Annotated in this window: 56 protein-coding genes (1 of these 56 only partly in view); 43 read left to right on the forward strand and 13 right to left on the reverse strand. The window is 68.7% G+C overall.

Annotation, left to right across the window (positions count from 1 at the left end; genetic code table 11):
• The 9 genes from AC1PMG_RS00255 to AC1PMG_RS00295 all read left to right on the forward strand — a co-directional run.
• Positions 1 to 207: the 3' portion of a barstar family protein gene (locus tag AC1PMG_RS00255; protein WP_481110223.1), read on the forward strand. Its footprint begins 81 nt before the window's first position; only the last 207 of its 288 coding nucleotides appear in the window; its start codon lies off the left edge, out of view; it ends in the stop codon at positions 205 to 207.
• 281 nt (positions 208 to 488) lie between these two features.
• Positions 489 to 806, forward strand: a complete 318-nt coding sequence (locus AC1PMG_RS00260; RefSeq protein ID WP_481110224.1) for a hypothetical protein — start codon at positions 489 to 491, stop codon at positions 804 to 806.
• A gap of 116 nt (positions 807 to 922) precedes the next feature.
• A complete protein-coding gene (locus tag AC1PMG_RS00265) occupies positions 923 to 1,318 on the forward strand; it encodes a hypothetical protein (RefSeq protein ID WP_481110225.1) in 396 nt (131 codons plus the stop codon).
• Positions 1,319 to 1,449: 131 nt separating this feature from the next.
• On the forward strand, positions 1,450 to 1,932 hold the full coding sequence (locus AC1PMG_RS00270) for a hypothetical protein (RefSeq protein ID WP_481110226.1): 483 nt from the start codon (positions 1,450 to 1,452) through the stop codon (positions 1,930 to 1,932).
• 98 nt (positions 1,933 to 2,030) lie between these two features.
• Positions 2,031 to 2,429, forward strand: coding sequence for an Imm10 family immunity protein (locus AC1PMG_RS00275; protein WP_481110227.1), 399 nt, complete (start codon positions 2,031 to 2,033; stop codon positions 2,427 to 2,429).
• A gap of 68 nt (positions 2,430 to 2,497) precedes the next feature.
• Complete coding sequence (locus tag AC1PMG_RS00280; protein WP_481110228.1) at positions 2,498 to 2,854, forward strand: hypothetical protein; 357 nt, start codon at positions 2,498 to 2,500, stop codon at positions 2,852 to 2,854.
• 228 nt (positions 2,855 to 3,082) lie between these two features.
• Entirely contained in the window at positions 3,083 to 3,496 is a 414-nt protein-coding gene (locus AC1PMG_RS00285; RefSeq protein ID WP_481110229.1) for an ankyrin repeat domain-containing protein, read from the forward strand.
• Between the two features lie 51 nt (positions 3,497 to 3,547).
• Complete coding sequence (locus AC1PMG_RS00290; protein WP_048491215.1) at positions 3,548 to 3,811, forward strand: hypothetical protein; 264 nt, start codon at positions 3,548 to 3,550, stop codon at positions 3,809 to 3,811.
• Positions 3,812 to 3,881: 70 nt separating this feature from the next.
• On the forward strand, positions 3,882 to 4,340 hold the full coding sequence (locus tag AC1PMG_RS00295; protein WP_481110230.1) for a T6SS immunity protein Tdi1 domain-containing protein: 459 nt from the start codon (positions 3,882 to 3,884) through the stop codon (positions 4,338 to 4,340).
• Between the two features lie 336 nt (positions 4,341 to 4,676).
• Here the strand turns inward: AC1PMG_RS00295 and AC1PMG_RS00300 are convergent, their stop codons facing one another.
• Positions 4,677 to 5,354 carry a hypothetical protein gene (locus AC1PMG_RS00300; protein WP_481110231.1) on the reverse strand — a complete coding sequence of 226 codons (678 nt, stop codon included), beginning with the start codon at positions 5,352 to 5,354 and terminating at the stop codon, positions 4,677 to 4,679.
• A gap of 249 nt (positions 5,355 to 5,603) precedes the next feature.
• On the opposite strand from AC1PMG_RS00300, the gene AC1PMG_RS00305 reads away from it, so the two are divergent.
• The 7 genes from AC1PMG_RS00305 to AC1PMG_RS00335 all read left to right on the forward strand — a co-directional run bounded on the left by AC1PMG_RS00305 (position 5,604) and on the right by AC1PMG_RS00335 (position 9,411).
• Positions 5,604 to 6,038: a hypothetical protein gene (locus tag AC1PMG_RS00305; RefSeq protein ID WP_481110232.1), complete on the forward strand. Its 435-nt coding sequence runs from the start codon at positions 5,604 to 5,606 to the stop codon at positions 6,036 to 6,038.
• A gap of 113 nt (positions 6,039 to 6,151) precedes the next feature.
• Positions 6,152 to 6,433, forward strand: a complete 282-nt coding sequence (locus AC1PMG_RS00310) for a hypothetical protein (protein WP_481110233.1) — start codon at positions 6,152 to 6,154, stop codon at positions 6,431 to 6,433.
• A 59-nt stretch (positions 6,434 to 6,492) separates the two neighbouring features.
• Complete coding sequence (locus AC1PMG_RS00315) at positions 6,493 to 6,945, forward strand: hypothetical protein (protein WP_481110234.1); 453 nt, start codon at positions 6,493 to 6,495, stop codon at positions 6,943 to 6,945.
• A 401-nt stretch (positions 6,946 to 7,346) separates the two neighbouring features.
• Positions 7,347 to 7,739: a hypothetical protein gene (locus tag AC1PMG_RS00320; RefSeq protein ID WP_342074335.1), complete on the forward strand. Its 393-nt coding sequence runs from the start codon at positions 7,347 to 7,349 to the stop codon at positions 7,737 to 7,739.
• 97 nt (positions 7,740 to 7,836) lie between these two features.
• Positions 7,837 to 8,289 carry a hypothetical protein gene (locus AC1PMG_RS00325; protein WP_481110235.1) on the forward strand — a complete coding sequence of 151 codons (453 nt, stop codon included), beginning with the start codon at positions 7,837 to 7,839 and terminating at the stop codon, positions 8,287 to 8,289.
• A 293-nt stretch (positions 8,290 to 8,582) separates the two neighbouring features.
• Entirely contained in the window at positions 8,583 to 9,065 is a 483-nt protein-coding gene (locus tag AC1PMG_RS00330) for a DUF3828 domain-containing protein (protein ID WP_481110236.1), read from the forward strand.
• Between the two features lie 28 nt (positions 9,066 to 9,093).
• Positions 9,094 to 9,411 (forward strand): MafI2 family immunity protein, encoded by a 318-nt coding sequence (locus AC1PMG_RS00335; protein ID WP_481110237.1) that lies wholly within the window; start codon positions 9,094 to 9,096, stop codon positions 9,409 to 9,411.
• A 15-nt stretch (positions 9,412 to 9,426) separates the two neighbouring features.
• Here the strand turns inward: AC1PMG_RS00335 and AC1PMG_RS00340 are convergent, their stop codons facing one another.
• Complete coding sequence (locus AC1PMG_RS00340; protein WP_481110238.1) at positions 9,427 to 10,188, reverse strand: OBAP family protein; 762 nt, start codon at positions 10,186 to 10,188, stop codon at positions 9,427 to 9,429.
• A 365-nt stretch (positions 10,189 to 10,553) separates the two neighbouring features.
• On the opposite strand from AC1PMG_RS00340, the gene AC1PMG_RS00345 reads away from it, so the two are divergent.
• The 7 genes from AC1PMG_RS00345 to AC1PMG_RS00375 all read left to right on the forward strand — a co-directional run bounded on the left by AC1PMG_RS00345 (position 10,554) and on the right by AC1PMG_RS00375 (position 20,181).
• Entirely contained in the window at positions 10,554 to 12,932 is a 2,379-nt protein-coding gene (locus AC1PMG_RS00345) for a TonB-dependent receptor (protein ID WP_481110239.1), read from the forward strand.
• A gap of 898 nt (positions 12,933 to 13,830) precedes the next feature.
• Positions 13,831 to 16,074, forward strand: coding sequence for a TonB-dependent receptor (locus tag AC1PMG_RS00350; protein WP_481110240.1), 2,244 nt, complete (start codon positions 13,831 to 13,833; stop codon positions 16,072 to 16,074).
• Complete coding sequence (locus tag AC1PMG_RS00355) at positions 16,074 to 16,364, forward strand: hypothetical protein (protein WP_481110241.1); 291 nt, start codon at positions 16,074 to 16,076, stop codon at positions 16,362 to 16,364. Before AC1PMG_RS00350 ends, AC1PMG_RS00355 begins: the two co-directional genes overlap by 1 nt.
• Positions 16,354 to 16,626, forward strand: coding sequence for a hypothetical protein (locus AC1PMG_RS00360; RefSeq protein ID WP_481110242.1), 273 nt, complete (start codon positions 16,354 to 16,356; stop codon positions 16,624 to 16,626). The genes AC1PMG_RS00355 and AC1PMG_RS00360 overlap by 11 nt, the downstream gene beginning before the upstream one ends.
• The gene (locus AC1PMG_RS00365; protein ID WP_481110243.1) at positions 16,623 to 18,170 is read left to right on the forward strand and encodes a PepSY-associated TM helix domain-containing protein; all 1,548 of its coding nucleotides are present in this window, start codon (positions 16,623 to 16,625) and stop codon (positions 18,168 to 18,170) included. Before AC1PMG_RS00360 ends, AC1PMG_RS00365 begins: the two co-directional genes overlap by 4 nt.
• A gap of 195 nt (positions 18,171 to 18,365) precedes the next feature.
• Entirely contained in the window at positions 18,366 to 19,541 is a 1,176-nt protein-coding gene (locus AC1PMG_RS00370; protein ID WP_481110244.1) for a GGDEF domain-containing protein, read from the forward strand.
• A gap of 79 nt (positions 19,542 to 19,620) precedes the next feature.
• Positions 19,621 to 20,181, forward strand: a complete 561-nt coding sequence (locus tag AC1PMG_RS00375) for a hypothetical protein (protein WP_481110245.1) — start codon at positions 19,621 to 19,623, stop codon at positions 20,179 to 20,181.
• Positions 20,182 to 20,236: 55 nt separating this feature from the next.
• On the opposite strand, the gene AC1PMG_RS00380 is transcribed toward AC1PMG_RS00375, so the two are convergent.
• Both AC1PMG_RS00380 and AC1PMG_RS00385 read right to left on the reverse strand, forming a co-directional pair.
• Positions 20,237 to 21,892 carry a carboxylesterase/lipase family protein gene (locus AC1PMG_RS00380; protein WP_481110246.1) on the reverse strand — a complete coding sequence of 552 codons (1,656 nt, stop codon included), beginning with the start codon at positions 21,890 to 21,892 and terminating at the stop codon, positions 20,237 to 20,239.
• Between the two features lie 146 nt (positions 21,893 to 22,038).
• Positions 22,039 to 23,076 (reverse strand): alpha/beta hydrolase, encoded by a 1,038-nt coding sequence (locus AC1PMG_RS00385; RefSeq protein ID WP_481110247.1) that lies wholly within the window; start codon positions 23,074 to 23,076, stop codon positions 22,039 to 22,041.
• A 367-nt stretch (positions 23,077 to 23,443) separates the two neighbouring features.
• Between AC1PMG_RS00385 and AC1PMG_RS00390 the strand changes: the two genes are divergently transcribed.
• From AC1PMG_RS00390 to AC1PMG_RS00430, 9 genes are all read left to right on the forward strand, one after another.
• Complete coding sequence (locus AC1PMG_RS00390; protein WP_481110248.1) at positions 23,444 to 24,268, forward strand: 2-keto-4-pentenoate hydratase; 825 nt, start codon at positions 23,444 to 23,446, stop codon at positions 24,266 to 24,268.
• Positions 24,269 to 24,302: 34 nt separating this feature from the next.
• Positions 24,303 to 25,304, forward strand: a complete 1,002-nt coding sequence (locus tag AC1PMG_RS00395) for a TRAP transporter substrate-binding protein (RefSeq protein ID WP_481110249.1) — start codon at positions 24,303 to 24,305, stop codon at positions 25,302 to 25,304.
• A gap of 10 nt (positions 25,305 to 25,314) precedes the next feature.
• Entirely contained in the window at positions 25,315 to 25,833 is a 519-nt protein-coding gene (locus AC1PMG_RS00400) for a TRAP transporter small permease (protein WP_481110250.1), read from the forward strand.
• A 2-nt stretch (positions 25,834 to 25,835) separates the two neighbouring features.
• The gene (locus AC1PMG_RS00405) at positions 25,836 to 27,119 is read left to right on the forward strand and encodes a TRAP transporter large permease (RefSeq protein WP_317844240.1); all 1,284 of its coding nucleotides are present in this window, start codon (positions 25,836 to 25,838) and stop codon (positions 27,117 to 27,119) included.
• A gap of 188 nt (positions 27,120 to 27,307) precedes the next feature.
• Positions 27,308 to 28,366 carry a LacI family DNA-binding transcriptional regulator gene (locus AC1PMG_RS00410; protein ID WP_017907811.1) on the forward strand — a complete coding sequence of 353 codons (1,059 nt, stop codon included), beginning with the start codon at positions 27,308 to 27,310 and terminating at the stop codon, positions 28,364 to 28,366.
• A gap of 591 nt (positions 28,367 to 28,957) precedes the next feature.
• Positions 28,958 to 29,347: a VOC family protein gene (locus tag AC1PMG_RS00415; RefSeq protein ID WP_481110251.1), complete on the forward strand. Its 390-nt coding sequence runs from the start codon at positions 28,958 to 28,960 to the stop codon at positions 29,345 to 29,347.
• Positions 29,348 to 29,507: 160 nt separating this feature from the next.
• Positions 29,508 to 30,362: a 5-dehydro-4-deoxy-D-glucuronate isomerase gene (kduI, locus tag AC1PMG_RS00420; RefSeq protein WP_481110252.1), complete on the forward strand. Its 855-nt coding sequence runs from the start codon at positions 29,508 to 29,510 to the stop codon at positions 30,360 to 30,362.
• 62 nt (positions 30,363 to 30,424) lie between these two features.
• Complete coding sequence (kduD, locus tag AC1PMG_RS00425; protein ID WP_010343054.1) at positions 30,425 to 31,180, forward strand: 2-dehydro-3-deoxy-D-gluconate 5-dehydrogenase KduD; 756 nt, start codon at positions 30,425 to 30,427, stop codon at positions 31,178 to 31,180.
• Between the two features lie 128 nt (positions 31,181 to 31,308).
• Positions 31,309 to 31,965 (forward strand): RpiB/LacA/LacB family sugar-phosphate isomerase, encoded by a 657-nt coding sequence (locus AC1PMG_RS00430; protein ID WP_026144165.1) that lies wholly within the window; start codon positions 31,309 to 31,311, stop codon positions 31,963 to 31,965.
• 79 nt (positions 31,966 to 32,044) lie between these two features.
• Here the strand turns inward: AC1PMG_RS00430 and AC1PMG_RS00435 are convergent, their stop codons facing one another.
• Positions 32,045 to 32,563 carry a hypothetical protein gene (locus AC1PMG_RS00435; protein WP_481110253.1) on the reverse strand — a complete coding sequence of 173 codons (519 nt, stop codon included), beginning with the start codon at positions 32,561 to 32,563 and terminating at the stop codon, positions 32,045 to 32,047.
• Between the two features lie 426 nt (positions 32,564 to 32,989).
• On the opposite strand from AC1PMG_RS00435, the gene AC1PMG_RS00440 reads away from it, so the two are divergent.
• Genes AC1PMG_RS00440 through AC1PMG_RS00450 form a run of 3 tightly spaced genes read left to right on the forward strand, consistent with a single transcriptional unit; the run spans position 32,990 to position 34,832 of the window.
• Positions 32,990 to 33,784, forward strand: coding sequence for a CsgG/HfaB family protein (locus AC1PMG_RS00440; protein ID WP_342074789.1), 795 nt, complete (start codon positions 32,990 to 32,992; stop codon positions 33,782 to 33,784).
• Positions 33,785 to 33,804: 20 nt separating this feature from the next.
• On the forward strand, positions 33,805 to 34,176 hold the full coding sequence (locus AC1PMG_RS00445; protein WP_481110254.1) for a DUF4810 domain-containing protein: 372 nt from the start codon (positions 33,805 to 33,807) through the stop codon (positions 34,174 to 34,176).
• Complete coding sequence (locus AC1PMG_RS00450; RefSeq protein WP_481110255.1) at positions 34,173 to 34,832, forward strand: DUF799 domain-containing protein; 660 nt, start codon at positions 34,173 to 34,175, stop codon at positions 34,830 to 34,832. Before AC1PMG_RS00445 ends, AC1PMG_RS00450 begins: the two co-directional genes overlap by 4 nt.
• Positions 34,833 to 34,886: 54 nt before the next feature.
• On the opposite strand, the gene phhA is transcribed toward AC1PMG_RS00450, so the two are convergent.
• Positions 34,887 to 35,777, reverse strand: coding sequence for a phenylalanine 4-monooxygenase (phhA, locus tag AC1PMG_RS00455; protein ID WP_267084917.1), 891 nt, complete (start codon positions 35,775 to 35,777; stop codon positions 34,887 to 34,889).
• A 126-nt stretch (positions 35,778 to 35,903) separates the two neighbouring features.
• Between phhA and AC1PMG_RS00460 the strand changes: the two genes are divergently transcribed.
• Positions 35,904 to 36,383 carry an Lrp/AsnC family transcriptional regulator gene (locus AC1PMG_RS00460; protein WP_184502778.1) on the forward strand — a complete coding sequence of 160 codons (480 nt, stop codon included), beginning with the start codon at positions 35,904 to 35,906 and terminating at the stop codon, positions 36,381 to 36,383.
• 232 nt (positions 36,384 to 36,615) lie between these two features.
• Complete coding sequence (locus AC1PMG_RS00465; protein WP_481110256.1) at positions 36,616 to 38,817, forward strand: TonB-dependent siderophore receptor; 2,202 nt, start codon at positions 36,616 to 36,618, stop codon at positions 38,815 to 38,817.
• Between the two features lie 248 nt (positions 38,818 to 39,065).
• Here AC1PMG_RS00465 and AC1PMG_RS00470 read toward each other — a convergent pair whose 3' ends face one another.
• Complete coding sequence (locus tag AC1PMG_RS00470) at positions 39,066 to 40,097, reverse strand: patatin-like phospholipase family protein (RefSeq protein ID WP_481110257.1); 1,032 nt, start codon at positions 40,095 to 40,097, stop codon at positions 39,066 to 39,068.
• A 208-nt stretch (positions 40,098 to 40,305) separates the two neighbouring features.
• Positions 40,306 to 41,319, reverse strand: coding sequence for a TIGR00266 family protein (locus AC1PMG_RS00475; protein ID WP_481110258.1), 1,014 nt, complete (start codon positions 41,317 to 41,319; stop codon positions 40,306 to 40,308).
• A gap of 282 nt (positions 41,320 to 41,601) precedes the next feature.
• Between AC1PMG_RS00475 and AC1PMG_RS00480 the strand changes: the two genes are divergently transcribed.
• The 3 genes from AC1PMG_RS00480 to AC1PMG_RS00490 are packed head-to-tail and all read left to right on the forward strand — an operon-like array spanning position 41,602 to position 45,392.
• Positions 41,602 to 42,771: a hypothetical protein gene (locus AC1PMG_RS00480; RefSeq protein WP_481110259.1), complete on the forward strand. Its 1,170-nt coding sequence runs from the start codon at positions 41,602 to 41,604 to the stop codon at positions 42,769 to 42,771.
• A gap of 10 nt (positions 42,772 to 42,781) precedes the next feature.
• Positions 42,782 to 43,204 (forward strand): type 2 periplasmic-binding domain-containing protein, encoded by a 423-nt coding sequence (locus tag AC1PMG_RS00485; protein ID WP_152180925.1) that lies wholly within the window; start codon positions 42,782 to 42,784, stop codon positions 43,202 to 43,204.
• Between the two features lie 19 nt (positions 43,205 to 43,223).
• Positions 43,224 to 45,392 carry a methyl-accepting chemotaxis protein gene (locus AC1PMG_RS00490; protein ID WP_481110260.1) on the forward strand — a complete coding sequence of 723 codons (2,169 nt, stop codon included), beginning with the start codon at positions 43,224 to 43,226 and terminating at the stop codon, positions 45,390 to 45,392.
• Positions 45,393 to 45,442: 50 nt separating this feature from the next.
• Here AC1PMG_RS00490 and AC1PMG_RS00495 read toward each other — a convergent pair whose 3' ends face one another.
• From AC1PMG_RS00495 to AC1PMG_RS00505, 3 genes are all read right to left on the reverse strand, one after another.
• The gene (locus AC1PMG_RS00495; protein ID WP_481110261.1) at positions 45,443 to 46,273 is read right to left on the reverse strand and encodes an acid phosphatase; all 831 of its coding nucleotides are present in this window, start codon (positions 46,271 to 46,273) and stop codon (positions 45,443 to 45,445) included.
• Positions 46,274 to 46,471: 198 nt separating this feature from the next.
• Positions 46,472 to 47,257 carry a rhomboid family intramembrane serine protease gene (locus AC1PMG_RS00500; RefSeq protein ID WP_342074882.1) on the reverse strand — a complete coding sequence of 262 codons (786 nt, stop codon included), beginning with the start codon at positions 47,255 to 47,257 and terminating at the stop codon, positions 46,472 to 46,474.
• Positions 47,258 to 47,359: 102 nt separating this feature from the next.
• The gene (locus tag AC1PMG_RS00505; protein WP_152237224.1) at positions 47,360 to 48,313 is read right to left on the reverse strand and encodes a TerC family protein; all 954 of its coding nucleotides are present in this window, start codon (positions 48,311 to 48,313) and stop codon (positions 47,360 to 47,362) included.
• A gap of 258 nt (positions 48,314 to 48,571) precedes the next feature.
• Between AC1PMG_RS00505 and AC1PMG_RS00510 the strand changes: the two genes are divergently transcribed.
• The 3 genes from AC1PMG_RS00510 (at position 48,572) to AC1PMG_RS00520 (ending at position 52,107) form a co-directional block, all read left to right on the forward strand.
• Positions 48,572 to 49,753 carry a class I SAM-dependent rRNA methyltransferase gene (locus tag AC1PMG_RS00510; RefSeq protein WP_048491948.1) on the forward strand — a complete coding sequence of 394 codons (1,182 nt, stop codon included), beginning with the start codon at positions 48,572 to 48,574 and terminating at the stop codon, positions 49,751 to 49,753.
• An 87-nt stretch (positions 49,754 to 49,840) separates the two neighbouring features.
• Complete coding sequence (locus AC1PMG_RS00515; protein ID WP_481110262.1) at positions 49,841 to 50,998, forward strand: glycerate kinase; 1,158 nt, start codon at positions 49,841 to 49,843, stop codon at positions 50,996 to 50,998.
• A 707-nt stretch (positions 50,999 to 51,705) separates the two neighbouring features.
• Positions 51,706 to 52,107 (forward strand): DUF2628 domain-containing protein, encoded by a 402-nt coding sequence (locus AC1PMG_RS00520; RefSeq protein WP_342074879.1) that lies wholly within the window; start codon positions 51,706 to 51,708, stop codon positions 52,105 to 52,107.
• Between the two features lie 46 nt (positions 52,108 to 52,153).
• Here AC1PMG_RS00520 and AC1PMG_RS00525 read toward each other — a convergent pair whose 3' ends face one another.
• Together AC1PMG_RS00525 and AC1PMG_RS00530 are read right to left on the reverse strand one after the other, a co-directional pair.
• The gene (locus AC1PMG_RS00525) at positions 52,154 to 52,879 is read right to left on the reverse strand and encodes a DUF6882 domain-containing protein (protein WP_481110263.1); all 726 of its coding nucleotides are present in this window, start codon (positions 52,877 to 52,879) and stop codon (positions 52,154 to 52,156) included.
• Complete coding sequence (locus AC1PMG_RS00530) at positions 52,876 to 54,321, reverse strand: amino acid permease (protein WP_481110264.1); 1,446 nt, start codon at positions 54,319 to 54,321, stop codon at positions 52,876 to 52,878. The genes AC1PMG_RS00525 and AC1PMG_RS00530 overlap by 4 nt, the downstream gene beginning before the upstream one ends.
• Positions 54,322 to 54,596 lie beyond the last annotated feature (275 nt).

The raw sequence follows: 54,596 nt of genomic DNA on the forward strand, positions 1-54,596 counted from the left end.
CTCGGCTTCCCTAGCTGGTATGGCCGCAATTGGAATGCATTTTGGGACGCCATCACCGGTCTGGTAGAAATGCCTGAGCAACTAGTTCTAGACGGCTGGCAGCGGTTTTCATTGCGCATGCCCACGGATGCGCAATTGATATGCAAGTGCCTCAAGGACATGTCCGATATGTATCCCCTTCTTTCTTCAACGGTCGTGTATACCTAACATCCCGTTCAAGGTACACGCACTGTCGCGCGTCGCTTGGAAAAATACGGGTCAGAGTTCACTTTATTGTGTGCGGCACTTTTGGAAGTTCGCGGACGATTGTGCGCTTGCGTGGCAATGCCATTAGCGACGCCCGGCGGAGAAGGCTGCGGGACCAGGTGCGCAGTTGATCGAGTGATGCATCAAGCGAGTTCCTAGCCAGACTACGCGCTATTGTGCGCGGTGAGCCGACAGGTCTACTCTGATCCAGCTGTCTGGTCGATCACATTAGGGGGTGTGATATGAAGTGCGGGCTGCTGTCTTTGGTCTTGCTGGCGGGCCTTGCGGCATGTCACTCCGCGCCGTCGCCGCGGCCCGCCGTCGCACATGGGGATGGCGCATCGCCGGACCGTCCCGTCGATCTGTCCGCGGCGCACAGCGAAGGCGCCGGCATCGCGGCGCAACGCAGATGGCTCGATCAGCACTACCCCGGCGCGCGCATCAAATCGCAGTCGCTATTGTTTGAGCCGTCGGCCATGGACCTCATCACGATCGTGCTGCCCTCCGGCGAGGAGCGCGAGGTCTACTTCGACATTTCGTCCTACTTTGGGAAGTGGTGAGCGGCGCCATCGCCAGTATGATGCGACACGCTTGCGTTAGCGCATATGCATCAAACGCCCTGCAATGATGAAATGCCAACCTCACCGCCTTGCAGATCGATCCAGGCACCCACGACATGAAGCGACATATCAAAGCGCTTGGAGCCGCGACCATCGTGGCGTGTGTCGCCGGATTCATGCTCTTCGGCTATTCGCCGATGCCGTGTGCCTGCGAAACGCCATGGCAGCTGGTGTACACCGCGTCAGGCTTGCCGTTCGACCGTCCCTATCGGACCTATGACGCAGTGCAATTGCAGTACGGACTTGACCGCCATCTTGCTGGGTCGACGGTCGTCGGTTCAAGCGACTACTTCTTCGACGCCTGCCAGGAAACGGCACCCCGGCGGCGGCGATGCGTCATTGCCACCGAAGAATCGTTGCTGCGAAAGTCGGGCTACGTGATCGAGATGGACACGGACGCGGAGGGACGACTCGAACGCACCCATGTAACGACCTACTCGGCGTGGCGCTAGCCGTTCCTACGCGGGAAAGAGATCGCATGCAGCGATGATTCGTGTCATCTCGGAATTTCTTGTGTCCGATGACTTGAGAACCGCTACGACAAGGTTATGCAACAATGCGCCTAAGCCGCTGGAGAGAAAGTATGAAAAAGCATCTCGCCGTACTGCTGCTGATCCTGGGCCTGGCCTGCAGCGCGCCCGCGCTCACCCAATCCTCCAAGTCCCCATTGCTCGGCAAATGGGTGCTCGATGTCGCAAGCATGCCGGTGCCGCCCGACAAGCGGCCGAAAAGCGCCACGCTCACCTACAGCGATGTGGGCAAGGGCAAGTGGCAGACGAATGCCGACATCGTCGGTGGCGATGGGCATGACATCCATGCCGTCGCCATTTATCCGCTAGACGGAACCGCAGCCCCAAGCAAAGGCTACCCGACGGTCGACACCACGGCCGTATGGCTGCCGGCGCCGAACGTGATGGTCGCGGCGTTCTACTTGAAGGGAATGCCACGCACGACACGCACTTACACCGTCGCCCCTGACGGCAAGACGATGACCGAAACCGTGGTCTGGTTGAACATCAACGGCGAGCCGGCGATCACGATGAACCGCTTCAACCGCGCTGAATAGCCTATGCGGAAAATACGGCTCAGAGCACGCTTTCTTGGGAGTTCGCTCTTGGCCTCTTCTAATCTGTGGAATATGGCGAATGAGGAGCGAGCATCGGCATGTCGTCATTCGTACTTCAAGCGAGCAGCATCGCTGTAGAACACCCAGAGGGGGAGTGCCATCTGGTCGGCTTCGCCGACCAAGCGCTCGATACCACGACCTATCTCCTGCTCCAGCGCGCATTCTCGTTCGACGAGCAGGACGTGGCGTTGAGGATGGCCACCTATCATGTCGAATGGTGTGGCCAGGAGACCTCGGGCTATGGCGGCGTCTCCCAGTTTCTGCTCAGCCCTGGCTACGCGCGGATTACATTCGTCCCAGATTCGCCGGTGGCACTGGCTGGTTTGGGGCTTCTCACGATCGTGTTCCAGTTGACACCGCCGGAGTACCTGGCATTGCAGGCTGCCCTTCGTTGCATATTCGCGGGAAGCAGTTGCTTCTTGGTGACCGATGCTTAAAGTGTCGTATCCGACCCATACCCGCTCGCGGGCTTGATCGTTCGGGATTAGCGGCAAAGGTGGGCTAGATGCGACTTGTCCTTGTCACTGCGCTTTTCCTGGCCGCGTCCTCAGCCGCGGCCAGCAGCACGATGTGTGCGTTCTATGCGCCGCCCGGCGCACCAGTGCCGGATCTGGAATTTCTTGGCTACGACAAGATTGGTGGGATCCTCATTCAAGACAAGAATGGGCCACGCATTCTTCCGCAAGGTTCCTACAAAGTCGTTGCGTTGGATCAGAGCGCTAGCAGGATCGACCTGACCTACGCCAATCCAGGCGATCCCTCGCTTCCACCGAGCTTCAGGCTAAGGGGAGCTGGGCCGGACACGACCTTGACCGTGCGCGGCAAGACGTACAAGGGCAAACTAAGTTGCGGGGCATGGTGAGCCATGCGCGACCACCTGGTAGTCAACCAGCGCTGTGCCGCTGAGCTGAAGGCTGGGACTGGCGCCTCTACTGAACCAAGAGCGTGTTGGCGGCCTGTGCAAACTGGGCGGTCGTTTGGAGAAGTCGTAGTGTATTGATTGGAGTCATGTGGTTCCGTCCTATAGACTGGAATTCATTCAAACCAACTACAATTCGCGCGGATCGACTCAAAAGAGGCAACTTGCAATATGAAAAGGGTCTCTCTACTCGCCGTGTTGGCGCTCAGCGTGTCGCCACCCGCCGTCGATGCCAAAGACCTCTTCGCCAAAGATCGCTGCAAAGCCGCGTACGAGTATCACTTCCTCAACAGGGCCGTGGCGTTCGAGGATTGGACAGGAGTAGAACTTTTGCTTGAAGGCGGCGCGGACCCAAACGGTCGTGGCTATGCGCAGATCACAGAGTGCGTTCGCCTTCCAGGTGAGTTCAGCTCCCCACTCGCACTGGCAGTGAGGAACGGGAACGCCGACCTCGTTCGCTTGCTACTGAAATATGGGGCAGATCCTAATCTTCTGGAAGGAGAGTCGGTGACCCCAACGGGAATTGCACGCGGCATGGCTTCCCCGGCCATCCTGCAACTGCTGCTTGAGCATGGCGGAAGATAGGCACAGTACCTTGTTCGTGCGAGATCGCATCCATCTGCCGCTAACGGACGCATGACCACATTCCAATTCCAACCCCGCTGGAAGGAAGAACTCGTCTGCACCGGCCCGGGCGGCGAGTTCGTGCTGGATTTCCCGATGGGTGTGCCGACGGTCTACGTGCCCACCGAGCATGCCTGGGCGCAGAGTGCACCTGCGTGGGCGCGCGACCTGTGGCCGGTGTTCAAGGCCGAGTTGGAGGCCTGGTGCCAGGCGCGCGACGTGCAGTTCTTCCTGGATGGATCGGCCAAGTGCTACGGAGCCACTGCCAAGGCCTAGGTGAACACGCTGACAGCAGGCGGATGCGCGTGGCTTGGTATCCTGGCGCGCCATCGCAGCAAGGTTTCCAATGAGCCAGAGTGCAGAGCGCGCCGACGCGACGAACGTCGCGCTGTATCACCTGATCGTGCCGGAATCGCACGAAGTGCTTGGCCCATGGGCGGACGCGTTCCCGGCGTATACCGTCGTCGTCGGTTACTCGAGCCTCGGCCACTTCTTTCTGCATGATCCGGCCAGCCAGGATTACGCGGTGCTGCATCCGTTCAAGGCCGCCGGCAAGTCGTATGGCGCACATGCGTCCACCGCGGCGTTCGAGGCGGCCATCCTGCGCGATCCGGGTTTCGAGGCGTATGTGTTGCGCGGCGACCATGTACGGGCGATCGCGGCGCGTCTTGGCCCGTTGAAGCCCGGGCAGATCTATATCCCGCAACCGTATCCGACGCTGGGCGGAACGGAAGCGCCCGAGACGTACGACAAGGGCGATGTGTGGGTCTTTGCGGACCTGGTCGCGCAAAGCGTGAGGTTGTGACGTGAACCCGAGCGATTTTGCAAGGCATGGCTGATGGGGATGTCGCACGCAAGTCGTCGATCGGCACGTGCGTTGTGCCTGCTTGCAGGCGCGCTGCTTGGTGTTGCCGCGTTCTGCGTGGGCGTTGACCCTGCGTCTCCGGTACGGTCGGGCGCGTGCGTGCTGCTTGCGATCGGCGCCAGCGTCCATGTGGTCTCTGCGTTCCTGGGCAGCGACGCCTGGCGGAGTCGCTTGATAGGGCTATGGCCGGGCATCTGAAGGTACGCTTTCAACAACCCGGGCGGCACGACGTCGCCGCCCGGATCACATGCACCGCGAAAGCCGCAGACGCTCGCCTCAGTGCTTCGCCGCCTTGCGCCGGTACACGCCATTGAAGCTGACGTTGGCGCCACCGCACTCCAGGTTGTCCGAAGCCACCAGCAGGTCGCCGACCAGCTGCAGGCGGACCTTGCAGTCGTCCTGGCTGAGCTCCAGCCGATTGCCTTCCGGAAAGCCGCGCGCGGTCACGGCGCCAAGGTGCGGCCCACCAGGCGCTTGATCTGGGGTCGGGTTGGCGCTGGGCCAGTAGGCATCGCCGTTGGCGGTGATGGTGCCGTCGCCGTTGGCGAGCAGTTGCAGTTCGTTGTCGCCGTCGTGCCACTGGCCGACCCAGGCCTGCGGCTTCGGCGCGGCCGTCGCCGGCAGCGGCTGCACACTCGACGCCGCCACCCAGCCGGCGCTGCCGCCGACCTTGTTGGGGTAGAACGCGCAGACGAAGCCGCCCTGGCGCTGCGCCAGGATCACGGTGTCGTCCTTGACCACATAGGCGCGCTGCCGGCACGCGGCCTCGCCCTTGGCCGGGCAGCCGTTGTCGTCGTTGAGCAGGTACAGGCGCGGTACTGCGACCTTGGCGAGCGAGAACCCGGCCGTACTCATGGGGAAGCCGCCGTTGCGGCACATCGCCTTGTCCTCGTCCGGCGCCGCGTAGGCCAGTGCGGGAACCGCCAACAAGGCAAGCAGCCAGGTCTTGTGCATCACAGTCGCTCCAGAGGTGGGTCAATAGTGTGGTGCATGCCGGGTGAACCGGTGGCGAGCGAATTAGCAGGCGAGGATCTCTTGCCGCCCGCCGGACACTGCTGCTGTGCTGCGTGGCGTGGCCTCCGTAACCCATGCGCGCCGGCCAGCCGCAGCGATGCCGAAGAACACCTCGACCTGTAAGGTGGCTGCCATCAGGCGCGCCGCGAGGATGCCCTTGCCGCGGTCCAGATTTCAGAGGGTGATGGAATGGCAGTGAAGTACCGGGCGGGCGATGTCTTCGCGATCCCGTTGGATGCGGGGACGTACGCGCTCTGCCAAGTGCTGTGGGCGCCGCAGGGCGACTATCGCAAGGTGGTCGGTTTCTGTGTGCTGGAACAGCAGGCATCGGAACCGACGCTTGGCGCGTCGCCGGCACAGCCGCTGCCGGTGCGCGATGGCGACAAGGACATCCGATTGCTGTTTGCCGGCACCCAGAAACTCAGGAGCGGCGAATGGCGGATCGTCGGCCACGCGCCGTTGCCCGACGACGCCAGGGAGTTGCTGACCTTCCACATCGCCGGCGCCTTGCACGAAGGCGACACCTTCGTGCGGATGCTGTCGGTGGACGAGTACGCGCGCTATCCGTCGATGTCGGTGCTCGGATTCGAACTGGTGCAACGACTCCTGAGCGGCAGCCGCTGATCTGGGGCGTGGGCCGTTGACGGCCAGTGGCCGCTCGGCGAGCATCGCATGCAGCCTCGGCGCAGGGGCGTGACCAACGCCGCACATCACTTCTGTCTGGATCAGGTGACACCATGCCCGCAAGCCTGTTGACCGAGGTGGTCCTGCGCCCGCTGGTCGAGATCGTCCTCTACGGTCTGTGCTATGTCGTCGGCATGCTCGTGGTGCCGACGTTCTCGTTCGGCTACTACAGCGTCGAACCGTGGAGCAGCAAACGGCGCAGCAAATCCGGCAAGCGCAGCGCCTATCTGGCCCCACGCGTGGTCTCGGCCGACGCGGCGGCGTTCTGGGGCGGGTTTTCCCTGGTGGGCTTGGGGTTGTTGGGCTATGCGCTGTGGAGCGCGGCGGGCGCTTAACCTCGAAGCGGCCACACCGCGCTACGCTTTCTCGCCTTGGACTGCAACGGATTGCACCGATGCCACATTCCGGCACCTGCTTCATCACCCGACACACGCTGTCGGCGCTGCGCGATCAGATTCACCAAAGGCCCGAACTGGTGATGGCGCTCGAAGGCTTGATTGAGGTGGAAGAGGAGCACTTTCCTGATCCACCGATCTACGCTGCGCTGTCGCATCTGGCGCAATGCACGGCATGCCAGGCCTGGAGCGCGCTCTGGCTGGAGGCGCAGTTTCCCGAGAGCGGGGCGTGGCGCGAGCGCGTCGCTCGCTACTGCTGCTTCAGCATGTTCGAGGCAGTGACCAAGCCGGACAGGGTGGTGCGGATCGGGTTCGAGTTGTTCCGTGGCGAGGATCCGACCTGGTACCTCAATGACGCGATCTGTGTGCAGTTCTGTCCGTGGTGTGGGCAACGTCTGCCCGATCGCCCGTTCGAGCCGGATCTGCATCCGGAGCCGGAGCCAACACCATGACGCGGTGCCGCCGCCGCGTCGCGGCCGTTTCAGTGCAACCGCGACAACCGCCGCCCGCCCTGTGGATGGCGTGGCGCTGCGATCGGTCTCAGGGCGTCTCTGGGCGCGCGTGCTGTCTACGGCGGATGCGATGAGTTGTCATGCAGGCATGCTGCAATGGATCTGGCCGGTTGCGGCACCATGGTGTCCGGCGCTGGTCGCTGGCTGCTGCGAGTGCCGTCTCTGCGTGCCGCAGGCGCCTGCGTAGGCCGCACGAGCTACATGACGTGCCGCACCGCTGTCCACCTGGACCGCCGCGCGTGCGTTACCCTCCGGGACCGCCCATCCGCGCCTGCGCGCCATGACGCAGCCGCGCCGATGCGCGCGTCCGCCCCCCGATCGTTCGAGAGTCAAGCTGCCGCATGCATCCTGTCATCCATTTCCGCTCCCGCCTGCTCGAGGTGAGCGCCGAGCCGGAGAATCCCATCAATCCGATCCGCGGCAGTTCGTTGCTGGACTGGTTGCGCGTGCGGGTGGGCGACGCCATGGTCCTGTCCGAGCCGGACCCGGAGGACTGGGGCTGGGCGTCCGAAGCGGAATGCCAGGGGCGCACCTACCTGGTCGGCGCCTACGCCGAGGAAGAGGTCGACGGCAACCATACCTGGATGCTGCAGATCGACAAGGAGCGCTCGTTCTGGGAACGGCTGCTCGGCCGCCATGCGATGCGCGACGACGATCCGTGCTTTGCGCGGCTGCATGCGCTGATCGCGGCGGAACCGCGGTTCACCGACGTGGTGGTCGAACGCGAATCCTGACCGCCGGTACGGCTGCCCGACGCGATGGCGCGGACTGCAGCACACGCGCCATCGCGCTTGGGTATGCTCGGCGGCCCCTCTCCATCCGCGTGCCACCATGCCGATTCGTACCCTGTCGCTGTTCCCGTTGCTGCTGATCGGCACCTCGCCCGAGCTGATGGCGGCACCCAAGCATTGCCTGCCGTATGGCCCGACCCAGGTCACCCTGTCCGGTACCCTCGCGCCGTCGCCCAACGACGCCGCCGCGCCTACTGCCCCGCACACGCATGCGCATCCGGACGCCGCTGCCGCTGCCGGTGCGGCAGCGACCCAGGAAGAGGTACTGATCCTGCCGCAGCCGCTGTGCGTGGCGGCGTCGGCGGATGGGCGCCAGCCGCGGCACGAGCAGGTGCGCCAGCTGCGGCTGGCGGTCACCGCGGACCAGGCGGCGCACCTGCGCGAAGAAGGCGTCGGCCAGGTGGTGCGGGTGACCGGAACCCTGGCGCATGCGCCGACCACGCCGGATGCACCGCCGCTGCGCCTGAGCGTGCTCGGGGTGGACAGCGACTGAAGGATGCCCTGGCGACGCGCTTTCGCTGCGATTGAGCGGCATGTGTCGTGGCCTCGTAGGAGCGGCTTCAGCCGCGACGGGCATTCCCGGTAAAGCCTGTCGCGGCTGAAGCCGCCCCTACGTGGTTGGCGTCCCGGTGAGATCGGATGTCTCCTGTTCCTAGGCATCTGGTTGCTGCGGCCACGCCGGCCGCTGGCGCACGAGGCAGCGCTCGCATTGACGGCGTGCAGCGGCTGACCGAGGATCGCCATGCCGCGCCTGGCGGCTCAAGGTGTTGGCGATCCATGAGGGCAATGCGTTTTCTGTGTGCGATAAGCCTGTGGCTGAGCGCGTTCGCCGCCATCGCGGGCGAGCCGCCGGCGCGCACGGTCCAGACGTTCTATGCCTGGGCGATCGCGCCCGAGCACGCCGATGGCGACGTTGCGCAGGTGCGGCATCTGCTGGGGCGGGAACTGTTCGCGGCGCTGGAGGCGCAGCGCGCCTACGAGGCGGCCTGCGCCAAACTGGTGCCTGCAGACGTCAAGCCGCACATGCTCGACCAGAGCCCCTTCTTCCTGTGGCCGGACCAACCGACGGCGTTGGTCTCGACGACCGCACAGGCCAAGGGCGACACCGCGCAGGTACGCGCCCGCCTGGCCGTCGACGGCCTGCAGTGGACGGACACGGTGGTGCTCGGCCGCCAGGACGGTCGCTGGGTGATTCTGGACATCGCCTGGCAGGAAGGAACGCTCACCCGACGCCTGGCCGACTTTGCGGCGCAGCGCTGCACGCAATGACGCCGCCGGCGTAGACGAGGGAAGCACGATGGATGACGTCGGCAGCCGTACCGCGTTATTGCTGAGCCTGCAGCGCGCCTTGCTCGGTGAGGTGCACCCGCAACTGCGGCAGGCCTCGATCGAGGCCGATCAGGCGCGCCGGGTGGTCCGGTTGCGCTTCGAATACGACGGCCCACCGATGGAAGCGCCGCGCGAAAGCTGCTCGTGCGCCGCCACAGAGGTGATCGCGGACTTTCCGGCGCGCTGGGACCTCGAAGAAGCGCATGTCGCCGTGCCGATGCCGGCGCCGCTGCAGCCCCTGCAGCACGTGGCATACCGTCGCGCAGAACCTGACGCTTCGGCCTGAATGGCACAGCGGGTTCTATCGTTCCCGCGTGCCCGCCTCCACCACCCCGGAAATCGGCGTCGCCGCGGGAAACGCGTCGCGCAGCAGGTCCACGCCCTGCTGTGGCTTGGCCAGCGGCGTCAGGTCCTGCCGGTCGGCGCGCAGTTCGGCGCTGCGGTGCGGGGCGATGGCATCGCGGCGGGCCTGCAGGTCCGGCTGCAGTTCACCGTCGCGGTTGAACGACCAGGCCAGCATGGGCTCGCCCAGGGGCAGGGCATCGCCGGGCTTCGCGCCGTCGCGCGAATGCCAGGTATGCCAGGTCTTGCCGTAGCTGTTGAGCTTGCTGCGCATCAGCGCCTTCTCCGCGGCGAGCGGCAGGCCGGGCGCGGACAACTGCCCGGACAGGATCTCGCCGTTGTGCGGATGCCAATAGCGGCGCTCCTCCGGCGGCAGTCGCTGGAACAGATTCTCGGAAATGATGTACTCCACGCCGGTCAGGTTGGCCTGCGCGGTGTCGCCGTCGAACAGGGCGCACTGGGCAAACTCCTCGTTGACCTGGCGGCAGAAGTGGTGGGCTTCCATCTGCTGGTGCGGGTGGTCGCGCATCGGGTGGAAGCCGACCAGATGGATGTCCAGCACTGCAGCCGGGCCATCGTCCTGCAGCGCCTTGGCGCCGGCCTCGAGAACGCGGGTCTTGGCACTCTCGGCAGCGCCGGGCGGCTGTGTGGCGGGTTCTGTGCGGTCGCGGCCACAGGCAGCCAGCGTCAGCAGCAGGGGAGCGAACAGGATCCGGCGCATGCGGGGTCTCCAAGAGCGGCGCGGCGGCGTCGGGCCGCATGGCCCGGACGTGTGGCGCACGACAGAGGCAGCATCGGCTGCGCCACGTCGATCGACTGTGGCCGGGGTGTGTGCACGGCGTGGTGCCGCGCAGGCCCAACCCGCCGGCGGCGCGATGCATGAGGTCCGCGGATGTCCGCTGCGAGGGCGTGGCGTGACGTGATGCGGTCACGCACCGTCTCGCCGTGGCCGCCACGCCGTCATTGCAATGGCGGTGCAACACAGACGACATATCGTGCCGCGCTGCGCCACAGTCTGGCGTATGCCGTCGCGGGCTGCTGCGCAAGCCGAACGGACTCGATTTTGCGCGCTCACAAGGATCCGACATGCTGCATCCCCATCTCTCCCCGCGGCCGCTGACCGCGCGCGCCGCGCCGGCCCGTACCCGCCTGGCGCAGGCCTGCGCCGCCCTGGTGCTGGCCTCGGTCGCCGCCGCCGCCGCCGCGCAGGACAGCGCGCCGTCGCTGGCCGGCAGCGAGACCCGCCCGGCCAATGTCGCCGGCAATGGCGATGCGGCGACCTCGCTGGATACCATCATCGTCACCGCCGAGCACCGCGAGCAGAACCTGCAGGACGTGCCGGTGTCGGTGGGCGTGGTGCAGGGCGAGGCGATGCGCGACTTCACCGCCGGTGGCGACGACACCCTGCTGGCGCTGTCCGGTCGCGTGCCCAGCTTCTACGCCGAGACCACCACCGGCCGCATCTTCCCGCGCTTCTACATCCGCGGCCTGGGCAACATCGACTTCTACCTCGGCGCCTCGCAGCCGGTGTCGATCATCCAGGACGACGTGGTGCTGGAACACGTGGTGCTGAAGTCCAACCCGGTCTACGACGTGGACCAGGTGGAAGTGCTGCGCGGCCCGCAGGGCTCGCTGTTCGGCCGCAACACCACCGCCGGCATCGTCAAGTTCGACAGCATCAAGCCCAGCGACGACTACACCGGCCGCGTCACCGCCAGCTACGGCAGCTACAACACGGTCTCGGTCGACGGCGGCATCGGCGGCCCGATCAACGACGTGCTGTCGTTCCGCGTGTCCACGCTGTACCAGCACCGCGACGACTGGGTGGACAACACCTACACCGGCCCCAGCGCCGACGGCACGGTTACCCCGAAGAAGGACGCGATGGGCGGCTACGACGACCGCAACGCGCGCCTGCAGCTGCTGCTGAAGCCGAGCGAAAACTTCTCGTTGCTGGGTGCGTTCCATACCCGCGACTACGACGGCACCTCCACCCTGTTCCTGCGTGGCGCGCTGCGCAAGGGCTCGAACAAGGTCGACGTGCCGCGCGATCAGGTGGCCTACGACGAGGCCCACGACAACCCGCAGGCGTACAAGACCCATGGCGCCTCGCTGAAGGCGATCTACGACTTCGGCGGCGTCTCGCTGACCTCGATCAGCGCCTACGAGACCACCTCCGGCTACAGCCGCGGCGACACCGACGGCGGCGCCGCGGCCAACTTCCCGGTCAACGGCGTGCCCAACGGCTACGGCCAGTCGATGGGCCAGGTGCGCGACCTGGACCAGTACACCCAGGAACTGCGCCTGGCCAGCGAAGGCGACGCCCCGCTGCAGTGGCAGGCCGGCGCGTTCTACTTCGACGGCAAGGACACCACCGATTTCTACCAGCGCGCCTACTTCCTGCAGACCGCCGCGCGCAATCCCAACAACTGGGTGCGCCTGCACAACAGCAACACCTCCTGGGCCGGCTTCGGCCAGCTGACCTACAAGGTCACCGACGCGCTGACCCTGACCGCCGGCGTGCGCCAGACCCGCGACAGCAAGGAGACCAAGCTGCTCAAGACCGCCGACACCGCGGCCGGCGTGGTCACCTACAAGGGCCGCCGCGACGTGCGCCTGGCCGACACCCAGCCGAGCTGGGACCTGAGCGCGATGTACGAGATCAACCCGAACGTCAACGTGTACGCGAAGGTCGCCCGCGGCTTCCGCGGCCCGACCATCCAGGGCCGTTCGGCGGTGTTCAATTCCGACTTCACCACCGCCGACTCGGAAACCATCCTGTCGTGGGAAGCGGGCATCAAGAGCAACCTGTTCGACAACCGCCTGCGCCTGAACGTCACCGGCTTCACCTACACGGTCGACGACATCCAGCTCAACGGCAACGACTCCAACGGCAACGGCGTGCTGTTCAACGCCGACAAGGCCAAGGCCTACGGCATGGAAGCGGACCTGGACTGGCGCCCGATCCCCAACCTGTCGCTGACCGCGGGCCTGAGCCTGCTGCACAGCGAGATCCAGGACAAGCGCGTGTATGCGCAGGTGTGCGGCCTGAACGGCGTGGTGGTGTGCACGGTGAAGGACCCGACCATCCGCATCGGCAACAACACCTTCGCCCAGATCGACGGCAACCCGCTGCCGAACGCGCCCAAGTACAACGTCAACCTGGCCGCGCGCTACGACATCCCGGTCAACGACGGCGGCGCTTTCTTCGTCGCCACCGACTGGAACAAGCAGGGCTACACCAGCTTCGTGCTGTACGACTCCACCGAGTTCACCTCCAACGGCAACTTCGAGGGCGGCCTCAAGCTGGGCTACACCGGCGACTACGGCGCATGGGAAGTGGCCGCGTTCGCCCGCAACATCACCAACGAGAAGAACCTCAAGGGCGTGATCGAGAACTACATGGCGGCCGTCTACAACGAACCGCGCATCGTCGGCGTCTCGTTCAACCTGCACTGGCACTGATCGCAGCACGTCGTAGCACCACACCGGCAGCACAGGCCGGCGCCAGCGGGCGGGAGGACGAGAGTCCTCCCGCCCGTTTGCGTTTTCGCAGCAGTAAGTTGCTGTTAGCTCTGACCATAGCCATAGCCATAGCCATAGCCTTCTCGCTTCTCGCTTCTCGCTTCTCGCTTCTCGCTTCTCGCTTCTCGCTTCTGGCTTGCGGCTGTGGCTGTTGCTTCTGATTTACCGGGTTCCCTTCCGAAGCGGCGGCCATCGCGGGGAAAAACCCGAAGGGCGGCGTACAGGGATGTACGCCGTCCGCGGCAGGGGCAGGATGCCCCTTCCGCGGATCCCCGTGATGGACGCGGACCCGGAGCGCGCAGCGCGGAGGGCGCGTAGGCAGGGCGCGCTTGACCAGCCTTCGGCTGTGGTAAAGCGCTTCTTTTGGTTACCTTTTCTTTGCGCGAGCAAAGAAAAGTAACTCGCCGCAAGGCGAAAGCCTTTGCTGTTGCTTCAAGCATGAGTGTCAGACAAGAAGAACCGTAGGAGCGGCGTCAGCCGCGACCGCGACCTCCACGGTAAAGCCCGGTCGCGGCTAAAGCCGCTCCTACGACCGCCCGAGCCCTCGAGGCCCGAGGTCCCGACCCCCGACCCCCGACCCCCGACCCCGACCCCGACCCCGACCCCGACGCCGACGCCGACCCCGACGCCGACCCCGACGCCTGAGGCCCGCGGCAAACCTGCCACCCATCCCAAATCCCATGGCAGCCCCGCCCCCGCTCTGCTAAAGTCCGCGCCCAGCGCTGCCGCGTCCGGCAGCCAGGCACAGCCGCCGCCATGCCTTCAACCGTGAGTCTTTCGGGGGAAGTGGTGCATGCGCGTCGCGCCGTCTGTGTTGTCCTTGTGTGTGGTATCCGTCTTGCTGAGCTGGGCGCCGCCAACGCGCGCCGCCGCCGCCGATGCCGCGCCGCCCCCTGATCCCACCACCCTCGACCAGATCGTCGTCACCGGCGAGAAGAGCGGCCGCAGCGTGCAGGACACGACCAGCTCGGTCGCCGTCACCACCGAAGCGCGCATCGAGCAGGAGAACCTGCAGAGCGTCTACGAGGTGTTCAACCGCACCGCCAACGTGGCGCAGACCTACGGCGATGCCGGTTTCAGCATCCGCGGCATCCGCGACATGGACGGCGGCGGCGATGCACCGCTGGCCACCATCTACCTGGACGGCGCGGCGCTGCCGCAGACCGCGATCAGCTGGGCGCCGCTGAGCCTGTGGGACCTGCAGCAGGTGGAGATCCTGCGCGGCCCGCAATCGACCCTGCAGGGCGAGAACGCGCTGGCCGGCGCGGTGATCCTGCGCACCGCCGAGCCGACCATGGACTGGCAGGGCAAGCTGCGCGTGCTCGCTTCCGATCCGTCCGACCGCAACCTGGCCGGCGCCGTCGGCGGGCCGATCGTCGCCGACGAACTGGCGTTCCGGGTCTCGGCCGAGCAACGCAGCTTCGCCGGCTACAACTGGAACCTCACCCGCCAGGCCTCCGACGACGCGCTGGTCTCGGCGATCTACCGCGGCAAGCTGCTGTGGACGCCGTCGGCGCTGCCCGGGCTCAAGGTGCAGCTCGGCTATACCCGCGCGCACCGCACCGGGCCGTACATGTACAGCTACGTACGCACCGACCTGCCCGACTACTTCCAGCACCGCTACGCCACCAACAACACCCCGGACCGCACCCGCACCGACAGCGACATCGTCACCCTGCAGGCCGACTACGCCCTCGCCGAGGCCTGGTCGCTGTCCTCGGTCAGCGCCTGGAACAAGGTCGATTCGTTCAGCACCTGGGACCTGGACCGCGGCCCGGCCAACACCGCCTATTCGCAGCGGCAGATCGCCACCACCACCGCCTCGCAGGAACTGCGCCTGCGCTACGAGGGCACGGCGCTGCAGGGCCTGATCGGCGCGTACTGGGCGCGGCACGTGGAAGACAACGATGCGCGCTCGTTGACCAACGTCGCCACCCCGACCGCGACCATCGCACGCCTGCTGGGCAGCGCCGGCTTCCCGGCCGCCAGCGCCAGTGCCATCGCCGCGCGCTATGCGCAGGTGCTGCCGGTGATTCCGGTGGACTACAGCGCCGCCAATCCCAGCCGCTCGAGCAACCGCGCGCTGTTCGCCGACGGGCAGTGGCGCATCGCCGGCGGCTTCTCGCTGCTGGGCGGCCTGCGCTACGACCGCCAGCGCTACGCCATGGCCTCGGACACCGCGGCCGTTTTCGCCGGCGTGTATCCGGACCCGGCCGCATTCGCCGCCAGCGGCACCGCGCTGTACCGGGCAATCGCCGCGATCAACCAGGGCGTGGCCGGCATCGTGCGCTCGGCCAGCGGCGAGGTGGCGTGGAACACGCGCGACTTCGATGCGCTGCTGCCGAAGCTGGGCGCGCGCTACGAGTGGAACCCGGACCTGTCGGCGAGCCTGGTGGTGCAGCGCGGCTACCGCTCCGGCGGCTCCAGCTTCAACGTCGCGCGCAGCCAGGCCTTCGCCTACGACCCGGAATACACTTGGAACTACGAGGCCGCGCTGCGCTCGCAGTGGCTGGACCGGCGCCTGACCCTCAACGCCAACGCCTACTACATCGACTGGAAGGACAAGCAGGCCACCGCCTACTTCGGCCTCAACAGCTACGACTACAACACCGTCAACGCCGGCCGCGCGCACCTGTACGGCGGCGAGCTGGAGCTCAGTCACCGTGTCGACGAAGCGTTCGACTGGTACGGCTCGCTGGGCTTCTCGCACACCCGCTACGACAGCTTCGCCACCATCGTCGGCGCCGAAGTGACCGACTATGCCGGCAGCGCGTTCGCCTACGCGCCGCGCTGGACCGCCGCGCTGGGCGCCAACTGGCGCTTCGCCGACGGCTGGCTGGCCAACCTCAACGCCAGCTACCGCGACCGCGTCTACACCGACGTCGGTGCCGGTGCGGTGCAACTGGCCTCGCGCACCCTGGTCAACGCCAAGCTCGGCTACGAGACCCTGGACTGGAGCGCATGGATCTTCGCCAACAACCTGCTGGACCGGCACTCCGTGCAGTACCGCTGGGCCAGCGATCCGATCGCGCTGCTGGGCGCACCACGCGTGGTCGGCATCGGCTTCGAGGCGCGCTGGTGATGTCGGCTGTCGCGACCGCGGTCTACCTCCTGGCCGCCGCGCTGGCGGCGCTGGCGTTCTACCTGGCCACCGCGCATCAGCGGCTGCGTCCGGCCTGGCGCCGGCATGCGCGCGCGCTGCGCGTGGCCGGCTCGCTGCTGTGCGTGGCCGCGTTGGGTGCGGCGATTTCGGCGCTGGGCGTGTGGGCCGGCGTCTTCGCCGCGCTGAGCGCGACAATGCTCGCGGCGGTAGCCCTGCCGTACCTGGATGCCTGGCGGCACCTGCATGGAGGCGACACCGATGTGGGCTAGGTGGCTGGCGGCGATCGTTCTGGGCCTGCCGCTGGCGGTGGGCGTCATCGGCTTGTGCGTGCTGCTGTGGCCGGGCGACCTGCAGGTGCACACGCTGCCGTGGCTGTTGCTGGTGTTCCCGCTGTGGGTCGGCGCGATGTCGCTGGCCTTCGTGTTCCGCAGCGGCGCACGCGCGTGGCTGTGGCTGGGCGGTGCGACCGCACTGTGCTACCTGGCGCTTTACCTGCTCAAGGCCACCCACCTCGTGCAGGTGAGCGCATGAAGGCCGCGACCCTGCGCCAGTTCCTGTCGGCGCACAGCTGGATGGGCCTGCTCGCCGGCATGGCCTTGTTCATCGCCTTCTACGCCGGGGCGATCAATGTGTTCACCCACGACCTGGAGCAGTGGCCGCGCCCGGCCGTGGTGCAGGCCCCGGCGTTGCCGCCGGAGCAGGCCGCGCAGGCCCTGGCCGATGCGGTGCTGGCGCGACATCCGGCGCTGGCCGAGTCGTACACGCTGATGCTGCCTGGCGAGGGCCGCACGCAGCCGCAGTTGTTCGCGTTCGGGCCAGCTGCGCAGCAGGCCTTCGGCGGCATGGTGCAGTTCCAGCCCGGTGCCGACGAGCAGCCGGTGCAGCTGCCGCAGCGCAGCGGTTTCGTCGCGTTCCTGTACGACCTGCACTTCACTGCCGGGCTGCCGCGCACCTTCGGCACCTACCTGTTCGGGGTGGTCTGCCTGCTGTACGGGGTGGCCCTGGTCAGCGGCGTGGTGCTGTACGCGCCGGTGCTGCTCAAGGACCTGTTTGCGCTGCGCCGCGGCCGCAACGTCAAGCGCCTGTGGCAGGACGCGCACAACGCCATCGGCATGCTGTCGCTGCCGTTCCACGTGATCTTCGCCTGGTCCGGCGCGGTGCTGACCCTGGGCGTGTTGCTGCTGGCGCCGTTCCAGTACCTGGTGTTCGACGGCAAGCTGATGCAGGTGCTGCAGCCGGACTTCGAACTGGCGCCGCACGTGCAGCCCGCGCAAGTGGCCACGCCGATGCTGCCGGTGACCGAGCTGGTGAAGCGGGCACGCGCAGCCAATCCCGGCTTCGTGCCGGAGAGTCTGTCCTTCCACGACGCCGGCGACGCCAACGCGCAGGTGGAGCTATATGGCCACCAGGAGCAGCGCCGGCTCAACACGCTCGGCGGCGTGGCGCTGCGCGCGGCCGACGGCAAGGTGTTGCGGGTGCTGTCGCCGCAGACCATGTCGCCGGGCGTGGCCGCGCTGCGCGGCCTGCAGACCCTGCACTTCGGCGACTACGGGCGCTGGCCGCTGCAGTGGCTGTACTTCCTGCTCGGGCTCGGCGGCGCGTTCCTGTTCTACAGCGGCAACCTGCTGTGGGTGGAAGCGCGGCGCAAGCGCCGCCAGGTCGCTCAGCCCTTGCGCACCCACGTCATGGCGCGGCTGACCACCGGCGTCTGCCTGGGCTGCGTGGCCGGGGTGTCGGCACTGTTCGTGGCCGCCCGCCTGCTGCCGCCGGGGATGGAGCGCGGCGCGTACTACGCCGTGTTCGCGCTCGGCGTGGCCTGGGCGCTGCTGCGTCCCACCGCCCGCGGCGCCTACGAACTGCTGCTGGCCTGCGCGGTGCTGACCGCGCTGGTGCCGCTGGCCGGATTGCGCGGCGCCGCCGGCTGGGTGGCGCCGTGGAGCAGCGGCACGCTGCTGGCCATCGACGCCTGTGCGCTGGCGCTGGCCTGGGCCTACTGGCAGATGGCGCGCGCCGCGTATCGCCGCGGGCAGGGTGGCGATCCACACAGCGTGTGGGCGTTCCCGCCGCCGCGCTGACGCGCCGCGCCATGCGGCACGGTAGGGTGCCGCTGTCACGCAACCGATCGTCCCGAAAGTGGACAATCACGCGCCGGTGCTTTTTCATGGTCTCGACGTGGGCACCGCAGCGTCCGCGCGAAACCGAATCGGGTGACACGATCTGATGTGACCTGATCCGCACTTCGCGCCGCGTTGCCGTCGACAGGGGACTGCATGCACGAGCGTTACCAGGAGCCACACGACGCACCGCCGGGCGAGGCCTACGCGGCGCAATTGCGCAAGGGATTCGCCGCGCTGCGTTTCGATCCTCCGCTGGAACGGGCGTATCGCCACTACACCGCCGCCACGCTGGGCTTCGCGCAGCGCGTGGCGGCTTCGCTGGGCGTGTTGATCGCGCTGCTGCTGCTGGGCTGGGACGCGATGCATTTCGGCTGGCGCGGCGGCGGCCTGCTCGGCTATGCGGTGGCGGTGCGCGTGGCGACCCTGCTGGCGCTGCTGTGGGTGGCGGCCGCGATCCACCGTGCCGACACGCACGGCCCTGGCCGTGCCGCGCTGCTGCTGCTGGTCGGCGGCACCGGGCTGGTGCTGTCGAGCATCGGCTACCCGCCGCAGGAACTGCGCTATGCGGCGGCGGTGATGACCCTGGTGATCGTGGCCGGCTTCTTCCCGTTGGGCATGGCGTTGTGGCAGAGCGTGGCGGTGGCGCTGCTGCTGTGCGCGATCAGCGGCGTGGCCGGCCATCTGCTGCTGGAGGGAGCGGCGCACGATGCCTACCTGCGCCTGCAGTGGCTGCTGTGGACCGCGGTGCCGGTCGGTGCGGTCGGCGGCTACCTGCGCGAACACTCGCGCCGCGAAGGCTTCCTGCAGCGGCGGGTGCGCGACGACGAGGCCTTGCGCGACGCGCTCACCGGCCTGGGCGACCGCCGCCGCTTCGACGAACACCTGGCGGTGGCGCTGGCCGAGCGCGGGCGCCTGCAGCGCGGGCTGGCGCTGATCCTGGTCGAACTCGACGGCTTCGCCGCGCTGAATCAGCGCAGCGGCGCCGGGGCCGCCGACCGCGCGGTGCTGGAGGTGGCCGAGGCCATGCAGTGCCTGCTGCGGCCGCTGGACGTGGCCATGCGCATCGGCGCCGACCGCTTCGCGCTGGTGCTGTACGACGCCAGCGGCGCGCACCTGCGCCAGGTGGCGCCTGCGCTGCGCGACATGGTCGAGGTGATGGCGATTGCGCAGGATGCGGCGGATGCACCGCCGTTGACGGTGAGCGTCGGTGCGCTGCTGGCCACGCCCGAGGACACGCCGGCCACGCTGATGCAACGGGCCGAGGCATTGCTGGATTCCGCGCGCGCCGTCGGCAACCGCGTGGTGCTGGCCGAGGACACGGGGTGGTGACATGCTCGGCAGTGGCCGGGCGCGCCTGGCGATGGTCGCCGCCGACCCGTTCCCCGATGCCGTTCGATGGAGGCGTTGCATGCTGCGCACAGTCCTGCTGATCCTCGCGATCGTCACGGCGGCGCTGGCGCAAGCGTATGTCGCGCTGACGCTACTGCCTCCCAATCCGGTTTCCAGCTACCTCGACCGTCTCGACCAGACCGATCACATGCGCGAGCAGATGCGCCAGGCCGGGCTGGATGGGGTCACCCGGATACGCCGCATGCAGCACGTATGCAAGCCGCCGGATGCGCCGATGCAGCGCGATCTGTCGTACTTCTATGTGGCCGATGTGGCGAAGATTCCCGATGCGTTCTGGGCCGGCGAGGCGGCCCGGCGACACTGGCGGCGCGGAGGAATGCATGACGCACTGCAAACCCAGGCGCTGCGCACGGCCGTGGGATTCAACGATTCGCCGCAATGCCCGTGGCTTCCGCAAGAGGCGGAGCTGGATTCGCCGCGTTTCTTGCTGTCGTTCCTGCGGATCGAATCGAGCGAGGCAAGTCCTGCGGATCCGTCCTGGCATGAAGTGAACGAGGTCAGCATGCTGGCCTACGATACCCGGACGTCGAAGCTCTATTACCTCTACGCCAGCTTGTGAGCACGCCGGTGCACGCCCATGCGCTTGCGCAGGAGAAGCACAAGCTCGCGCCGGCTCACAACGTCCCGCGCTGCACGAACGGCACCTGCGCATAGAGCCGGCGCTCGCCGCCGCGCGGGTCGTGCGCCAGGCGGCTATCGGTGTCGAACAGCAGGGTCTCGCGCTGGGCCAGCGAATACGGTGCCCAGCGCGGCAGGCCGGCGTGGTTGGGGTCGCCATGGCGAGCGAAGGCCAGCAACGCTGCGCTCATCGCATCGGCCATGCGCTGCGCGTCGGCGCCGTCGCCGGTGCGCGACCCGGGCTGGCGGATGTTGTCGAACACCAGCGGGATGTCCAGGGTGTGGAAGGCGCCGAACTTGCCGCCGTCCAGCGGCGAGCCCCAGTCGAGCTGGTACACCCAGGTCGGCGCGCCCTGCCGCGCACGCGCCTCGGCTTCCTCCACCGCGCCGCGCCAGGAGCGGCCGGCGGTGGTCGCGGCGAAGAACACCTCGCTCGGCGTGTAGTGCGGATACAGCCGGCGGTATTCGGCGATCACCACCTGCGGCGACAGGTCCACGTACTGCTCCTGCGCCAGCTTGTCCGGCAGCGCGTCCCAGCTCAGCGCGAAGTTGGCCGGATCGTGGCCGAGGAAGGCGCGGGTCTCGTCATGGGTGTTGCCGATCACCATCGGGATGCGCGCCGACTGCGGCGGCGCGTCCGGCCAGAACGGATGCCGGTGCAGCACCTGCGCATCCAGCACCGGGCCCAGGTACAGCGCGGTGTCCTCCGCGCGCGATGGATCGCGGATGCGCGTGGCCTCGAGCACGCGCTGCACCGGCAGTGCGCGCAGCGTGTCCAATTGCGATGGTTCCAACTGCAACGCCTGCAGCAGCAACTGCGCACGCTGGCTGGCGGCGCGCGGCCCGGCGGCGGTGACCTGTTGCCCGCTCATGGTCCAGGCGCGGTGGAACAGGCCCTGCGCGGCCGGCATCGCCATCAGCGTGGCGATCTTGGCGCCGCCGCCGGACTGGCCGAACACGGTGACGTTGCCGGCATCGCCGCCGAACTCGGCCGCGTGCGCGCGCACCCACTGCAGCGCCTGCACCAGGTCGAGTTGGCCGACGTTGCCGGAGGTGGCATAGGCCTCACCTCCGAACGGCGCCAGGTACAGATAGCCGAAGGCGTTGAGGCGATGATTGACGCTGATCACCACCACGTCGCCGCGCTGGCACAGGCGCACGCCGTCGTACAGCGGGTCGCTGCCGGAGCCGTTGTTGTAGGCGCCGCCGTGGATGTAGAACAGGATCGGACGCTTTGCACCGTCGCGCAGGCCCGGGGTCCAGACGTTGAGGAACAGGCAGTCCTCGCTGACCGGCTCGGACCCGCGCTGCGGCGCCGACGCACCATAGGCGCTGCAGTCGCGCACGCCGTGCCAGGGCCGTTCCTGCAGCGCCGGCTGGAAGCGTCGCGGCGCGGTGTCGGCGCCGTAGGGAATGCCCTTGAACACGCACACGCCCTGCTCGCGCACGCCACGGATGCGGCCGCTGCGGGTGCGCGCCAGCGGCGCCGCCCGCATCGGCACCGAGGCCGGCGCCAGACCGGGCAGCGCGCCGCTCAAGGCCAGCGCGCCGAGCGCGCCGTCGCGCAGGAAGCGGCGGCGGCCATGGTCGTCGGGGGCGGCCGCGTCGGGCGCGGTGGGGAGCGGGGCGGGCAGGCGAGGGCGGGCGGTCATGCGTGGACGGTGTCCTGGCTAGGCGATCGGGGACGCGAGAGGTGTGGCGGCGTGGCCGCGTTTGCGATTGCCTGCGGTCCGGCCGCGTGCGTGGGACGGGCGAGGCGGGCGGTGGCGCGTGGTGGAGAGGTCGCTCACGGACGGGCTCACGGCGTGCCCGCCGGTGGCGGGATCGGCGCGCGGGCGCGCGGATCGTCCTGCACGCTGCGCATCCAGCCCAGTGCCAGTTGCGGCCATGCCGCCAGCGGCAGGCCGGTGATGCCGCGGGTGCCGAAGCCATGGCCGCCGTGCGCGAACAGGTGCAGCTCGGCCGGCACCCCGGCCTGGCGCAGCGCCTGGTAGAACAGCAGGCTGTTCTCCTCCGGTACCACCGGATCGTCCTGCGCGTGCACCAAGAAGGTCGGCGGCATCCCGGCATGCACCCGGTTCTGCAGCGAGTAGGCGGCCATGGTCGCCGCGTCCGGATGGCGGCCCAGCAGCCGCAGCCGCGAGCCGGTGTGCGCCGCGGTGCCGCTGCCCATGTCGATGACCGGGTACAGCAGCAACAGGAAATCCGGCCGCGCGCTGACCCGGTCGATCGCGTCGCGCGCCGGGTATACCGGGTCGTCGTAGCGGGTGCCGAGGCTGGCGGCGACGTGGCCGCCGGCGGAGAAGCCGATCGCGCCGGTGCGGTGCGGGTCAACGCCGTAATCGGCGGCGTGCGCGCGGATCAGGCGCAGCGCGCGCTGCGCGTCGGCCAGCGGCTGGTCGCGCGCCACGGCGCCGTCGGTGGCCGCATCGGGCAGCCGGTAACGCAGCACGAACAGGGTGATGCCGGCCTGTTCGGCGAAGATCGGCACCAACGCCGTGCCTTCCTTGTCCAGCACTACACGCGCATAGCCGCCGCCGGGTGCGACCAGCAGCGCGCTGCCGTTCGGATGCTTCGGCCGGTACACCACAAGGTAGGGCTGGTAACGGCCGCTGAGCGCGCGATCGGGCAGGGCCGGGTCGTCGCTGCGCTCGACCAGGCGCGGCTGCTCGGGGCCTGCCGTCGACCCCGGCGCCGGCCCGGACCACAGCGGCAGCCGCGCCGCCAGCTCGGCAGCGCTCTCGCTGGCCGGGCGGTCGGCCGCCGCGGCCGCGCCGGGAGCAAGCGCACAGCACAGTGCGCCGGCCACGACCAGCAATGCGGTCCAGACACGCATACCGGGACGGCGGGCACCAGCGGCTGGCGACCGCCCGCTTGTCGCGTGTTGAACATCCGCGTGGGACGCCTGTTCGTGGAATGACTGCAGTTTCATTGGTTCCTCGCCGGTCGTGGCATGGGCTAGCGCTCAGTCTGCGACACGGTGCGACACCACCAACGCGCCGTCCCACCGCCGTTGCTGTTGTGTTTGCTTTTGCCCTTGCCGTTGACCAATCCCGAATCCCCAATCCCGAATCCCGGCCGCCCCAAAGGCGGCCTTTTGCCGCACCGCACATTGCCAATGACACCGGTTTACCATATACAACGGCGCAACGCGCTGTCGATGCGCGGCGCAGCAATTCCGATCCCCCACATTCCTTGCGGAGATGCCCTTGAGCCTTCCTTCCGGCCCGTCGCAGACGCCACCGCCCGCGTTGGCCGACATCGCGGCCCGCTTCGTCCAGGCCCGTCGCCAGGGCCGCGCGTTGCCCGATTTCCCCGGTGTCATCCCCGACGATCTGGAGACCGCCTACCGCGTGCAGGACCTGGCGATCGCGCAATGGCCGGACCGCGTGGTCGGCTGGAAGGTCGGCTACATCGCCCCCGAGCGTCGCGACCACTCCGGGGACGAGCGCCTGCTGGGCCCGATCTTCGCCGCTGCGCTGTGGAATGCCACCGGTGGAACAACGGACATCCCGGTGTTCGACGGCGGCTTCGGCGCGGTCGAGGCCGAGTACGTGCTGCGCCTGGACGCGGACGTGCCCGCCGACCAGTTGGCCTGGACTCCACAGCAGGCCGCGCAGGTGCCGGCGACGCTGTTCGTCGGCGTCGAGGTGGCGAGCAGCCCGCTGGCCACGATCAACCAGCTGGGGCCGCGCGTGGTCATCTCCGATTTCGGCAACAACAACGGCCTGCTGCTGGGGCCGCAGGTGCCGGACTGGACCGCGCTGGACGAGACCGCGCTGCGCGCCGAGACCTGGATCGAGGGCCAGTGCGTGGGCACCGGCGGCGCCACGCTGTTGCCGGGCGGCCTGCGTGCGGCGTTCGCGTTCGCGCTGGCGCGCTCGGCCAGGCGCGGCCGGCCGCTGCGCCGCGGCGAGCTGATCGCCACCGGCAACGCCACCGGCATCCACGACATCGCCATCGGCCAGCAGGCGACGATCCGCTTCGACGGCTACGGCGAACTTCACTGCAGGGCGGTCGCGGCCTAGGCTGCGACGGCAATGACGCGCGGGAGGGCGCAGCATGATCACTCGTAGACGATTCCTGGGCGCGGGCCTGACCGCGGCGGCCGCGGCCGGCGTGCCGCTGGGCGCGCTGGCGCAGGCCGGCGGTAGCGGTACGCGCCTGCTCACCGCCACCGACGTGCACGTGGCCGACTACCCCACCGTGGAGGCGGTGCGCTGGTTCGGGCAGATCCTGGAGCAGAAGACCGGCGGCCGCCTGCGCCTGCGCGAGTACCACTCCGGCCAGCTCGGTCGCGAGGCGGAGGCGATCGACATGGCCCGCTTCGGCGCCATCGACATCACCCGCGTGTACTCCGGTGCGTTGAACAACGCCTTCCCGCTGACCCAGGCGCTGTGCCTGCCGTACGTGTTCGACTCGGTGGCGCACCTGCGCCGCGCGATCGACGGCCACGTCGGCGACAGCATCCTGCGCAGCTTCGAACAGCGCGACCTGGTCGGACTGGCGATCTACGACTCCGGCGCGCGCTGCTTCTACAACACCAAGCATCCGCTGCGGCAGCCCAAGGACCTGCACGGGCTCAAGCTGCGCGTGGCGAACTCGGACATCTTCCTCAAGCTGATGCGCATGCTCGGCGCCAACCCGACGCCGATGTCGCTGGGCGAGACCTTCTCGGCGATGGAAACGCACATGATCGACGGCGCCGAGAACAACATGCGCAGCTTCCAGTCCAGCCGCCACTTCGAGGCCGCGCACTACTGGTCGCAGAGCGATCACTCGTACGCGCCGGACGTGCTGGTGATGTCCCGGCGCAGCTTCGAGACGCTGACGCCGGACGAGCGCGCGCTGGTGCTGCAGACGGCGCGGCAGTCGGTGACGGTGATGCGCCGGCTGTGGGATGCCTCCGAGGCGCAGGCGCGGCAGCAGGTGATCGACTACGGCGTGGCCATCAACGAGGTGGACATGCCGGCCTTCCGCAAGGCCGCCGCGCCGCTGCTGGCCGAGTACCGGCAGCAGCCGGAGATCGAAGCCCTCTACCGCCGCATCCGCGATTTCGCCTGAGCCCATGCCGATGACCGACCACGCCCCCGCCCTCCCGGTGCCGCCGCTGCAGCGGCTGCTGGACCGGATCGCCAACCTCGCCATCGGCACCGCCGCCGCCGCCCTGCTCGGGCTGGTGGTGGTGCAGGGCTGGCAGGTGTTCACCCGCTACGTGCTCAACGACTCGCCGAGCTGGACCGAGCCGGTGACGCTGCTGCTGCTGAGCACGGCGATGAGCCTGGGCGCCGCCGCCGGCGTGCACACCCGCCGCCATTTCGGCTTCTTCCTGCTGGCCGAGACGCTGCATGCCAGCCTGCGCCGCCTGATCGACCTGGTGCGCCCGCTGCTGGTGGCCGCCATCGGTGCGGTGATCGCGTGGTGGGGCGCGGTGCTGCTGCTGGACGGGCTGGACATCAAGATGGCCGGCGCGCAGATGCCGCAGAGCATCAACTACCTGCCGCTGTCGATCGGCGGCGCGCTGATGAGCGTGTTCGCGCTGTACCAGGCCTGGCGGGTGCTGCGCCCGGGCACCATCGTGGGGAGGAACTGAGCATGGCCATCGCCATCCTGTTGGGATTGTTCGTGGTGCTGCTGCTGATCGGCGTGCCGGTGGCGTATGCGCTGGGCACGGCCGCACTGGCCACGCTGCTGTATCTGGACCTGCCGGCGGTGGTGCTGGTGCAGCAGATCTCCGCCGGCAGCGGCTCGGCGTCGCTGATCGCGATCCCGTTGTTCATCTTCGCCGGCGAACTGATGCTGCGCGGCGGCATCTCCGACCGCCTGATCGCGCTGGCGTCCTCGCTGGTCGGGCGCATGCGCGGCGGCCTGGGCCAGGTCAGCGTGCTGTCCTCGCTGTTCTTCGGCGGCGTGTCCGGCTCGGCCATCGCCGACGTCTCGGCGGTCGGCGGCACCATGATTCCGCAGATGATCAACCGCGGTTACGACCGCGACTACGCGGTCAACGTCAGCATGACCGCGGCGCTGGTGGCGCTGCTGGTGCCGCCCTCGCACAACCTGATCCTGTTCTCGGCCGCGGCCGGTGGCGGCCTGTCGATCGCCGACCTGTTCGCCGCCGGCATCGTCCCGGCGCTGCTGATGACCGCGGCGATGATGCTCACCGGCTACGCGGTGGCGCGCTCGCGCGGCTACGGCACCGAGGCGTTCCCGGGCTGGCGCGCGGTGGCGCTGCGCCTGGTCGGGGCGCTGCCGGGCCTGGGCCTGGTGGCGTTGATCTTCGTCGGCATCCGCGCCGGCATCTTCACCGCGGTGGAGAGCGCGGCGATCGCGGTGGTGTACGCGCTGCTGGTCACCGCGCTGCTGTACCGGCAGCTGCGCTGGGCCGAGTTCTTCGCCGCGGTGACGCATGCCGCGCGCACCACCGGGGTGATCCTGTTCGTGATCGCCACCGCGGCGGTGTTCGGCTGGCTGCTGGCCTACCTGCAGGTGCCGGCGGCGGCGGTGCACTTCCTGCAGTCCATCGCCCACAGCCAGCACACCGTGCTGCTGATGATCGTGGTGATGCTGCTGCTGCTGGGCATGTTCATGGACCTGGCGCCGAAGATCCTGATCTGCACGCCGATCTTCCTGCCGGTGGCCAAGGCCTACGGCATCGATCCGATCCACTTCGGCCTGGTGATGGTGCTGGCCGGCGGCATCGGCCTGATCACCCCGCCGGTGGGCTCGGTGCTGTTCATCGGCACCTCGATCGGGCAGATCACCGTGGCCCAGAGCATGCGCACCATCTGGCCGTTCTGGCTGGCGGCGCTGTGCGTGCTGCTGATCGTGGCGTTCTTCCCGGAACTGTCGCTGTGGCTGCCGCGCGCGCTGCGCGCCTGAGCCGGCCCGGCGGCGCCGGGTCGCGCCAGGCGGATGACCGCGGGCCGTTCGCGCCGATCGCTGCTGCCGGCCTTGGCGGCGCCGCGGCCGGTCGCCGGGGCGGTGCGCCTACACCGCTTCCGTGACCGTGCGCTGGAGCGAACATGACACCCAGTAGAATCCCCTTTCTTTCGCCCGGTTTTCCGTCCATGGCGCCGAACAAGCCCCGTTCCGTCGATGCTCCCGCTTCCGCCCACGGCAAGGCCGCGACGATCAACGACATCGCGCGCCTGTCCGGGGTGTCGAAGAAGACCGTGTCGCGGATCATCAACAACTCGCCGCTGGTGCGCAAAGACACCCGCGAGAAGGTCGAGGCGCTGATGCGCGAGGTCGGCTACGCGCCGGACCCGCTGGCGCGCGGGCTGGCGTTCCGCCGCTCGTTCCTGATCGGCATGGTCTACGACAACCCCACCGCGCAGTACATCGTGGACATGCAGTACGGCGCGCTGGACGCGCTGCGCGGCTCCAGCTTCGAGCTGGTGGTGCATCCCTGCGACAGCCGCAGTCCCGGCTACATCGAGGGCGTGCGCCGCTTCGTGCAGCAGCAGAAGCTGCACGGGGTGATCCTGGTGCCGCGCGCCTCCGAGGACCAGGCGCTGGCGGACATGCTCGCCGGCATCGGCGTGCGCTACACCCGCATCGCCTCGCTGCCGCTGGACGACACCTCGCAGATGGTGGTCACCCACGACCGCGACGGCGCCGCCGAGGCCGCCGACTACCTGCTGTCGCTGGGCCACCGCGACATCGCCCTGATCACCGGCCCCAGCGCCTACCGCTCCGCGCACGAGCGCACCGCCGGCTTCATCGACGCGCTGACCCGGCGCGGCATCGAACTACCGCCGGCGCGCATCGTCGAGGCCGGCTACACCTTCGAATCGGGCGTGGCCGCGGCGGAAAAGCTGCTGCTGGGCAAGCAGCGCCCCAGCGCGATCTTCACCGGCAACGACGAAATGGCCGCCGGCGTGTACAAGGTCGCCCTGCGCGCCAACATCAACATCCCACGCCAGCTGTCGATCATCGGCTACGACGACAGCCCGCTGGCCTCGCGGCTGTGGCCCTCGCTGACCTCGGTGCGCCGGCATACCCGCGACACCGGCCGCACCGCCGCGGCCATGCTGATCCAGCCCGAGGGCACGCCGTCGCTGGCGGTGGCCAGCGTGCGCCCGCACCTGATCGTGCGCGACTCCTGCCAGCCGCCGGAAGACTGAGCGCGGCGGCGCGGCGAGTTGCCGCGCGCGCGACACGCTGGCGCGAGTGGTGGTGGCGAGCGGGGTGTTGGCCTGCCAGGCGCTAGCGGAGACGGGCATGATCCGTGATCGTGATCCGTCGCTGCGGGAGCGGCGTCAGCGACCTGCGATACGGGTGTCAGGCGCATTGGAGTTAGCGGTCAAGCGGCCGCGACAAGCGAAGCTGAAAGCCGCCTGACACCCTCCGTCGTCGGGACTGAAGTCCCTCCCACAGTGCACCCGGCGGGCTCGCCGCAAGCCCCTGTGGGAGCGGCTTCAGCCGCGACGCGCAAGAACCGAACTGCCGCGGCGAACGATTCCCAGGAGACCGGGAGCCGTTCCCAAGCAAGCAGTGAAGCGCCCGCTGACCGCGGGGCGTGCGCGCTTCAACGCCATCCATGCGTCATACCCACATGTCGGCCAGGGCACGTGTCCCATCCCCGCCTCCCGACCCGTCGCAAACGGTCTACACTGCCGCCGACCGTGCGGACACCGCTCCGCCCATCGAAGGCCCGTTCCGTTCCGGCACCGCCCGGGCGGACCCGCGCGGCCTTCCTGCGAGGAGCCTTCGCCATGTCGTCCCCCATCCCCGCCCCCGTCGCGGTCCGTTTCGGCCGCCTGGCGCCGACCGTGCCCGTCGCCGATGTCGCCCGCGCCGTCGCCTTCTACACCGACTGTTTGGGCTTCCGCAGCGTGTTCCAGAACGGCAGCCCGGTCGGTTTCGTGATCCTGAAGAAGGACGACGCCGAACTGCACCTGACCCTGCGCCCCGACCACCGCGGCAGCACCAGCAACGTCGCCCACCTGATGGTCGACGACGCCGCGGCCCTGTACGACAGCCTGCAGGCGCAGGGCGTGCGCATCATCAAGGCGATCCGCGATGCCGACTTCGGCCTGCGCTGCTTCGTCTTCGCCGACCCCGACGGCAACCGCATCGACGTCGGCCAACCCCTGCCGCGCTGAGCCGCTGCGCCGCACGCGCGGCGCAGTGCCTTCCATCCCCAATCCCGAATCCCCAATCCCGGCCCTTCGTGCACTGCGGAATGACACCGGTTTACCAGACCCGCTAGACTGTCCTCCGTGGCGGGCATGCCACATGCCGTCGCCTGCACTGGAGCGCCCCATGTCCCTGTACTGCAAGACCCACTACGCGACCCATCCCGACGCGATCAAGGGCGCCAGCAACGACCAGTTGCGCGACCTGTACCTGCTCAATGGCCTGTTCGTCGACGACGCGGTGACCCTGAAGTACACCCACTACGAGCGCTTCGTGCTCGGCGGCGCCGCCCCGCGCACGCGGGCGCTGACGCTGCCGGCGCAGACCGAACCGGCCTCGGCCGCCGGCCACCCGTTCCTGGAGCGGCGCGAGCTGGGCGTGATCAATGTCGGCGCCGGCAGCGGTACCGTCACCGTCGACGGCACCGCGTATCCGCTGGGCCCGAAGGACGGCCTGTACGTGGCGATGGGCAGCGCCGAGGTGGTGTTCGCCTCCGACGACGCGGCCACGCCCGCGCAGTTCTACCTGGCCTCGACCCCGGCGCACGCGCGCTTCGCCACCAAGCGGCTGTCGATCGCCGAGGCGGTGGCGCTGGACCGCGGCGCGCTGGAGACCAGCAACGAACGCACCATCTACCAGTACATCGTGCCGGCCACCTGCCAGTCCTCGCAGCTGCTGCTGGGCCTGACCGTGCTCAAGCCGGGCAGCGTCTGGAACACCATGCCGCCGCATCTGCACGACCGCCGCAGCGAGGTCTATTTCTACTTCGACCTCGGCGCCAACGACCGCGTCTACCACTTCATGGGCGAGCCGGACGCGCAGCGCCACATCGTGGTGCAGAACAACGAGGCCGTGGTGTCGCCGCCGTGGTCGATCCACATGGGCGCCGGCACCGCCAACTACGCCTTCATCTGGGCGATGGGCGGCGAGAACCTCGACTACACCGACATGCACGTGCTGGACATCTGCCAGCTCAAGTAGGCCGCCGTTCCCGCGCGCCGCTCCCATTCCCGTCGTCCGCATTCCCTCAAGGAGTCCACGCAATGACCCACCCGTTCAGTCTCGAAGGCAAGGTCGCCCTGGTCACCGGCGCCAACACCGGCCTCGGCCAAGGCATCGCCGTGGCGCTGGCGCAGGCCGGCGCCGACATCGCCGCCGCCGGCATCGCCGCGCCCACCGAGACCGAGGCCAAGGTCACCGCGCTGGGCCGCCGCTTCGTCGCCATCGAGGCCAACCTGATCAGCATCGAGCCGGTGCAGCGCATCCTCGACGAGACCTTGGCCGGCCTCGGCCGCCTCGACATCCTGGTCAACAACGCCGGGCTGATCCGCCGCGCCGATGCGGTGGACTTCAGCGAGCAGGACTGGGACGACGTCATGAACGTCAACATCAAGTCCGCGTTCTTCATGTGCCAGGCCGCCGGCCGCCACTTCATCGCCCAGGGCAGCGGCAAGATCATCAACATCGCCTCGATGCTGTCGTTCCAGGGCGGCATCCGCGTGCCCTCGTACACCGCCAGCAAGTCCGGCATCGCCGGCATCACCCGCCTGCTGGCCAACGAATGGGGCGCCAAGGGCGTCAACATCAACGCCATCGCCCCCGGCTACATGGCCACCGACAACACCGCGCAGCTGCGCGCCGACGCCGCGCGCAACCAGGCGATCCTGGACCGCATCCCGGCCGGCCGCTGGGGCGTGCCGGAAGACCTGGGCGGCACCGCAGTGTTCCTGGCCAGCAGCGCCTCGGACTACGTCAACGGCACCGTGATCCCGGTCGACGGCGGCTGGCTCGCCCGCTAACCGCCCTTCCTTCTCCCTCCGGGACCTCGGCCCCCTTTTTGGGGGAAGGTGCCCGTCAGGGCGGATGAGGGTACGTCAGCCAGCCAACCCAGTTTTCTCACTTCAGCAAATTCACCAAAGGACCCCCCATGAAAATCGCCCTAATGAACGAGTTCAGCCAGGCCGCCAAGAACCCGGTGATCCTGCAGCAGCTCAACGACGTCGCCGCCGCGCAGGGCCACAGCGTGTTCAACGTCGGCATGGACGGCGATGCCGACCACCGCCTGACCTACATCCACCTGGGCATCTGCGCCGGCCTGCTGCTCAACGCCGGTGCGGTGGACTTCGTGGTCGCCGGCTGCGGCACCGGCCAGGGCGCGATGATGTCGCTCAACGCGCACCCGGGCGTGTTCTGCGGCTACTGCATCGAGCCGACCGACGCCTACCTGTTCGCCCAGGTCAACAACGGCAACGCGCTGGCGCTGGCCTTCGCCAAGGGCTATGGCTGGGGCGCGGAGATCAACGTACGCTACATCTTCGAGAAGGCCTTCAGCGGCGAGCGCGGCATGGGCTACCCGGCCGAGCGCCGCGAATCGCAGCAGGCCAACGCCGGCATCCTGACCCAGGTCAAGCAGGCCCTGGCCAAGTCCTACCTGGACGGCCTGCGCGCGCTGGACCCGGAACTGGTCAAGCAGGCCGTGGGTGGCCCGCGCTTCCAGCAGTGCTTCTTCGACAACGCCAAGGACGCCGACCTGCGCGCCTTCGTCGCCGGCGTGCTGGGCAAGGCCGACGCCGCCGCGGCCTGAGGTCGCGCACGCCCAGGCGGGTGTGTCCGGTAGCGTGTTCGCCAAACGCCCCGCATCTGCGGGGCGTTGGCATGCGAACTTACTGCACCAGCAGCAGCCCTTCCGCCAGCGGATAGTTCCGCTCCGGGCAGGCAATATGCATGCTGTCCACCACGTAGAACGTCTGGCCCAGCTTCTGCTCGGTATGCACGAGGTAGGTCAGCGTGCCGCGCGGCGCGTACAGCTTGGCAAGGATGCCGTGGCCGACCAGCAAGCGCTTCAGGTCCTTAGCGAAGTTGTTGGCGATGGAGTTGGTCTGGCTCTGCGCGCCGACCTGGCAGGCCATCAGCACGATCTCCTCGAACGACTCCTTGCCCAGCCCCTTGGCCAGCAGTTGCTGCAGGAATGCCTCCGGTGCAAGCCCGGCGAAGACGTTGACGTTGCCGTGCGAATTGATCACCAGGCGCTTGCCGCGCGTCTTGTTGCTGGGCGATAGCGAGGCCGCGTCGAGCAGTGTCAGCGCATGCGATTGGGTTTCGCCGAAGTGGGATTGCAAGGCTTTCAGCTTGGCGCCGCGCTGATCCGCCTGATCGCCGTCCAGGCCGACATAAATGAGCATTTGGGTTCTCCCGACGCACAGGACCGCCAACATGCGTTGGGCGGGAGCATCCGGGAATCCGGGGTGGCCGCGTCGTGGCGCACCGATCTCGCTCGCTGCGCAGCGTAGGGTCGCCGTCGATGGCCCGGGATCGGCGCATTGCCTATTCTCCGCTGTGTACTGGCCGATCTCTGGCGCGGTGCAGTGTGCCGCAGCGCGATGGCGCAGCATCCAGGTTCGGCGACCGAGACAACACGGCCCGTGCACGCCTGCATTGCGACGGGCCCGCAAAAAATTTCTAAAGTTCCACCTAGCGCCGCCGATACCCATCACCTAGCTGGGTCCCGCTGCGTCGCGGGACGACATGGATTTTTCTTTCCCTGCCCTGCGCAGGATGGTCATGGAGCGACATCGATCTTCCGCTGTGCCTGTTTCCTGTTCTCGCCGATGGCCCGGCTCGCGTCGTACGCGTGCGGTCGTGCATGCCTGTCGCATGCAGCGACGCTGGGCAAGGATAGGGCCGCCGGCGAATGGTTTTTTCGTAGCTGTATCAACAAGGGGCAATCGATGAAGAACAGTGTGATCAAGGGGACCATGGGGTTGACGCTTGCGTTGGGCCTGGCGGCCTGCGCGACCGAAACCCATCAGAGCGTCAAACCGCAGACCGTTGCGGCGGCCAGCGTGCCTTACGCCGGCGCACGCGCACCGATCGCGGTGGGCAAGTTCGACAACCGCTCGTCCTTCATGCGTGGCCTGTTTTCCGATGGCGCAGATCGTCTGGGTAGCCAGGCCAAGACCATCCTGATCACCCACTTGCAACAGACCAATCGCTTCCGCGTGCTGGATCGCGACAACATGGGCGAGATCAAGCAGGAAGCGCAGATCAAGGGGCAGGCACAGCAACTCAAGGGCGCCGATTACGTCCTCACCGGCGACGTGACCGAGTTCGGCCGCAAGGAGACCGGCGATACGCAGCTGTTCGGCATCCTCGGACGCGGCAAGCAGCAGCAGGCCTATGCGAAGGTCAGCCTGAACGTGGTCGATAGTGCGACGTCCGAAGTGGTGTATTCGGTCCAGGGTGGCGGCGAGTACACGTTGTCCAACCGCGAGGTCGTCGGTTTTGGCGGGACCTCCAGCTACGACTCCACGCTCAACGGCAAAGTCCTGGATCTGGCGATCCGCGAGGCTGTCAACAATCTCACCGCCGCGGTCGACTCCGGCGCATGGAAGCCGGTCAAGTGACCCGCAACGGACCCTCGCACATGAACACCATCAACGTCCGCAAGCGGTTCTGGCTTGGCGCGTGCGCCATGCTCGCGCTGGTCGGCTGTGCCCACCAGAGCGCATCGCTCTACCAGTGGGGCAGCTACCAGGATCAGGTCTACAGCCATTTCAAGGGCGATAGCCCGGAGCAACAGATCCAGGCGCTGGAAAAGGACCTGCAGGTGATGCAGGCCGCCAACCGCAGGCCGCCGCCTGGACTGCAGGCGCATCTGGGGATGCTCTATGCCGAAACCGGCAACGATGCCAAGGCCCAGCAGCAACTCCTCGCCGAGAAGACGCAGTACCCCGAATCCACCACGTACATCGATCTGTTGCTGAAGAACGCCAGCACCGCGAGGAGCGCGCAATGAAGAACGTCGCAAGAATGGCCTGCGTGGCTGTGCTTGGCCTGCTGCTGAGCGCTTGCGCGACGCAGCCGATGTCCCGCGATTACAGCGCGTACAAGGCCAGCAAGCCCCGGTCGATCCTGGTCCTGCCGCCGGTCAGCCATGCCCCGGATGTCAACGCCAGCCTGAGCGTGCTGTCGGTGACCACGCTGCCGTTGGCCGAAGCCGGCTACTACGTGATGCCGGTGGCGCCGGTCTACGAGACCTTCAAGCAGAACGGCATCACGGTGGCCGACGAGGCGCAGGCGATCGCGCCGGAGAAGCTGCGCGAGATCTTCGGAGCCGACGCTGCCTTGTACATCACCGTGGAAAAGTACGGTGCCGTGTATCAGATCATCAACAGCGTGGTCGTCGTCTCGGCCAACGCCAAGCTGGTGGATCTTCGCACCGGCACGGTGCTGTGGCAGGGCCAGGCACAGGCGTCGAGCGGCGAAAATCAGAACAACGCTGGTGGCGGCCTGGTCGGGATGTTGGTGACGGCTGCGATCAATCAGGTCGTCAACCAGGTCACCGACCAAGGGCATCAGATGGGTAACGTGGCCAGCCAGCGTCTGCTCTCCGCCGGCCACCCTGGCGGTCTGCTGTACGGACCCTACAACCCGAAGTACGGTACCGATTGACCCTGCGCCATGTCCGTCTCCGTCAAGCTCGGCGGAGACGGACATCGCCCCACCTCACACGTCGCCGCCGTCCGCCCAGCCTTCGCCGCTGCCGGCATGGAACACGCGGTCCTGCGCCTGCACCTGGCCGGCCGGCAGATGCGCCTGGTCGGCCAGTGCCGCATAGATCGGGGTGAAATCCGGCGAGGTCGCCTGCATCAGCTGTTCGAAGCTGTCGATGACGAAGTAGGTCTTCTGGTAGGTGTCGATGCGGTAGCGGGTGCGCATGATCCGCTGCAGGTCGAAGCCGATGCGGTTGGGCGCGTCCGACTCCAGCGAGTACAGCGATTCGCCCTTCGACGAGACGATGCCGGCGCCGTAGATGCGCAGGCCGTCGGGGGTGTCGATCAGGCCGAACTCCACCGTGTACCAGTACAGCCGGGTCAGGTTCTGCAGCGCGTCCGGACCGATCGCGTGCGCCTTGACGCCGCCGCGGCCGTAGGCCTGCATGTAGTCGGCGAACAGCGGGTTCATCAGCAGCGGCACGTGGCCGAACAGGTCGTGGAACAGGTCCGGCTCGGCGATGTAGTCGATCTGCTCGGGACGGCGGATCCACCAGGTCACCGGGAAGCGGCGGTTGGCCAGGTGGTCGAAGAAGTCCAGCTCCGGCAGCAATCCTTCCACGCCGACCAGGGTCCAGCCGGTGGTCGCCTGCAGCACCGCATTGAGCTCGTCGAAGCGCGGGATCGCCTGCGAACTCATGCCCATCGCGTCCTGCGCCTGCAGGAACTCGGCGCAGGCGCGGCCGACCAGCAGCTCGCGCTGGCGCGTGTACAGCGTGCCCCAGGTGGCGTGGTCGTCGGCGCTGTAGCTGTCCCACGGCTGGGTCACCACGGCCGTGGTGTAGACCGGCACGTAGCCCTTGTCGGTCTGCTGGTGTTCGACGCGGCGCGGTGCGGTGTCCATGGTCGACGCTCCGGAAAGGAATGCCACGATGGTAGGCGCGCGGGCGCGCAATGGGCTTGCGAAGTTGCACGGATCGGCGCGCTAGGCGCAAGATTGTTGCGCAGACGCCATGTTGCAGAGCAATAAATGACCGGATCGCCGACCTTCGACCGCACCGACCTGCGCCTGCTCGCCCTGTTGCAGCGGCAGGGCCGCGCCAGCAATGCCGAGCTGGCGGCGCAGGTGAACCTGTCGCCCTCGGCCTGCCTGCGCCGGGTGCAGCGGCTGGAGGCGGAGGGCGTGGTCGCCGGCTACGCCGCGCGGCTGGTGCCGGCGGCGATCGGCCTGGGCCTGCAGGCCTTCGTGCGCGTGCAGCTGGAGAAGCACGGCCAGAGCGGCATCGCCCATTTCGCCGACAGCGTGCAGGGCTGGGACGAGGTGGTCGCCTGCCATGCGCTGACCGGCGACATGGACTACCTGCTGCACGTCTACGTCCGCGATCTGGCGCACTTCTCCGCGTTCCTGCTGGACAAGTTGCTCAACGCCGCCGGCGTCGCCGACGTCAATTCCAGCTTCGTGCTGCGCACGGTCAAGGACTTCGCCGGCCTGCCGCTGCCGCGCGGCTAGCGGCCCGGCAGCGGCGCGTGCCACTGCGTGTCGGCGCATGGCCGCCCTTGTTAAGTTGTTGCTAACGATTTACATTTGCGTTCTGCGACGGCCATCCACGGCCACAGCCCCTCCGCCAGCCCTGCCGGGCCAGCCACGTCGGTTCCCGCCGTGGAGCGTGGCTGCGCCTGTCCCTTTCCTCCACCGCGGCGCGATCGTGTCGTCGCCGCGCCCCACCCCGCGAGATCGATCCATGCTTCCCTCCGCTCCACGCCGCCTGCTGTCCCTCGCCGTGCTGTCCGCGCTCTCCGCCGCCTCGGCACCGTTGTTCGCCGCCGAGGCCGAGGCCGCGGCCGACGTGCAGCCGACCACGCTGGACAAGGTCGAGGTCAGCGGCAGCCCGAGCCGTGCGCAGCCGTCCACCACCACCCGCCTGCCGCTGACGCTGCAGGAGACGCCGCAGTCGGTGAGCGTGCTGGGGCAGCAGCGGCTGGAAGAGGAATCGCTGTTCAGCGTCAACGACGTCATGCGCAACGTCACCGGCGTCAACGTGTCCTTCTACGACACCCAGCGCCCGCTGTACTTCGCGCGCGGTTTCCAGATCACCGACTTCCAGGTCGACGGCCTGCCCACCTACAGCGGTTCCACCAACCAGGAATACGACATGGTCTTCTACGACCGCGTCGAGGTGATCCGCGGCGCCAACGGCCTGCTCAGCGGCGCCGGCATTCCCTCGGCCACGGTCAACCTGCTGCGCAAGCGCCCCGGCAAGAGCTTCGATGCGTCGTTCGCGGCCTCCCTGGGCACCTGGGACTTCCGCCGCACCCAGGCCGACGTCACCGCGCCGCTGACCGCCGACGGCCGCTTCCGCAGCCGCTTCGTCGCCGCCTGGCAGGACCGCGGCTACTACTACGACCACTACACCGAGCAGAAGATGTCGGGCATGGCGGTGCTGGAAGGCGACCTGACCGACAGCACCACGGTCACCGTCGGCTACCAGCGCCAGGACAACGATCCGGTCGGCTCGACCTGGGGCACGGTGCCGTACTTCTTCGCCGACGGCAGCTTCGCCGACCTGCCGACCTCCACCAACCTGGCGCCGAAGTGGGCGCGCTGGCAGCGCAACACCCGCACCACCTTCGCCAACCTGGAACAGCGCTTCGGCGACAACTGGCTGCTGAAGGTCAACCTGGCGCGCACCGAGGGCGAGGTCGAAAACCTGCGCGTCTACGGCAGCGGCTATCCCAGGCGCGACGGCAGCGGCATCTACCTGCGCGCCGCCGCCGGACAGACCACCGACACCCGCGACGGCCTGGACGTGTACCTGTCCGGCAGCTTCCCGCTGTTCGGCCGCGACCACGACCTGGTCTTCGGCGGCAGCTGGCAGGACCTGCAGTCGAACACGCCGACCCTGGCGCTGCGCTATCCGGGCGACTGGACCACCTGCGGCCGCGAACGCTGCTACTACATCCCCAACGTCTACGACTGGCACGGCGACGTGGGCCAGATCACCACCTCGCGCACCGGCGCGCGGCGCGAAGCGCGCACCACCCAGCGCGGCGTGTACGCCTCCACCCGGCTGCGCCTGGCCGAACCGCTGTCGCTGATCGCCGGCGCACGCCTGAGTTCCTGGCAGACCCGCACCCAGGCCTTCGCCGCCGACGGCAGCTACACCGGCACCAGCGGTCGCTACCGGGTCAGCGACGAGGTCACGCCCTACGTCGGCCTGGTCTACGACATCACCCCGGCCATTTCCACCTACGCCAGCTACACCGAGATCTTCAATCCGCAGAACTACAAGGACAAGGACAACAACCTGCTGGCGCCGGTGCAGGGCTCCAACCTGGAGGCGGGCATCAAGGCGCAGTTGGCCGACGGCCGCGCGCTGCTCAGTGCGGCGGTGTTCGAGGCCAAGCAGGACAACTACGCGGTGCGCGACATGACCCAGCCGGAAGCCTCGCTGCCCGACGGCAGCTCGGCCTACATCGGCGTCGACGGCACCAAGAGCCGCGGCTGGGAACTGGAATACAACGGCGAACTGCGCCCGGGCTGGACGCTCAATGCCGGCTACACCCACGCCAAGGTCACCCGCGCGCCCACCGACGCGATCTACGCGAACCTGCCGGAGGACTACCTGCAGCTGTCCACCCAGGTGCGCTTGCCGGGCGCCTGGCAGCGCCTGAGCCTGGGCGGCGGCGTGAGCTGGCAGAGCGCGGTGCGCGGCTACAACATCCAGCGCCCGCTCGGCGACGGCAGCGCCGCCACGCGCCCGGTCACCGTGGTGCAGGATCCGTACGCGCTGGCGCACTTCAATGCCAACTACCAGCTCAGCACGCAGTGGACCGCGACGCTGGCGGTGACCAATGCATTGAACAAGAAGTACTGGGCCAATCTGGATTACCAGAACTACGGCGAACCGCGCTTCTTCAGCTTTACCTTGCGCTGGCGGTACTGAGCTGCGGCGCAGTAATGGCGTGGCCGCTTGTGCAGGGAGACTGCGCTAGCGGTCGGACCCTCACCCCCGGCCCCTCTCCCGGTGGGAGAGGGGGGCGGTAGGCGGAGCGTGTTGCGCTGATAGTTTCCGCCTGCGGTGGCGGTGCTGAGCGGCGGTGTGGTGCGGGCGGGGCTGCGTGCGCCGCGAGCGGTGCTGGCGGTCGGACCCTCACCCCCGACCCCTCTCCCGGGGGGAGAGGGGAGCAAGCTTCAGTCCTTCTTGCAGGGATCGTCGCGGCGCAGCAGGCGGCCCAGTCGCGACTGCGGCTCGCACGGCGGCGGCGCCGGTTGCGCGGCTTTTGCCGCCGCGGCTGCGGCGGCCGCGCGCTGCTGCTGCAGTTGCGCCAGCTTGGCCTTGATCTGCGGCATCGCTGCCAGCGCGGCCTTTTCGCCTTCCAGGATCGCGGCGTTGCGCTGGGCGAAGTCGGCCGCGCCGATGTCGTTGACCTTGGGCCGGATCACGATGTCGGCGCGGCCCAGTTCCTGCTGGCCCAGGCGCTGGCCCATGATCGCGATCGACTGGTTGACGGTGCCGAGCATGCTGCCCGGGTTCTTGCCGCTGGCCTTGCTGGAGATATCCACGGCGACGACGAAGTCGGCGCCGAGCTGGCGCGCCGCGTCCACCGGCACCGGGCTGACCACGCCGCCGTCCACGTAATGGAACTTGCCGATGGTCACCGGTTCGAACACGCCGGGGATGCTGCTGGACGCGCGCACCGCCTGGCCGGCATTGCCGCGCACGAACACGGTGCGCTCGCCGTCTTCCAGCCGGGTGGCGACCGCGGCGAACGGCTTGGCCAGCTTCTCGATCGGCTTGCCCTTGAGCTGGGCGTTGACGTAGTCCTGCAGCGCCTGGCCCTGCACCAGGCCGCCGGAGAACAGGCGCATGTCGCGGATGCTGCTCTCGTCCAGCGCCACCGCCGCCTGCTGCATCTGGAACGCGTCCATGCCGCTGGCGTAGAGCGCGCCGACCACGCTGCCGGCGCTGGTGCCGGACACCACCGTCGGCTCCAGGCCATTGGCCTGCAGCATCTTGATCACGCCGATGTGGGCGAAGCCCTTGGCCGCACCGCCGCCCAGGGCGATGCCGATGCGCAGCGGCTGGGCCGCCGGCGTGGGCGCCGGTGCGGGTCCGCTCACCACCGGGGCCGGCGGTGCCGGCTTGGGTTCGCCGCCGCAGGCGGCAAGCAGGCCGAACAGGGACAGGGACAGCAGCAGGCGCGGGGAGCGGAACACGGTCATGGATGCGTCGCGAAGGAAGAAGAAGGAAGGAGCCGGCGCGAGGATAGCCGCATCCTCCTGCACCGCCCACGACTGGAGGTCATGGTGTGGTCTGCGCGGGTGATTGAGTGAGGGTGTGGAGGCTTGTACTACGCATTCTGCGAGACGCTGCGCGCCGTACCCTCACCCCAACCCCTCTCCCGGGGGGAGAGGGGCTAAGCATGCCGTCTTAGAAGTTGTTGTCGCCGTCGAGGATCCGGCCGAAGCCGCCCAGCACCGAGCCTTCGCCGCGGTTCTGCCCGCCGCCCTGCGGCGCGGCGGCGAACATGCGTCCGGCCAGGCGCGAGAACGGCAGCGACTGCAGCCACACCTTGCCGGGGCCGGTGAGGGTGGCCAGGAACATGCCTTCGCCGCCGAAGAACATGCTCTTGATGCCGCTGACCGGGCGCACGTCCATGTCCACCGAGGCGTGGAAGGCGACCACGCAGCCGGTGTCCACGTCCAGGCGCTCGCCAGCGGCCAGTTCGCGCTCGATCACGCAGCCGCCGGCGTGCACGAACACCCAGCCGTCGCCCTCGAGCTTCTGCATGATGAAACCTTCGCCGCCGAACAGGCCGGTCATGATCTTGCGCTGGAAATGGATGCCCAGCGACACGCCGCGCGCGCCGGCCAGGAAGCTGTCCTTCTGGCAGATCAGGCGGCCGCCGTGCTGGTCCAGCTTCATCGCCAGCACCGTGCCGGGGTAGGGCGCGGCGAAGGCGACCTTGGCCTTGCCCTGGCCCTGGTGGGTGAACACCGTGGTGAACAGGCTCTCGCCGGTGACCAGGCGCTTGCCGGCCGACAGCAGCTTGCCCATCAGGCCGCCCTGGTTGCCGCCGGAACCGTCGCCGAACACGGTGTCCATCTGCACCGTCGCGTCCTTGAACATCAGCGCGCCGGCCTCGGCCACCGCGCTCTCGCCCGGGTCCAGCTCGATCTCCACGAACTGCATTTCGTGGCCGACGATGCGGAAGTCGATCTCGTCGGCGCGGCCGCCTGCGGCCGGCGGCGGCGGCAGGCCCGGCGGCAGGAACGTCGCGCCGCCCTGCAGGGCGGGAATCTGCGCCACCGGCAGCCAGCCGTTCTGGCCCTGGCTCCAGGCCAGCGCCGTGGGGTTGTTGCGGGCGAAGGTGACTGCATCGGCATCGTCGAACGGGCCGGAGCGGGTCTGTTCGCTGCCGGTCAGAAAGTACCACTGGGTCATGGGCGCAGGTCCTTGGCGGGTCGTGGCGGCGAGTCTAGCGGGCTGCCGCGACGGCCGACATCTGTCCAACGGCAGGGTGGCGGCTGCCACCGCTGGCCGGCCGTCAGGACACACCGCGGCCCGGGTTCTGCGAACCGTTCGTCGTAAAAACCATGACAGCGCTCAAGAACGCGCCGCGAACGCCGTTATCGGCTCACTGCCGTCACGGGCCGCATCCACGGGGATAGGGATGCGGTCGGATCGTCGGCCATCGCCAACCCGCCATGCATCTGGGGAAATTCAATGAAATTCAAGGTTTTACTGTTGAGCGGTGCGCTGGCACTCGCCTCTGCCGGCAATGTCCAGGCCCAGGACGGTCCGGAGCTGTCCTTCAGCGGCTTCGGCACCCTGGGGCTGGTGCATTCCACCGAGGACCACGCCGACTTCGCGCCCGACCTGCAGACCACCGAAGGCGCCGGTGCCAGCCAGCGGACCTCGCCGCGTCCGGACTCGCGCATCGCTGGGCAGGTCAACGCCACCTTTACCGACAAGTTCAGCGGCGTGCTGCAGGTCACCAGCGAGTACGCCGAGCGCGCTTCGTATGCGCCGAAGGTCACCCTGGCCCACGTCAAATACCAGTTCGCCCCGGATTTCTCCGTGCGTGTCGGCCGCATCACCGCGCCGCTGTACATGCTGTCGGAGTACCAGCGCGTCGGCTACGCCACGCCGTGGGTGCGTCCGCCCTACGAGGTCTACAACTACCTGATGGCGATGGACGGCGTGGAAGGCGTGTACACGCGCAATGTCGGCCAGAGCGTGCTCAGCGTGCAGGGCTTCTACGGCCGCATCGATTCCAAGAAGGCCGAAGTGCACGCGATGCGTGGCCTGTCGCTGGTGCTGGACCAGGGCGCCTCCACCTACCGCGTGGCCTACATCAAGGGCAATGCCGACTACCGCACCGACGATCTGGACCGCCTGTTCGGTCTGTACCGCCGGATCAACCCGGCCCTGGCCGAACGCCTGGACACCGTCGGCGTCGCCGGCAGCTTCGCCAGCGCCGGCTACAGCTACGATCCGGGCCCGTGGTTCGCGCGCGCCGAAGTCATCCGCGCCGACTACTCGCCTTCGCTCAACGGCAAGACCACCGCCGGCTACGTGAGCGCCGGTGCGCGCTTCGGCGCGCTGACCCCGTCGCTGACCTACGCCAACGTCGACAAGAAGGCACCGGTGATCGCGCCGGGCGCCGATCCGCTGGGGCTGATGACCCGCGCCGTCGCGCTCGCCGAGAACGGCCGCCACAGCTACACCGCCTCGCTGCGCTGGGACGTGTACGAGAACGTGGCCTTCAAGTTCCAGGCCAGCCACATCGTCAACAACGCCGGCTCGTACGGCAGCCTCGGCAACATCCAGCCGGGTTTCCGTCCTGGCGGCAGCTACAACCTGCTGTCGGCCTCCTTCGATTTCGTGTTCTGAGGACGACACCATGAATGCTTACAAGATTGCCGGCGCTGCGGCGCTGGCCCTGCTGTTCTGCACCGCCGCGCAGGCCGAGGTGGTGGTGGTGATGTCGTCCAAGAGCCCGGTGGACAGCCTGAGCAAGGACCAGGTGTCGCAGATCTTCCTGGCCAAGTCCAACAGCCTGCCGGGTGGCGCGCAGGCCACGCCGATCGACCAGGACGAGGGCGCCAAGGCGCGCGAGGAGTTCTACAAGAAGGTCACCGGCCGCGATGCCGCGCAGCTGAAGTCGTACTGGTCGCAGTTGATGTTCACCGGCAAGGCGCAGCGTCCCAAGCACGTGGCCGGCGACGATGCGGTCAAGAAGGCGGTCGCCGCGTCGCCTGGCGCGATCGGCTACATCGATGCCGGCACGCAGGATGCGAGCGTCAAGGTCGTCTTCAAGCCCTAATTGCCTCCGGAGAGCCTCCATGATGAGACGTCTGCTTTCCCTGCCGTTGTTCTGGAAGATCCTGCTGCCGGCGGCGGTGTCGATCCTGTGCCTGCTGGGCTACATCGGCTTCAGCACCGTGGTGTTCCAGCGCAACAACGGGCATCTGGAGGCGATCCGCGACGTGCACTTCCCGGTGCTGGACACCATGACGCGCAACGTCGCCGCGCTGGACAAGATCATCAATGGACTGAACGGCGCGGCGGCGGCCGGCGACATGGACATGCTCAAGGCGACCGCGCCGATCGCGTCGCAGATCCACGCGTCCTACCAGAAGCTGCAGCAGACCGACCCGGGCAATGCCCGGGAACTGGCGCGGCTGGGCAAGGAGTTCGACGAGTACTACGCGCATGCGGCGGCAGTGGCCGCGGCCTTCGCGCAGCAGCGCGAACCGGATGCGGCGCAGATGGAGGCGATGGCGCCGTCGCTGGAGCGCTATCGCACCCACCTCAACGCGATGCACCACAGCGCCGACGCGCGCTTCCGCGCCACCGTGCAGAACGCCGTGGACAGTTCGATCGCCGCCAGCGTCGGCGGCCTGATCGTGGGCGTGCTCGGCGCACTGGCCTGCATCGCCTTCGGCTGGATCGTGGCGCGCGCCATCACCCGTCCGTTGCGGCGTGCCATCCGCACCGCGCATGCGGTGTCGCAGGGCAAGCTGGACAACCCCATCGCCATCGACAGCGGCGACGAGGTCGGCCAGTTGCTGCAGGCCATGGACAGCATGCAGCGCCAGTTGCGCCGCGTGATCCAGGCACAGACCGAGATGGGCGCGCAGCACGAGGCCGGCGTCACCAGCCACCGCATCGTCGCCAGCGAGTTCCCCGGCGAGTTCGGCAGCATGGTTCAGGCCGGCAATGCCCTGGTCGAGGGGCACATCGCGGTGACCCTGCGTGTGGTCGAGCTGATCAAGCGCTACGCGCGCGGCGACCTGTCGCAGGAACTGGAAGCATTGCCGGGCGAACGCGCGGTCATCACCCAGTCGCTCAACGACGTGCGCCGCAACCTGCTGCGGATCAATGGCGAAATCAAGCGGATGGCGGCGGCGGCGGCGGCCGGCGACTTCACCGCGCGCAGCGACGAGGCCGCCTTCGACTTCGACTTCCGGCAGATCCTGGTCGACCTCAACCAGTTGATGAGCACGGCCGATCGCAACCTCAACGCGCTTTCCTCGCTGCTGCAGGCGGTGGCCAGCGGTGACCTGACCGGGCGCATGCATGGCGAGTTCGAAGGCGTGTTCGCGCGGATGCGCGACGACGCCAATGCCACTGTGGCGCGTCTGACCGAGATCGTCGGCCGCATCCAGCACTCGTCCGCCGCGATCGATGCGGCCGCCGCCGAGATCGCCGCGGGCAACGACGACCTGTCGCGCCGCACCGAGCAGCAGGCGGCGAGCCTGGAAGAAACCGCCGCGTCGATGGAAGAGCTGACCTCCACGGTCAAGCAGAACGCCGAGTACGCGCAGCAGGCCAACCGCCTGGCTGCAGGTGCCGCAGCGGTCGCGGTGCAGGGCGGCAACGTGGTCGGCCAGGTGGTGAGCACGATGGAGGGCATCGCCTCCTCGTCGCGGCGCATCGGCGACATCATCGGCGTCATCGACGGCATCGCCTTCCAGACCAACATCCTCGCGCTCAACGCCGCGGTGGAGGCCGCGCGTGCCGGCGAACAGGGCCGCGGCTTCGCGGTCGTCGCCAGCGAGGTGCGGACGCTGGCCCAGCGCTCGGCCAATGCGGCCAAGGAGATCAAGGGGCTGATCGACGAGTCGGTGGAGCGCGTGGCCGATGGCTCGGCCCTGGTCGGCCAGGCCGGCACCACCATGCAGGAGATCGTCGCCTCGGTGCAGCGCGTCACCGACATCATGGGCGAGATCTCGGCGGCCTCGCGCGAGCAGTCGGCCGGCATCGAACAGGTCAACACCACCGTGGCGCAGATGGACCAGGCCACCCAGCAGAACGCAGCGCTGGTCGAAGAAGCCACGGCCTCTGCGCGCGCCATGGAAGAGGAAGCCGGGCAACTGAGCCAGTCGGTCGCGCTGTTCCGCCTGGGCGCGCCGGCGCCCGCACACAGACCGGCGCAGGTGTCGCGGCTTGCGGAAGATACCGCGACGGCGTCGCCCGCCGTGGCGGTGGAGGACGCGCTCGACGCGTGAGGTGGCGGCTGCCGTGCGCGTGGCCGTCCTGTGGCCGCGCGGCGGTCGCCTTACAGCGCGCTGGCCGGGCGCACCTGCAGAACCTCGTTCTCCGCGGCGCAGTCGCCGGCCGGCGTCTGTCCGGTCGCGCGGGCGGCGGCGATCTCGCGGCGCGCCGCGGTCAGGTCGGCGCTGAAGGCCGGGTCGTCGTGCAGCCGCGCCACCGTGGCCGCACCCATGAAGCGGCCGGCGAGCACGTCGCTTTGCCAATGCACGTTGCACACCAGCCGGCTCTCGCCGTAGTTGCGACCACGCGCGATCAGCGCAGTGGCACGCTCCGGCGCGATCTCGCTCAGGATCAGCGCCCAGGCCCAGCCAATGGCGCTGTGTCCCGACGGATAGGAGCCGCTCTGGCGCAGGTCGTCGAGATCGCCCGGGGTGCACACCGCCTGCTCGTTGCGCAGGAACGGCCGCGCGCGCTGGTACCGGCGCTTGGCCGCCTTGGTGGCGGCACTGGCGTCGATGCGGCTGCGCTCCAGCAGGGTGTACAGATGCGGGGTGTGCTGCGTATCGATCGCCACGCCCAGCGCGCAGGCGAACTGGCCGGCGCCGGTCGGGAAGCTCAGATCGGCATCGCGTGCGGCCTGCTGCCAGCGTGCGCTGCCGCGCAGGGCCAGCGCCTCGCGATTGACCCCCAGGTCCAGCGCCTCGCCGGGCGAGCCGGCCGCTGGTGGCGGCGGCAGCAACTGCAGGCTGTCCGGCACTGTCGCGGCCGGCAGATAGCCCACCGCCTTGGCCGGCGCAGGCGAGGGCGCACGCAGCGCGGGACCGCTGCAGGCGGCCAGTGCGAGCGCCAGCACCACGGCGACGGAGCGGACACGACAGGCGGGCGACACGGGCATGCGAACTCGGACAGCGACGGCGGATCGGTCAGTGTACGGCGCGGCGCAGGGACAGGTCGCCCGAGGCGGCATGCCGCGGCGCGCGATTGCGGGGAGGAGCGGCTTCAGCCGCGACGGGCGTTACCGGGAAGGCCCGTCGCGGCTGAAGCCGCTCCTACGGATGCCGACGGACGTATGGCCGGCATGGCCTTTCCCGCCTCAGCCCCCGTCACGCTCCTCGCGCGGCGGGAAGCGCAGCACCACCCCGCGCGGCGGCGCCGGCGGCGGCTGCCACAGCACCGGCACCTGGGTCGGCGGCGGCGGTTCCAGTTCGTCGTCGGCGACGAGGATCTCGTCGGTGTCCTCCTCGTCCTCCCAGCTGTAGCGCTTGCGTGGCGGCAGCGGATCGCGATGGCGCAGCAGCAGCGCGGCGACCACGCCGCCCACGGCACCGCCCAGGTGCGATTGCCAGGACACCCCGTCCTCGTGCGGCAGCACCGTCACCAGCATGCCGCCGTAGAACAGGAAGGCGATCATGCTGGCGGCGATCGCGGCGCGGTCGCGGCGCAGCAAGGCCAGCACGAACACCAGGAACAGCAGGCCGTGGGCGACGCCGCTGGCGCCCAGGTGATGGCTGCCGGGATCGCCGAGCCACCAGGCGCCCAGGCCCGAGCCCAGCCACAGCAAGGGCAGCCCGGCCAGGGTGGCGCGCGGATACACGCTGCCGGCCAGGGTGCCCAGGATCAGCAGGGCGCCGGCGTTGGCCCCCAGATGCTCGAGCGAGCCGTGCAGCAGCGGTGCGGTCAGTACGCCGAGCAGGCCGGCGGCCGTGTGCGGCGCGACCGCCCAGGGCCGCCAGTCGAACAGGCCCTGGCTGGCGAACACCGCCACCAGCACCGCCACGAAGGCCAGGCTGGCATTGAACGCACGCAGGATCCGCGCGCGGTCGAAGCGGCCCTGCGCATCGGGTTCGGGCGTGGGCGAGGGGAGCGATGAGGTGTCCATGTTCCCTGGATGGCGGCGCCGGGCGTCCAAGGCAAGGCGCCGCCGATGGGAGGGACTGGCCGCGGCCGCGGGACAATCCGCAGCCGCGGCGCCCGCGCCGGGTCAGTGCGCCGGCTTGGCCGGGCGCAGCAGGCTCAGCGCCACGGTGGCGCCGATCACCACTGCCACCGCCAGCAGCGACACCAGTACCGGGATCTTGTACAGGTCGATGATCAGCATCTTGGTGCCGATGAACACCAGCACGATCGCCAGGCCGTAGGGCAGCAGGTGGAAGCGGTCGGCCATGCCCGCCAGCAGGAAGAACATCGCGCGCAGGCCCAGCACCGCGAACACGTTGGAGGTCAGCACGATGAACGGGTCGGTGGTGATCGCGAAGATCGCCGGGATGCTGTCCACCGCGAAGATCACGTCGGTGATCGCGATCAGCATCAGCACCGCGAACAGCGGGGTGAACCAGCGCTTGCCTTCCTGGGTCACGCTCAGCGCGTTGCCGTGGTACTGCGGGGTCAGGCGCAGATGCTTGCGCATGAAGCGCAGCACCGGGTTGGCCTCCAGGTCCGGCTCCTTGCCCGCCGAGAACCACATCTTGATGCCGGTCAGCAGCAGGAACGCGCCGAACACGTACAGCAGCCAGTGGAACTTGGTCAGCAGCACAGAGCCGGCGAAGATCATCACCGCGCGCAGCACGATCGCACCGAGCACGCCGATCACCAGCACGCGCTGGCGCTGCTCCTCCGGCACCGCGAAGTAGCTCATGATCATCAGGAACACGAAGATGTTGTCGACCGCCAGCGACTTCTCGACCAGGTAGCCGGTCAGGAACTCAAGGCCCAGGCGGTTGCCGGTGGCCACGTCGATGGTCTCGCGCAGGTACCACCACAGGCCGGCGTTGAACGCCAGCGCCAGCGCGATCCAGCCGATGCTCCACCACAGCGCTTCCTTGAAGGTGACCTTGTGCGGACCGCCGTGGCGCATCAGCACCAGGTCCGCCAGCAGCGCCACGACCACCACGATCGCGAAACCGCCCCACAACCACACGTTGCCTATCGTTTCCATTGGGAATTTTCCGTCAGTGAACAGGGAACCTCGGGGCCGCGGTGGCGGAGGCGTTCCGGACGGAGACGACGGATGTCGTCCAGAGGGTGCCTTCGCCACAGCGGCGAAGGTCTCGCTCGCAGCCGCTGTACCGGCTGCCGTTGCACCGGAGCCCGCGGGCTCGAATTGACGGCGACAACGTCGGGAGCTACTCCCCTTCTGCGCGCATTCTTGCGGCTGCCGGCGGTGCCGTCAATCGGGGCGGCTACAATGGCGTTCATGAATAGTCCCCTGCCCGTAGTCCGCCTCAAGAACGCCTGGCGCTCCAGCCACCCTTGGATCTTCCAGAAACTGGTCGAAAAACCCGCTGCCAAGCCCAAGCCGGGCGCGCTGGTGGACGTGGTCGGGGTGGACGGCGCGTGGGTCGGCCGCGGCTTCTACAACGGCCACTCGCGCATCGCCGTGCGCATCCTGGAGACCCATCCCGATATCGCCGTCGACGAGTCCTGGTTCGCGCGCAAGATCGCCGAGGCGGTGTCGCTGCGCCGTGACGTGCTCAAGCTGGACGCGGTCAGCGACGCCTGGCGCGTGGTGCATGCCGAGGGCGACGGCCTGTCCGGCCTGGTGGTGGACCGCTACGGCGACCTGCTGGTGGTGGAGTTCTTCAGCGCCGGCATGTTCCGCCACCGCGAGTGGATCTACGCCGCGCTGCGCGCGCAGTTCCCCGGCGCGCGCTTCTACAGCTTCGCCGAGGAGCACGTGCAGAAGCAGGAAAGCTTCGACTACCGGCCGGTGTCCAGCAGCGGCGAGCGCCCGGAGCCGGCGATCATCAGCGAGTACGGCGTGCGCTTCCGCGCCGATCCGGCCGGCGCGCACAAGACCGGCTTCTTCGCCGACCAGCGCGAGAACCGCCAGTGGCTGAGCCAGCAGGTGGAGGGCAAGCGCGTGCTCGACCTGTGCTGCAACACAGGCGGCTTCGCGGTCTACGCCAAGGTGCGTGGCGCCACCGAGGTGGTCGGCGTGGACATCGACGAGGACGTGATCGAGATCGCCAAGGGCAATGCCCGCCTCAACGACGTGCGGCCCAAGTTCGTGCAGGCCGACATCTTCCCGTACCTGCGCGATGCCGCCGCCCGCGGCGACCAGTACGACGTGGTGATCCTGGACCCGGCCAAGATGACCCGCGACCGCGACCAGGTGATCCCGGCGCTGAAGAAGTACCTGGACATGAACAAGCTGGCGCTGGGCGTGGTCGCCCCGGGCGGGCTGTTCGCCACTTTCTCCTGCACCGGCCTGGTCGCCGAGCACGAGTTCCTGGACATGCTGCGCCGCGCCGCCTACTTCTCCGGCCGCACCATCCAGATCCTGAAGGTGGCCGGCGCCGGCGCCGACCATCCGTTCATGGCCCACGTGCAGGAATCGCGCTACCTCAAGGCGGTGTTCTGCCGCGTGCTGGACTAGCGCGCCGCGCATGCGCAAGGCCGAGCGGCGATGCGTGCGTGACGGCCTGATCCGGGCGCGCCGGCCGGCGATCGACGCCGCCGCTGCATGAAGATCGTCATCGCCCCGGACGCGTTCAAGGAAAGCCTGTCCGCGGCGCAGGCGGCCGTGCAGATCGCGGCCGGCTTCCGCAGCGTGTTCCCTGATGCGCAGTACGTGCTGCTGCCGTTCGCCGACGGCGGTGAGGGCACGGTGGACGCGCTGGTCGCCGCTGGCGGTGGGTGCCGGGTCGCCTGCGCGGTGACCGGGCCGCTGGGCGCGCCGGTCGCCGCGCAGTTCGGCCTGAGCGAGGACGGCGGCACCGCCCTGATCGAGATGGCCGCGGCCAGCGGGCTGATGCTGGTGCCGCCGCAACAGCGCGATCCACGCCTGACCGGCACCCGCGGGGTCGGCGAACTGATCCTGGCCGCCCTGGATGCCGGCGCGCGCCGGCTGCTGATCGGCATTGGCGGCAGCGCCAGCAACGACGGCGGCGCCGGCATGGTGCAGGCGCTGGGCGTGCGCCTGCTGGATGCGCACGGCCGCGACCTGGCCGCGGGCGGCGCGGCGCTGGGCGCGCTGGCGCGCATCGAACCGGACGGGCTGGACGCGCGGCTGCGCGATTGCACCATCGAGGTCGCCTGCGATGTCGACAACCCGCTGACCGGGCCTACTGGCGCCTCGGCGGTGTTCGGGCCGCAGAAGGGCGCCACGCCGGCGATGGTCGCGGAGCTCGACGCCGGGCTGCAGCACTACGCCGAGGCGATCGAACGCAGCTTGGGCGTGGCAGTGGCGCAGATGCCCGGCGCCGGCGCGGGCGGCGGCATCGGCGCGGCCCTGGTCGCGTTCCTCGGCGCGCGCCTGCGGCCCGGCGTGGAGATCGTCGCGCAGGCGCTGGGGCTGGAGGCGCATCTGGCTGGCGCCGATCTGCTGGTCACCGGCGAAGGCCGCCTGGACGGGCAGAGCGCGCAGGGCAAGGTGCCGGTCGGCGTCGCCCGCATCGCCCGGCGCCACGGCGTGCCGGTGCTGGCCATCGCCGGCGGCCTGGGCGAGGGCGCGGCGGATCTGCAGGCGCAGGGGATCGACGCGCTGTTCGGCGCGGTGCAACGCGTGTCCACGCGCGAGGCCGCGCTGGCCGATGCCGCGGACGCCCTGCGCCAGGCCGCGCGCAACGTGGCCGCGGCGATCGCCCTGGGCCAGCGCCTCGGCGGCTCCCGGGCGCAATAGCAGCCTCCGCAGTCGCCTCGACGTGGCGGCGCGCTGCAAGCGGTGGCGTTGGGAATCCCGTGTGGGAGGGACTTCAGTCCCGACGCGACGACCGGTGGTTATTGCAGGACCCCGCGATGCCGCTGCCCCACGCGTCGCGGCTGAAGCCGCTCCCACACGTGGGTATGTCGCCAGCGGATGCGCGACGCGCAGGCAGGCCTTGTGGGAGGGACTTCAGTCCCGACGCGACGACCGGTGGTTATTGCAGAACCCCGCGAGGCCGCTGCCCCGCGCGTCGCGGCTGAAGCCGCTCCCACACGTGGGTATGTCGCCAGCGGATGCGCCACGCGCAGGCAAGCCTTGTGGGAGGGACTTCAGTCCCGACGCGGTGGCTGGTGGTTACCGCAGGACCCCGCGAGGCCGCTGCCCCACGCGTCGCGGCTGAAGCCGCTCCCACACGTGGGTACTCGCCAGCGGATGCGCCACGCGCAGGCAAGCCGTGTAGGAGGGACTTCAGTCCCAACGCGACGACCAGCGGCTGTCGCAATGCAGGAGGGAAGCCCGTCCACAAGCTAGATCTGACGTCGCGCCAGCCCGCTTTTACCAATCCCGAATCCCCAATCCCAACCCCCAGGCCCGCACCAAACTGGTGCGGCAGCCGCGCCCATTTGGCGCGCGCTGCCCCGTTCAGGTAAACTGAAAACGTTTACAACACGGATTCTGACGCCATGGAAACCCCCAATCTCCCGCAACGCGCGCCGCTCAGCCCGAAGTGGCAGTTCCGCTTCGACTTCTTCGACCGTTACGGCGCTCCGTCCACACCCGAGTACAAGGCCGCGTTCAAGGCACTGCCGTTCATGGAACGGTTGAAGATCAACATGAACTTCTTCGCCCTGTTCTTCGGGTTCATCTACTTCTTCATCCTCGGCATGTGGCGCAAGGCGCTGGGGCTGATCGGCATCTCCCTGGCAGTGGGCATCGTCGCGGCGTTCCTGCCCGATGCGATCGGCCGCGGTCTGGGCATCGCCTACTCCGTGCTGGTCGGCATGGCCGCCAACTACGCCTACTACCTGGACCAGCGCAAGGGCAGCGTCAGCTGGAACCCGTTCGAAGGCCTGCGTTGGTGGTAAGCGTCGGGCAAGGCGGCGGCGCAGGTGCGACACGCCGCCGCCGCGCTCAGGGCTTGCGCTTCCAGAACTGCCAGGCCGGTGCCGGCTTCGGCGTGACCGCGGCGGCCTGCGCCGGTGCCAGCTGGCCCTGGATGCCGGTCAGCCGCTCCTGCGCATCGAAGGCCAGGACGATGCGGGTGTTGCCGCGCGTCGCCACGGTCTGCGCGGCGTCGCGCTGCAGGGCGTAGCCCTGATCGACCAGGAAGCCGTCGGTCATGGCACGGTGGTCGAGTTCGAACTGCATCGGCAATTCGCCGAGCAGGCGCAGCACGCGGGCGTCGTCGCACGGCGCGAAGACCGCCGCCGGTACGTCCTCGAGCAGGAAGAACAGCGCGCCGCCGTCGTACGGCGCACGGTAGTAGCAGCGCCCGCGCAGGGCGCCGGCGAGCATGGCGATCTGGTGGCCGCCGTCCTCGCCCAGCGCCGAGGACGGCGCGGCCAGTTCGGCGATGCCTTCGCGCTCGCCGTGCGCACGTAGCGCATTGGCGTCGGCCAGCAGGGCCGGCGGCAGGTTGCTGGCGGTGTTGGCCCAGGCCCACAGCCAGCTGGCGCTGGCTTCTGCGGCAGTGCCCAGCAATTGAATCGGGAACTGCAGGTCCTCGCCGAAGTACACCCGGCCCGCGCCCATGTCCACGCGCCAGTCGCGTCCGTCCAGCACGTCCGCCAGCGCCAACTGCCGGGCGTAGGCGCTGCCGATGTGCCGTGCCAGCGCTGCCTGGAACGCCGGGCTCATCGCGGCGTCTGCGGCGCGCGCTGCAGCAGGCTGTTGCGGCGGCCGTACAGCAGGTAGGCGACCACGCCCAGCGCGTTCCACAGCCCAAACCAGATCTTCGTGGTATCCGGTAGGCTCCAGAACAGGTACAGGCAGCCACCGATCGCCAGCGGACCGACCACCCATGCCAGCGGCGTGCGGAAGGTGCGGGCGCGGCCGGGTTCGCGGCGGCGCAGGACCAGCATGCACGCGGCCACGGCAATGAAGGCGGCCAGGGTGCCGGCGTTGGCCAGCGCGGCGATCTCGTCCAGCCGCGCCACGCCGGCCAGCGCCGCCACCAGCACCGCGGTGAACAGGGTGGTCACCACCGGGGTGCCGGTACGCGCGTTGACCTTGGACAGCCCGCGCGGCAGCAGGCCGTCGCGCGACATCACGAAGAAGATCCGGCTCTGCCCGTACAGGAAGGCCAGCAGCACGGTGGGCAGCGCGATCACCGCGACCACGCCGATCGCCGCCGCCGCCTTGCCGTGGCCCAGCTCGCGCAGGATCAGCGCCAGCGGCTCGGCGCTGGCGCCGAACACGTCGTAGCGCATCGCGCCGACCGCGGCCAGCGCCACCAGGATGTAGATCAGGGTGCAGCCGATCATCGAACCGACGATGCCGATCGCCAGGTCGCGCTTGGGATTCTTGGTTTCCTCGGCGGCGGTGGAGATCGCATCGAAGCCGTAGAAGGCGAAGAAGATGATCGCCGCCGCCGCCATGACCCCGTGCGCGACGCCGTCGGCGCCGACCGTCTTGGGGAAACCGTAGGGCATGAACGGGTGCAGGTTGGCGCTCTGGAACGCCGGCAGCGCCACCGCCACGAAGATGCCCAGGGCGATCAGCTTCAGCACCACCAGCACCGCGTTGAGCGTGGCGCTCTCCTTGGTGCCGGCCATCAGCAGGCCGGCCACGGCGAAGGTGATCAGCACCGCCGGCAGGTTGACGATGCCGCCGGCGTGCGGCCCGGCGGTCAGCGCCGCCGGCAGGTTCAGGTCCATGCCGGTCTGCGCACTGGCCCAGTGCAGGAAGCCGACGAAGTAGCCGGACCAGCCCACCGCCACCGTGCTGACCACCAGCGAGTACTCCAGGATCAGGCTCCAGCCCACCACCCAGGCGATCGCTTCGCCCAGCGCGACGTAGCTGTAGGTGTAGGCGCTGCCGGCGGCCGGCATCATCGTCGCCATCTCCGCGTAGGCCAGCGCCGCGCAGGCGCAGATCGCCCCGGCCACCGCGAACGACACCAGCACCGCCGGCCCGGCCAGCTGTGCGCCGACGCCGATCAGGGTGTAGATGCCGGTGCCGACGATCGCGCCGATGCCCAGTGCCACCAGATGCGGCCAGCTCAGCGAGGGCACCAGCCGGCGGCCGGCCTCGTGGACGGTGACCAGGTCGAGCGACTTGCGCCGGAACAGGAACGACATGCGGGCCTCGGGTGCGGAAGTGACAAGCCCGGCAGTGTCGCCGAATGCAGTGCAGCAAAGCTATGCCTGCGGTGCGGTATGGCACGGCGCTTGTGCGGGTCGATGCGAGGCGCAAGTCCGGCCTTATCGAGCGGAGACCGCTCTCTCTGTCTCTGTCTCGTAGGAGCGGCTTCAGCCGCGACGGGCTCTCCCGATGACGCCCGTCGCGGCTGAAGCCGCTCCTACGGAACATCGATGTGTCAGGACGTGTTCCGCCGCGCTGCAATCGTGGGCTT

It is taken from the genome of Xanthomonas sp. NCPPB 2250, from assembly GCF_056725265.1.

Coding starts and splice junctions, on each gene's coding strand:
- AC1PMG_RS00510 (WP_048491948.1), top strand. CDS start 48,572: ATGAATAGTCCCCTGCCCGTAGTCCGCCTCAAGAACGCCTGGCGCTCC.
- AC1PMG_RS00260 (WP_481110224.1), top strand. CDS start 489: ATGAAGTGCGGGCTGCTGTCTTTGGTCTTGCTGGCGGGCCTTGCGGCA.
- AC1PMG_RS00525 (WP_481110263.1), bottom strand. CDS start 52,879: ATGAGCCCGGCGTTCCAGGCAGCGCTGGCACGGCACATCGGCAGCGCC.
- AC1PMG_RS00485 (WP_152180925.1), top strand. CDS start 42,782: ATGAATGCTTACAAGATTGCCGGCGCTGCGGCGCTGGCCCTGCTGTTC.
- AC1PMG_RS00515 (WP_481110262.1), top strand. CDS start 49,841: ATGAAGATCGTCATCGCCCCGGACGCGTTCAAGGAAAGCCTGTCCGCG.
- AC1PMG_RS00375 (WP_481110245.1), top strand. CDS start 19,621: ATGCTGCGCACAGTCCTGCTGATCCTCGCGATCGTCACGGCGGCGCTG.
- AC1PMG_RS00325 (WP_481110235.1), top strand. CDS start 7,837: ATGCCGATTCGTACCCTGTCGCTGTTCCCGTTGCTGCTGATCGGCACC.
- AC1PMG_RS00360 (WP_481110242.1), top strand. CDS start 16,354: ATGTGGGCTAGGTGGCTGGCGGCGATCGTTCTGGGCCTGCCGCTGGCG.
- AC1PMG_RS00430 (WP_026144165.1), top strand. CDS start 31,309: ATGAAAATCGCCCTAATGAACGAGTTCAGCCAGGCCGCCAAGAACCCG.
- AC1PMG_RS00490 (WP_481110260.1), top strand. CDS start 43,224: ATGATGAGACGTCTGCTTTCCCTGCCGTTGTTCTGGAAGATCCTGCTG.
- AC1PMG_RS00380 (WP_481110246.1), bottom strand. CDS start 21,892: ATGACCGCCCGCCCTCGCCTGCCCGCCCCGCTCCCCACCGCGCCCGAC.
- AC1PMG_RS00405 (WP_317844240.1), top strand. CDS start 25,836: ATGGCCATCGCCATCCTGTTGGGATTGTTCGTGGTGCTGCTGCTGATC.
- AC1PMG_RS00385 (WP_481110247.1), bottom strand. CDS start 23,076: ATGCGTGTCTGGACCGCATTGCTGGTCGTGGCCGGCGCACTGTGCTGT.
- AC1PMG_RS00520 (WP_342074879.1), top strand. CDS start 51,706: ATGGAAACCCCCAATCTCCCGCAACGCGCGCCGCTCAGCCCGAAGTGG.
- AC1PMG_RS00270 (WP_481110226.1), top strand. CDS start 1,450: ATGAAAAAGCATCTCGCCGTACTGCTGCTGATCCTGGGCCTGGCCTGC.
- kduD (WP_010343054.1), top strand. CDS start 30,425: ATGACCCACCCGTTCAGTCTCGAAGGCAAGGTCGCCCTGGTCACCGGC.
- AC1PMG_RS00340 (WP_481110238.1), bottom strand. CDS start 10,188: ATGCGCCGGATCCTGTTCGCTCCCCTGCTGCTGACGCTGGCTGCCTGT.
- AC1PMG_RS00450 (WP_481110255.1), top strand. CDS start 34,173: ATGAAGAACGTCGCAAGAATGGCCTGCGTGGCTGTGCTTGGCCTGCTG.
- AC1PMG_RS00365 (WP_481110243.1), top strand. CDS start 16,623: ATGAAGGCCGCGACCCTGCGCCAGTTCCTGTCGGCGCACAGCTGGATG.
- AC1PMG_RS00335 (WP_481110237.1), top strand. CDS start 9,094: ATGGATGACGTCGGCAGCCGTACCGCGTTATTGCTGAGCCTGCAGCGC.
- AC1PMG_RS00320 (WP_342074335.1), top strand. CDS start 7,347: ATGCATCCTGTCATCCATTTCCGCTCCCGCCTGCTCGAGGTGAGCGCC.
- AC1PMG_RS00410 (WP_017907811.1), top strand. CDS start 27,308: ATGGCGCCGAACAAGCCCCGTTCCGTCGATGCTCCCGCTTCCGCCCAC.
- AC1PMG_RS00470 (WP_481110257.1), bottom strand. CDS start 40,097: ATGACCGTGTTCCGCTCCCCGCGCCTGCTGCTGTCCCTGTCCCTGTTC.
- AC1PMG_RS00285 (WP_481110229.1), top strand. CDS start 3,083: ATGAAAAGGGTCTCTCTACTCGCCGTGTTGGCGCTCAGCGTGTCGCCA.
- AC1PMG_RS00435 (WP_481110253.1), bottom strand. CDS start 32,563: ATGCTCATTTATGTCGGCCTGGACGGCGATCAGGCGGATCAGCGCGGC.
- AC1PMG_RS00275 (WP_481110227.1), top strand. CDS start 2,031: ATGTCGTCATTCGTACTTCAAGCGAGCAGCATCGCTGTAGAACACCCA.
- AC1PMG_RS00460 (WP_184502778.1), top strand. CDS start 35,904: ATGACCGGATCGCCGACCTTCGACCGCACCGACCTGCGCCTGCTCGCC.
- phhA (WP_267084917.1), bottom strand. CDS start 35,777: ATGGACACCGCACCGCGCCGCGTCGAACACCAGCAGACCGACAAGGGC.
- AC1PMG_RS00310 (WP_481110233.1), top strand. CDS start 6,152: ATGCCCGCAAGCCTGTTGACCGAGGTGGTCCTGCGCCCGCTGGTCGAG.
- AC1PMG_RS00505 (WP_152237224.1), bottom strand. CDS start 48,313: ATGGAAACGATAGGCAACGTGTGGTTGTGGGGCGGTTTCGCGATCGTG.
- AC1PMG_RS00355 (WP_481110241.1), top strand. CDS start 16,074: ATGTCGGCTGTCGCGACCGCGGTCTACCTCCTGGCCGCCGCGCTGGCG.
- AC1PMG_RS00395 (WP_481110249.1), top strand. CDS start 24,303: ATGATCACTCGTAGACGATTCCTGGGCGCGGGCCTGACCGCGGCGGCC.
- AC1PMG_RS00315 (WP_481110234.1), top strand. CDS start 6,493: ATGCCACATTCCGGCACCTGCTTCATCACCCGACACACGCTGTCGGCG.
- AC1PMG_RS00530 (WP_481110264.1), bottom strand. CDS start 54,321: ATGTCGTTCCTGTTCCGGCGCAAGTCGCTCGACCTGGTCACCGTCCAC.
- AC1PMG_RS00330 (WP_481110236.1), top strand. CDS start 8,583: ATGCGTTTTCTGTGTGCGATAAGCCTGTGGCTGAGCGCGTTCGCCGCC.
- AC1PMG_RS00390 (WP_481110248.1), top strand. CDS start 23,444: ATGCCCTTGAGCCTTCCTTCCGGCCCGTCGCAGACGCCACCGCCCGCG.
- AC1PMG_RS00305 (WP_481110232.1), top strand. CDS start 5,604: ATGGCAGTGAAGTACCGGGCGGGCGATGTCTTCGCGATCCCGTTGGAT.
- AC1PMG_RS00440 (WP_342074789.1), top strand. CDS start 32,990: ATGGCCCGGCTCGCGTCGTACGCGTGCGGTCGTGCATGCCTGTCGCAT.
- AC1PMG_RS00370 (WP_481110244.1), top strand. CDS start 18,366: ATGCACGAGCGTTACCAGGAGCCACACGACGCACCGCCGGGCGAGGCC.
- AC1PMG_RS00415 (WP_481110251.1), top strand. CDS start 28,958: ATGTCGTCCCCCATCCCCGCCCCCGTCGCGGTCCGTTTCGGCCGCCTG.
- AC1PMG_RS00345 (WP_481110239.1), top strand. CDS start 10,554: ATGCTGCATCCCCATCTCTCCCCGCGGCCGCTGACCGCGCGCGCCGCG.
- AC1PMG_RS00480 (WP_481110259.1), top strand. CDS start 41,602: ATGAAATTCAAGGTTTTACTGTTGAGCGGTGCGCTGGCACTCGCCTCT.
- AC1PMG_RS00475 (WP_481110258.1), bottom strand. CDS start 41,319: ATGACCCAGTGGTACTTTCTGACCGGCAGCGAACAGACCCGCTCCGGC.
- AC1PMG_RS00465 (WP_481110256.1), top strand. CDS start 36,616: ATGCTTCCCTCCGCTCCACGCCGCCTGCTGTCCCTCGCCGTGCTGTCC.
- AC1PMG_RS00300 (WP_481110231.1), bottom strand. CDS start 5,354: ATGCACAAGACCTGGCTGCTTGCCTTGTTGGCGGTTCCCGCACTGGCC.
- AC1PMG_RS00500 (WP_342074882.1), bottom strand. CDS start 47,257: ATGGACACCTCATCGCTCCCCTCGCCCACGCCCGAACCCGATGCGCAG.
- AC1PMG_RS00280 (WP_481110228.1), top strand. CDS start 2,498: ATGCGACTTGTCCTTGTCACTGCGCTTTTCCTGGCCGCGTCCTCAGCC.
- AC1PMG_RS00290 (WP_048491215.1), top strand. CDS start 3,548: ATGACCACATTCCAATTCCAACCCCGCTGGAAGGAAGAACTCGTCTGC.
- AC1PMG_RS00445 (WP_481110254.1), top strand. CDS start 33,805: ATGAACACCATCAACGTCCGCAAGCGGTTCTGGCTTGGCGCGTGCGCC.
- AC1PMG_RS00265 (WP_481110225.1), top strand. CDS start 923: ATGAAGCGACATATCAAAGCGCTTGGAGCCGCGACCATCGTGGCGTGT.
- AC1PMG_RS00495 (WP_481110261.1), bottom strand. CDS start 46,273: ATGCCCGTGTCGCCCGCCTGTCGTGTCCGCTCCGTCGCCGTGGTGCTG.
- AC1PMG_RS00295 (WP_481110230.1), top strand. CDS start 3,882: ATGAGCCAGAGTGCAGAGCGCGCCGACGCGACGAACGTCGCGCTGTAT.
- AC1PMG_RS00400 (WP_481110250.1), top strand. CDS start 25,315: ATGACCGACCACGCCCCCGCCCTCCCGGTGCCGCCGCTGCAGCGGCTG.
- kduI (WP_481110252.1), top strand. CDS start 29,508: ATGTCCCTGTACTGCAAGACCCACTACGCGACCCATCCCGACGCGATC.